This window comes from Paenibacillus anseongensis (genome assembly GCF_009757995.1).
In the GTDB taxonomy this organism is placed as follows: domain Bacteria; phylum Bacillota; class Bacilli; order Paenibacillales; family NBRC-103111; genus Paenibacillus_E; species Paenibacillus_E chondroitinus.
Window position 1 is genome coordinate 115343 of record NZ_WSEM01000012.1, and the last position, 57671, is coordinate 173013.

The window sequence follows — 57671 nt, forward strand, 5'->3', positions numbered from 1 at the left end:
ATACTAACAGTCTGCAGATCAGACCGAATTCCACAACACGGCTACAAAGGGGTAAACCATCTGTTTCACTGAAGGAGATTGCAGCCTGGTCTCCTCTCTCTGTGCAGTTCTTGCAGAAAGTTCTTGTCTTTGATTAACGCCTTCGCTCACTATTATAATTGGCTCTTCGTTCAAGGTCAAGGGGATAGTTGGTCTTGTTTTTTCGCTTCCCCTAAATAAATGTCACATGTCCGGCAGTAGGAGCACACCGTCGTTCGATCCTCAAAGATCTGCCTAATCGTTTTGATGATCGTCATGTCAGCGTCTCTTGTGTGAATATAGATATTTGCAGGAGATACCGTTATCAACGTGCTCACGATCATATCTTCGAAATTAATGTCCTTTTCCAACATTTCCATTTTAAAAGAAGCATCAAATTCATTAGCATCAATGAGTTCCATACGATCATTCAAAATAACGAATTCATGCCCGCCTTTGTGAATGAGATGAACAACCGGAATTTTGGCTTCTTGGATATACACAAAATATTGCAAAAGAGAAATAAATTCCTGGTATTGGCGATCCATCATGAATTCGTCTATCGCATATTCCGCGATTTCCCGGAGCTCGTCCGTGTAATCTTGCAAACGGAAATGCAGGAAGCCGTCCAAACTGAGTCTTGAAGTTTCTTCTAGAGCCAACACGAGTTGGTCGACCAAGACTTGTCTGCGCCGCTGAATGCCGAAACTGTTGGTAAGAACAGGGGAGTCCTCTGTCCCTGTGTCTGTATAAACGGTCGGTTTACAGTACCCTTCGATAGCTTCTAAATCTTCCTTGGCCTCATATTTAAACTCTTTAATAAGCAATTGACGCAAAATACTTGATTCCTTGTCCGCAATGATGTGATCTGCCAATACACCAGCCAGATTCGGCAGCACTTGGCGTCGCACCGCTGAAATTTCCTCGTCAGTCAACTTCGATTCCAGGCGGATATATGCATGTGTTTCTGACCATTCGTATGCAATAGTCCATCCACTTTCAACCATATGTAAAAGTTGCAGCTCACGTTCGATTTGAGCGCTTAACGAACGCACATAGGACTCATCAACCTTCATGATCACGATAGTAAACAGCTCCATACCCTCACTCCTTCCATCAATACATCCTCCTCTTAAGAGTATATGGTCGATAGGTAGGAGATATACAACGAACAAATTGCCATTTCCTTTCAGCATTCTTTATCAAATCTTTAAGTAAAGTTATTCCAATCTCGCAAATTTTCATGCTATGATAATCATCGTAGTGCTTTAGTCTCAAATTGGAGTGAATATCCATGCAAATAGACGCATATCAACTGCACAGACATGCTTGGAACCGCAAGCTGCTGAACACCTACTGGTTCCTTGTCCTGCTTCAACTACCTTTCGAACTTCTCTACTCTTTCACTACAAAAAGAGATGCATCCTTCACATCAGGGCATCTTATTGTCTCCGTCCTTACCATGATCCTCATCCTGCTTATGCTGGAAACAACCAATAAATTTTATAAAAATCAGTTGGATTACCAAATCATTAGCGGCGGTGCGATCTTATCCTTCACCATTATTTACTTCAATTATGAAATAAATCTCGTTATCCTTTATCTTTTGCTTCCCATTTTCGTTTCTATTTTTTACCTGCAATTTTCCAAGATTATATATTCCATAGCTTTATCTCTCGTCTCCTTCTCCATTCTTTTTATTGTCAAATTGCGCTTACTCGCAGATTACACCTTCATAGATCTGCTGACGATACTGCCGGTACTAACTATTATTTCGATCATTACATTCGGTATTATTAAGCGCGGGGTTGAAATCCTGAACAATTTGCAAATAACAACGGAGCTGAAACAGGAATTATTGATCAAAAATATCATCATGGACAAGCTCTCCAAAACGGATGCGCTAACCGATTTGTACAATCATATTACCTTCCATGAATACTTGGATGAGCTTATCGTGCAAAACGCTTTAGGTCACTTCTGCATTCATATCGCTGTGCTCGACATCGACAATTTCAAGAAAGTCAATGATACCTATGGCCACAGGGCCGGTGATGCCGTCTTGAAAAACGTCAGCAGCACCTTGAAACATCATGTAGGCCTCAATGATTTTGTAGCCCGATATGGCGGTGAGGAGTTCGCTATCATTTTCACAGAGAAGAACACCGATGTGGTGTTTGACCTGCTCGAACGTATTCGTTGGCAAATTTCTCAAATGAAACAGGAAGAGCTGAACGGCCAACCTGTCACCATCTCTATCGGGCTCAGCGAGTATCAGCCTGGAACTTCCAAAGAGCTGCTTTTCGCCGGCGCCGATCAATCCTTATATACAGCCAAGAAAACGGGTAAAAATCGAACGATCATTCACACTGCTCCCTTGAAGGAAGTGCGATAAGTAACGCAGAAAAGCCTCCAACCACGATACAAGTGGAAGGAGGCTTCTTTATTTATTAGTTCTGCATAACAAAATCTTTATCAATTTTCACGTTTTCGTCATCGAACACACGCAGAATTTGATATTTCGTGTTCCGCTGCGCAGGAATTTTGCCCGCTTGGCGAATGATGTCCAGCGTTGAAGTAACGTTGACTTTATGCGTCGTACCCGCCGCGGATACCACGTTTTCTTCAATCATCGTAGAACCGAAATCGTTGCAGCCATAGCTCAAAGTCTGTTTACCCACTTCAGGTCCCATTGTAACCCAAGAAGATTGGAAGTTCGGTACATTGTCGAGCATAATCCGGCTAATTGCCAATGTTTTCAAGTATTCTTCAGGCGTTACTTTCTCCGCCTTCATGTTCGTATTATCCGGTTGGAACGTCCACGGAATGAACGCAAGGAAACCAGGCGTATTCAGGTTCTGCATCAATACGTCGTCTTGTGCATCTCGGATACGCAGCATGTGAAGCGCGCGCTCCTCCATCGACTCCCCAAAACCGATTACCATGGTACCTGTTGTGTGCATACCAATTCTGTGAGCGGTTTGCATGACGTCCATCCAGTCGCGCCATGAACCTTTAAGCCTGCTGATTTTGCGTCTAGTACGGTCATCCAAAATTTCGGCGCCACCGCCAGGCAAGGAATCCAGTCCGGCTTCATGCAATTGGCGAACAACCTCTTCTAAGGATAAGCCGTCTGAAACGTCTTTCATTTTCATAATTTCCGCTGGTGAGAAAGAATGCATTGTAATGTCAAAACGCTTCTTAATCTCACGAAGAATGTTCGTGTAATAGCTGAACGGCAAGTTCGGGTTGGTACCGCCTTGCATCAAGATCTCCGTACCATTCACATCCAGCGTCTCTTGAATCTTCTGGAAAATCGTCTCGTCCGGCAAAACATATCCTTCAGCTGAACCAGGAGCACGATAAAACGCACAGAATCTGCAGTATACATCACAAATGTTTGTATAGTTGATGTTCCGGCCAATAACGAATGTAGTAATCGGGTCCGGATGCCATTTCTTCATAATTTGATTCGCGGTATCGCCAATTTTCTCTATTTGATCGGATTCGAACAGTGTAATGCATTCTTCTACATCAATTCGGCCGCCTGATTGTGCTTTATTTAAAATACGATCGATCGGTTTCACAGCTCTTCACTCCTTTAATTTCTGATGGCTCGTATCCATTTATCGTACCATACTCATGCCAAAAAAGCAGCAAATTGCTGCTTTTCATAAGTAGGAACCTTTTTCAAATATGACTATTCTGGGAATTCCGGAACGTTTAACCGCGAAGCGCTTGCTCCAGATCCTCAATGATGTCCTCGATGTCTTCCAGGCCAACCGAATACCGGACAAGACCGTCGGTAATGCCTCGCTGCAGGCGAACTTCCTTCGGCATTGCGGCATGAGACATCATAGCCGGATATGACAAAATGCTTTCTACAGCGCCTAGAGAAACGGCTACCAACGGAATACGCACTTTGCTCAGCATCTTTTTAGCCTTTTCACCGGAGCCAACATCAAAGGAAACAACGGCCCCATAACCAAGGGACTGCTTTTCATGAATCTCTCTACGCGGATGGTTCGGAAGACCCGGGTAATACACGACCTCAACGTCAGGCTGTTCAGACAGCCATTGTGCCAATCTTTGCGCGCTTTTCTCCGACACTTCCATACGGGCTTTCAAAGTTTTCATTCCGCGGATGAGCAGCCATGAATCTTGAATGCCAAGAACATTGCCTAATCCGTTCTGGATCTGCTTCATTCTGCGGCCTAAGCTGTCATTCGCAACTACGGCAAGTCCAGCCAGGACGTCACTGTGTCCGCCCAGGAATTTGGTTGCGCTGTGGAGAACGATATCAATTCCTAGTTCGATCGGACGTTGATGATACGGTGTCATGAATGTATTGTCCAACATCGTCAGCAAATCGTGCTCTTTGGCAAAAGCAGCTACTTCCGCGATGTCGGTAATTTTAAGCGTCGGATTCGAAGGCGTCTCCAGAAACACTGCTTTTGTGTTAGAACGCAGCGCTGCACGAACTTGGGCGATATCCGTCATATCAACAAAGGTTGATTCGACACCCATCCGATTCATGATCGTAGTAAGCAAGCGGTATGTACCACCGTACACGTCTTCGGTCACAATCACATGATCTCCTTGTGAAAGAAGCATGAAGGCCGAGGAAATCGCGGCCATGCCGGAAGCAAAAGCGAAGCCGCGCGTTCCTCCTTCGAGTAGGGCAATGTAGTCTTCCAGAGCTTGACGGGTTGGGTTCCCGGAACGCGTATAATCATACTCCGGAGAAACTTCCAAGTCAGCTTGATGGAAAGTTGACGCTTGATACAAAGGAACGCTGGAAGCGCCTGTTACTTCATCAATCTCAGCGCCAAAATGTATGAGTTTAGTAGCGAATTTGCCGTGCGGCTTGCGTTTATCGTTCGGTGAATGGCTCATTACAGGGATTCTCCTTCTAATTCTGCTTGTGCTTGGCTAAGCGCATTCGCCAAATCAGCGATAAGGTCATCCTGATGCTCGATGCCGACAGAGAAGCGCAGAAGGCGATCATCCACACCGATTTGCTGGCGAATTTCAAGCGGGATATCCGCATGTGTTTGTACAGCCGGATATGTCATCAGCGATTCGACGCCGCCCAAGCTCTCGGCGAAGGCGATAAGCTGAATGTGACGCAGAATCGGCTCAACCAGTCTGGCGTCTTTCACTTTGAAGGAGAAAATCCCTGTGTTTCCGCTCGATTGTTTGTTCTGAATGGCATGACCTGGATGAGATTCCAGTGCCGGGTAGTAAACATCACTGATGAGCGGGTGCTCCAGCAGGAAGTTTGCGATGGCTGTTGCATTTTGTTCATGACGCTCCATACGAAGCGCCAGCGTCTTCATACCTCTCATCAAAAGCCAGCTGTCTTGCGGCCCAAGCACGGCTCCAATCGAATTGTGAAGGAAGGCCATTTGCTCTGAAAGCTCCTTGCCCTTGGTCACAATCAAACCGGCAAGCACGTCGTTGTGTCCTCCCAAATATTTGGTCGCGCTGTGAACGACAATGTCTGCTCCCAGTTCTAGGGGGCGCTGTAAATAAGGAGTTAAAAGCGTGTTATCGACAATGGACACGATGCCTTTCTTACGGGCCCATGTACATACAAGCTCGATATCTGTAATCATCATGAGTGGATTCGTCGGCGTCTCAATGATCAGCCCTTTGGTATTTGGGCGGTAAGCAGTTTCCAAACCGTCCAAATCGTTCGTATCTACATACGTAGCCGTTACACCGAAGCGCGACATGATTTTCTCGAGCAGACGGTACGTACCGCCATATAAATCCAAGGAAACAATCAAGTGATCGCCTTGGCTAAAGTAGGCAAAAACCGTTTGCAGGGCTGCCATGCCGGATGAACATGCGAAACCCGCATCTCCGGATTCCAATTGCGCGATCGCATCCTCAAGCACTTTACGAGTTGGGCTTTTGGTACGCGCGTAGTCAAATCCGGTGCTTTGGCCGAGCTTCGGGTGACGGAAAGCAGTAGCTTGATAAACAGGGAAGCTGACAGCTCCGGTTACAGGTTCTTCGATGGAGCCAATTTGGGCGAGACGACTTTCGATTTTCAACAAAGGGAGTTCCTCCTCATGATTTGGGTTCGAATTAAAGTGACGCACTTGCCAGGCTTTCATTGATATTAGCGGTAAGCTCAAAAGGCGTTTCTTGGTACACATAATAGTTCAACCAATTGGAGAACAGCAGGTTCGCATGAGCTCTCCAAGTGTTATAAGGCTGCCGGCTAGGATCATTGTTGGGGTAATAATTTTTGGGGATATCAATAGGAAGTCCCTTGCTCACATCCCGATCGTATTCCCATTTCAATGAATTCGCGTCATATTCGGAATGTCCTGTTACGAAGATATGCTTGCCATCACGTGTTGCCGCGATATAGACACCGGATTCCTCTGATTCGGATAAAATCTCCAGGTCCGGACATCGCTCAATGTCATCACGACGAACGTCTGTGTGGCGCGATTGCGGCACGTGGAAAATTTCATCAAAACCGCGAAGCAGCTTCGTATTCGGCACCTCTACCGTGTGCGGGAATACACCGAAAATTTTGTTGTCCAGCGCAAATTTACGAACCCCGAAGTGATGATACAAGCCCGCTTGGGCTGCCCAGCAAATATGCAAGGTTGAAGTGACGTTTTCTTTGCTCCAATTCAGGATTTGCGTCAACTCCTCCCAGTAATTCACATCTTCAAACTCCATCTGTTCAACTGGGGCGCCTGTAATAATCATGCCGTCCAGCTTTTCTTCTTTAATATCGTCAAAAGTTTTATAGAACATCTCCAGGTGTTCAACGGAGGTGTTCTTAGAAGTATGAGTTTTCGGATGCAGAAGAACGAATTCCACCTGCAGCGGCGTATTCCCGATCAAGCGCAGCAATTGCGTCTCGGTCGTTTCTTTAGTAGGCATCAAATTTAACAAAGCAATGCGAAGTGGACGTATATCCTGGTGATACGCGACAGATTCGTCCATGGTGAAGATGTTCTCTTGGTTTAAAATTTCTTTGGCAGGCAGGTTGTCAGGAATCTTGATCGGCATCCTGTTCACTCCTCTTCATGGTTTATTTTGGGTGTATGAAAATGCAAAAATGGCCTTCTCTGGAATCAGAGAAAGGCCATGGAATGTCACTGTCAATGTCCTTCTCTTATCTCCCAGATTCGCTTTCTACAAGCGGTTCCGCAAGAATTAGCACCGTGCATCCCTTTGCTTGCAAAGGTTTGTCGGTTGCCGGGTGTCATAGGGCTAGTCCCTCCACCTACTCTTGATAAGAAAATGAAACGTATGCGATTAAAATCATCATACTATAAAATAAAGTAAAGTCAAGACATTAACCGATCCTGACAACCTGCAAAACAAAGAAATTGCATCAGGCTGTCCATCTATGGTAATATTGATACGAAATGTATCGTGATTTGGTGTTTAAATAACGCGAAACAGGGTTAAATAAATATCAAACTGATTACATTATCTAACGATTAAAGGGGGTCCATTATGTCCGCACCATCTTCGGATAACTTCTCTGCTTTCGCTTCATTAAATCGATATTTCGCTTTAATTGAAACATCGAAGCCAACCAGGCAACAAGCTGAGGATGCCGCTGCCTTATTATGCCGAGTCTATGGAGCAGAGAGTGAAGAAGATCTGCTGCTCCGAGGCAATCCTGAACTGATTGATATTTATCAAGAAATGAAAGGCAAGATCTTGAAAGCCGCCATGTAATTCATGGCGGTTTTTTTTGACACCGAACAAGCCCTGAATCCATAGAGTATCTAGAGCGCATTCTTACTTGTGGCGCCAAACTTTTTGGCTTGAAACAGGGTATATGAAGGGTTATACTAGACAAGTATTATTCGACACGGACGCAAAAGGGGGGCATACGTTTGGACGGGGAACCGAGGAGTAGCACCTGCAAGTTTTGTAAATTTTATAGTGTAGGAATGCAGTCGGTTATTCCATCATTCGTAGTCTCGCGCACATGATGAACGTAACCGGCTGATTCCATGCAAAGGGGTGGATCAGATGAAAACACGGTGGGTTCAGAATGGCATTTTCACATTGGTCGAAGACGTGTCTGTCGCACTAACACCTCCAGAACAAGGCTTTTATTGGATTGATGCAGGAATCGAGGATTTAGAACTTCTTCAGCCTTTATTCCATCTACATGATTTGGCCGTGGAGGACTGCTTGAGCGAAGAGGAACAGCGTCCTAAGATTGAATTTTATGATTCGCATTATTTTATCGTTATAAATAGCATTCGTTTTGATGATGAGGAAATTTTCCTTCGTGGACTTAATCTATTTCTTAGCAAACATGTCATTATTACCGTTACTAGGCAAAAAATTAATGAACTTCGCGCTTTAAAGCCGTTTCTCTGGGAAGAGGAGGTCAACAGCGCCGACCGTTTCCTATACCATCTAGTCGATCTTGTCGTCGATAATTACGTTGCGGTTGGTGACCGTATCGAGGCCAAGATTGAAAAGCTGGAAGAAGATATTTTGGTAGCGACCAAAAAATCTCATTTGAATGAAATCATCGGACTTCGTTCGGAAATTCTCTGGCTCAAAAAAGTGCTTGTTCCACAACGTGATGTGATCGGTACGCTTGGCAAGAAGGATCTCAGGTTGATTGACCACCAGCTCCAGAAATATTTTGGCGACATTTATGAGAATGCCGTCAAAATTGTGGATACGTTCGATACGCTCCGCGATCTGATGGGGAACTTACGAGAAGCATATCAATCCAGCCTGGCGAACCGCGCGAATGATATCATGCGTGTTTTTACCGCGCTGACAACTATTTTCATGCCGTTGACGTTCATTACAGGAGTGTTCGGAATGAACTTTGATAACATTCTAGGGCTCCATGTCGCTCATGGCGATGAGTTCGTCTTAGCGTTTATGGGTGTGCTAGGCATTGCCATGTATATTTTATTCCGTAAAAAAGAATGGCTATAATAGAAGGAAGGGCTTCTTGAAGCAGCATATCGCTGTTCAAGAGGCCCTTTTTTTAGGCGATGACTACACCCGTTTGATTTTCACAAACTTTCGTTTGCCTACTTGAACAATATCGCCATCCTGCGGCTGGAATAACTCATGGATATTCAATATCTTCGTTTCATTGATTTTCACCGCGCCTTGCTCAATACTGCGTCTTGCCTCTGCGTTGGAAGCCTGCAGCCTCATAGCTACAAGCAGCTTAATAATGGAGATCTGGCCAGCATCGAGCAGTTCCTCGCTGATCTGCATTTCTTCGATATCCTCCGGCAGTGCTCTCTTCTGAAAGACTGTAATGAAATGCTGCTCTGCCTCTTGAGCTGCTTCCGCGCCATGATACATACGCACATATTCCTTCGCCAGCCTCATCTTGGCATCCCTTGGATGGATGGAGTCCGCTTCCAGTCTCTCCTTCAACTCCTGAAGCTCTTCGCTTGAGATCGCAGTCGTTAGCTCATAATATTTCAGCATAAGAGAATCCGGGATCGACATCGTTTTGCCGAAAATTTCATTCGCGGCCTCATCGATACCGATGTAATTTTTCAAGCTTTTGCTCATCTTCTGCGTGCCATCCAGCCCTTCGAGCAGCGGCATCAGAATAGCCACTTGGCCATCTTTCATCTCATAGGCGCCTTGCAGCGTGCGTCCCATCAGAATATTAAATGTCTGATCCGTACCCCCAAGCTCAATGTCGGTCTCCAGTGCAACGGAATCGTAGCCTTGCATTAACGGGTAGAAAAATTCATGCACATGAATCGGCTGATTGGCCGCGTATCTTTTGGCGAAATCGTCCCGCTCCAGCATCCTCGCCACCGTTACTTTGCCCGCCAGCTTCAGCACATCATCAAATTTCAGTTCACCCAGCCAACTAGAATTGTAGTAAAAGGTTGTTTTCGTAAAATCCAAAATTTTGGATAGCTGTGTCTGGTACGTTTGGGCATTATGCTGCACATCCTCTTCTGTCAGCTGCTTGCGCGTTTCCGACTTCCCCGTTGGATCGCCAATACGCCCTGTGAAATCTCCGATGATCAGCTGAACTTCATGGCCTAACTCTTGAAATTGGCGAAGCTTTTGCAAGACAACCGTGTGCCCAATATGAATATCAGGCGCAGATGGATCTAAGCCCAATTTCACTTTCAACGGTTTTCCCGTTACAATTGCCCGGGTAATTTTCTGTTTCAGTGCATCCTCTGGTATAATCTCAGCCGCACCACGTTTAATGATTTGCAGTTGGCGCTCGACTTCCTGCCTTTGTGCATCGGTTAATTCGATCCCTGTCATCTTGCAATCCCTCCTCATCATTATGAAAAAACAAAAAGACAACCAAATCGTCCACAAAGGGACGAGACGGTTGTCTCGCGGTACCACCCTAATTAAAGGGAAGGATCTGCGACTCTCATTCGCAGCCTTCTCTTTCACTTAGTCATTGTAACGGCATAGGATGCCGGGTATAAGCTACTGATGCTCTCAAACGGAGCATGTTCCCTCAACCAACTCGGAACGGTAATTCGGAGTCATGCTTGCATCGGTTTGCACCTTCCACCGACTCTCTGCAGCAGCGGCATTACTCCTACTAAGGGCATAACCCCAGTTCGTCATCGCTTTGATTGCTATTAAGATTATTGACCATTTAATCATATCTGCCTCAGCTCTGTCAATACTAGCTTGCAGCTTGCGCGCTCATGCTTTCCTTGTCCTTGCGAAAACGCAATCGCAGCAATCGCAGCCATTCATATGCGCGGTCGAGCTCTTTGCCTTTCAGTTCTTCCGTACCGCCCATACGCTGAAGAACCGGCTTCAGATAACGGTCGCCTTCGGATTCAAAAGCGTTCCATGCTTTGATCTGTTCCTCCTCCGGGACCGAAGCCAGTTCTGCTTCCACCAGCAGATCCATATCATAGCCTTCGCGGTCCAGTTCCTCTACCCACAGCAAGAGCTCTCTGCGCGGCATCGTCAAATCGGTTTGGAGATCAGCCAAGCTGCCTCCGCGAGCCGTAATCTCGAGCAGCTTGCGTTTGCTAACCTCGCGATCCAGCTCCATGCGCAGCTTCTGCTCCTTCTGAGCGAGGAGCCATGACTCAAACTTGACGATATCGACGCTCTTGGCAACCCAATCCAGCGGAAAACCATTCGAACGCGTATACTCCGCAGTAATTTTTAAAATATCCCCTGCATACATATTGGTCTTCTGCTCACCAAAGCCAGGGATTTGCTGAAGTTCTTCCTTGCTTTGGGGTAAGAAAACAGATATCATGCGCAGTACCCGATTCGTTGCGAGAATATACGGTGCTTTGCCTTCACGCGAGGCTTGTTCGCGTCTCCATGCACGAAGCTGTTCGTACACTTCTTCGCTTGGGTTTTCTTCGCAATAATAAGTCAGCATCTGCGTCATTCTCGCTTTGCCAGACAGCACTTGGGCGGATTCCAGCTCCGAGCTCACGATAGGACGGAAACCGCTGCGAAACTTCTCGCGTAAACCATGACGGAAGGTGCTTAACATCTCATCCCAACTCATCCCTTGGTACCACTGATCTTGCTGCAGCTTGCCCACGCTGTCGGGCTCGTTCCAGAACACATTCCACACGCCTTGCTCTTCAGCAATCGATACCTGCGCAGATAATACGCGATGATCCCCCGTTTCTTTCTCCAATGTGTTCAAAAAAACAATGTTCATACTTACCTCCTCCAAACATTTACGAAAATGGGTTAAGAAAAACGAAAAAGCACCTCTTCAGCTAGGCTGAAAAGGTGCTTCCCTTTTTCTAATATCCAAATCATACCATGTTTGTAAGATGGGCGCAACCTATGTTTTGTTGACAAGCCTATTTCGGTTATAATGAAAGACATACCAGAATGAAAAGAGGGCCCTTATGTCTGATTATGACTTTTTATACGACCATCAAGAAGAGACGACAACGCGTTTTGTATGCTTCGTCGGCAATGCGCTGCACCGTTTTGACCTTGCGATCATGACAACAACCCGTTATTACGGCAAAAAACTTGTCATTGATTTACAATCAGGACGCAGTGCGGTAATTGGTCCGGATGACTTGGCCGAAGAGGGATACCTCGAGTACGCCTTCAAGCTCAATGAAGAACAAGCATTGGAACTGAATGGATTTTTATCGCAAATTATCGGTTCCATTCATTTCACGGATATTTAACGGATCAGCGGGGGACACTGGAAAAAGCATGCGCAACCCAGATGAGGAGGCATTTTCCATGAGTGTTGAAGAGTCCGCGAAAGATAAGTATACCGAAACAAAGGGGTTCATACCCGAGCAGCGAGATGTATACACTGATTTGGAGACGGTCGAATCTCAGCGAAACGACCTGATTCCCGAGGAATTTCCCGAAGGCCCTTATGGCACAAGCCTAAACACGGAATCGCTGGGAAAAAGCACGCCTTGGCGTAAAGATCAGCGCCCGCCGAACCGGTTTTCCTATGAAAACCATGAGCTGCACGAAGGGCTCAAACGGGATTATCCTGGCGCAGATGATAACCGGAATGAACCTTCGAATCAAGAATAAGAAAGAGGCAATCTTCAAGCAGATTAAAACGCTTGAGGATTGCCTCTTCTTTTATTATTTACCGAGCAGCTCCAAATGTCTGCCAATATGATGACGCAAACCTTCAGCGAATACGTCTTCCTGCTCCGTCATCGTCCGGAAGAACTCTTCAGCAAATTGCTTGCTGCCATCGGCATTTTTGGCTTGCAGCAGCAGACCGTATGTGATGTGCAGCAATTGGCGCGCATTGTTTTCTTCCATGTAGTTTGGCAGATCGGCATCCGCGACTTCAGCAAGTGGAACGATGGCATTGATGTCCGTCGTCACGTGATAATAAGCTGTCGCTTCTGTGAAATGATCCAAAGCAAATTGATGCATGCGGCGATACAGGGATGGGTTTACTTTTGCTACAACACGTACCGCTTCGAGCCAATTTGTACCTGCCGTTTTGATATGGAACAAACCTTTTGTGTATTGTCCGATTAGCGGGAACACACTGAACTTGTCGCTACCGGAGTGAATGCTCAGCTTGTATTCAAAATGCACAGCAATCGCTGCATGGCTCGCCAGCTCACGCTCAAATTGCGCGATATCGCCGATGTAGTCGATCCCTTTTTGGAATTCTCCGCAGAAGCGCGGCGCCATGCTGAAAATGGTAACCCCACGGTCACGAAGCTCGTTCGCTACCAAATAGTGGGCTTCAGGTGATGTCGGTGTAGCCGTCTCATCAATCGAAATTTCAAAATCAACCGCACGATCCAAAGTTGCGATATATTTGCGGTAAATAGCTTCCATGAAATTAATGGCTGCGTCGTAGATGAGCACATCTTTTTGGAGCGCTTCGCGCGTGTAGTTAAGTGCTGCACCTGGTACATTAGCAGGTGTCTCCAAGTAACGTTTCTCATAGTGCTCACGCAAGCCTGCTGGCAAAACTGCATACTTAACTGCAACCTCATCTGCCGACAATGTTTCAATCGTGTTGTCGATGTTCTCGGAGCAATCGAGCGTCAGCATCGTAAAGCCAAGACGCAGTGCATACTCGATGTCTTCCTCTTTCTTCAAATGGTCGCCGTCTGCGCCATAGCCATCTTTGTAGCCTTCTTGGAAAACCGCGTAAGCCGCCGCGTCCAAAACGTCTTCATACGTTCTGCCTGTAAGCGCAAGCTCACGAATACTTTGCTGCGCCAATACGGGACGGATATCTTTGCCGCGAATCGTTTGAATATGTCCAGGGCTTGCAATACCAAGACGATCGCCCAGACCCATCGTAGCTACCTGCGTGCCAAATGCTTGCGGGGCCGTATAAGGCAAGAATTGATTCAATGTCAAACGATTCTCGTGCGTTAATGGAGCAACTTTCGCGCCATCCACAACTTCTCCGTTTAATTGATTGAACAAATCACTCTCACCAACCGCAACTAGCCGCTTTCCAGCCTCGGTACGTACCATAACAACTGAAGTATTTCCAATTTGTGTAAAAGATGAACCATATACTTTAACGCCTGGCGCTGATAACGTTGATGTGTTTCCTGATTTGATTGCGTCTATAAGCTCTTTCATTCCTTGTGTTCCTCCCTTATTTTGCAAACGTTTGCTATTTTCTTATAGCTTAATCATATCGCAAGTTAGGAGCGTTTTCTCTTCATCTATTCCTATTTTCAAGGAAAACTATTCATATTTTTCACTGTGCTTATGTTATACTTTCATTACAACAACTTGAACAAAAGGAGTACTCAGATGCCCAGCACCGTCACCTTCGGCAATGAGGATGAAGGCCCATTTTATATTCAACATATACATCGTAATGGATCGTTCGAGAGAACACAGCACATGCATGATATGTATGAGCTCTATTATTTGTATGAAGGTGAGCGCATGTATTTCATTCGGGACCGCTCGTATCTCATCCTTCCGGGAGACCTGGTGCTCATTAATCGGCGCGAGCTTCACGCTACTTCGGATTCCGATAAGCTTGGGCATGCGCGTGTCGTGATGAATTTCAGCGATCACTTCCTGGAAAGCATGAAATCCGATGCTCCTTACCTGCTCGATGCGTTCACGCATGCTGCTCCTGTGCTTAGGCTCGATCTCCCGACCCGTCGATTTGTCGAAGACATTCTCGGCAAAATGATACATGAAGCGAAAGAACCTCAGCTCGGGCAAACCTTCGCTTTGCGTCATTTTCTGATCGAGCTGCTGCTGTTCACTTCGCGTTTTATTCGCCAGCATCCGGTCACATCACCTGAGCATGTCTCTCCTTTACATCGAAAAATATCGACGATCGTGCGTTACATCAACACCCATTTTGCCGAAGTTTTGCGATTGGAAGAGCTTGCGGAAAGATTTGAAATCAGCCCGGCTTATTTAAGCCGTATGTTCAAGGAAATTACCGGATTTTCACTGGTCGAATATATCAATCTTGTTCGTGTCCAGGAAGCGCAAAGGCTGCTGACCGAGAGCAAAATGAAAGTCATCATAATTGCTGAGCAGGTCGGCTTCGGCTCCTTGGTCCAGTTCGGCCGTGTTTTTCGGCAGATTACCAAAACGACGCCCCTTCGCTACCGGCAATCGGCGATACAATTCTGAGGGAAGTAGCTCATTTCTCGCCAAAATGATAAGAAGCAGCGTTAGGGCTGCTCGTTAAACAGCTTGCTCGCTTTTGCTAGCACGCGCAAAAAGGAGGATGCCGATTCCTATTCGGCACCCTCCCTTTTATATTAACCGATTAACTTGATTAATCCTTTGTACGCAATCTCCTCGAACTTCGCGATCACTTTCTCCCGCTCCATCGCCCAACCGCAGTCCTCAAGCGCACAGGCAACAGGCGCATCCAGACGAATCGTCGCCAAGTCACGCGATAAATGCAGCATCTCCAGCTCCGCTTCGATTTTTGCCCGCACCCCTTTTGGCAGTGACGCCAAATTTTCCAAAATGCCGCCAATATCCTGATACTCGTTCAGCAGCTTTGTCGCTGTTTTCTCGCCAATCCCTTTGACACCTGGGTAGTTATCTGCCGTGTCGCCGGTGAGGCCTTTCAGGTCAATAATCTGCGCAGGAGTCAGACTTTTCTCTTCCATCAGCGTTTCCAGCGTATAAACCATGTAGTTGGAGTGCCCTTTTTTCATAATAATAACTTCCGTGCTCTCATTCACAAGCTGGAGCATATCATGATCTCCGGTCAAAATTTGAACTTTCGTCAGCGGGCTGTATGTACGGGCCAGTGTTCCGATGCAATCGTCAGCTTCATAACCGACAACACCAATGTTCGGAATGTTAAAGCTAGCTGTAACCTCTTTCACTAAATCGAACTGCGGAATTAACTCCTCCGGGGCAGGTCCGCGATTCGCTTTGTATGCTTCAAATTTCTCCGTACGAAATGTTTTACTCCCCATGTCCCAGCAGCATACCACGTGGGAAGGCTTAAAGGTTTGAATCGCATCAAGTAAATATTTCAGAAAGCCGTATACCCCGTTAATCGGCACGCCGGTTTCTGTTCGCATAATATAACCGCTCGATGAAGTCGCGTAATAACCGCGAAATAATAACGCCATCCCGTCAACAAGCAGCACGGAACCAGATGAATTCTCTGACAACATAATCGCTCCTATCCAAATAAATATATGTTCAGTATAGCACGGCATCGCTCTCCCCGGCACAAAAAACCACCATCAGTAAAAGTTACCAATGGCGGTTTACGTCAACTCTATTCCATTTTATCGGCTGGTATGCCACTTAATTTCTTGTATGAACTGCGTGACGGACTCGTGTAGCCTTGTTGAGATTTCATCCTCAAGAATGGCTTGTCCTTGTTCGCCCCAAGTCACCTGTTTATCGAGCACATACACACCTTGCAAAATATTTTGTGCACCCAATGCGGACAGCACCGGTTTAAGCGCGTAGTCGATAGCGAGCAAGTGAGAAAGCGTGCCGCCTACTGCTAAAGGGAGCACAATTTTACTTTCCAGCCCCTTTTGTGGGAGCAGGTCAAGGAAGGCTTTTAACACACCGGTATAGGAGGCTTTGTAAACAGGCGTAGCTACGAAAACAGCATCTGCAGCAGTAACAAGCGCATTCGCGCTCACAATGGCTTCGCTGTCAAACTTGGCGTACAGCAAGTCTTCTGCAGGGATATCGCGCACTTTGATCCAGTCTACGGTAAGACCCGCTTGCACCAATTCATTCTTCGCTACTTCAATAACCCCGTGTAATCGGGATGTGGGGGTTGGACTTCCTGAGATAATGACTACCTTCGCCATTTCGTTCACACTCCATTATGGTTTTTTGATAAAAAAGAGACCCCGCTTCCATTGTTCAATGTAAGGTCGGAGTCTCCTGTTGTTCGGTCGACTTTTAAATCATAGTATTTTACTTGGAATTATCTTACCATCGCCTGTCAGGCACGTCAACCACTTTTCTTAAAAGAAGTTCCAGCCCGGCAGCCACCGGAGGAAGAAGGAATATCTGGATGGAATCATCATACCCGAAAGAATCGGATAGAACAACGCAAACAAGACGAATACGCCCAGTAAATAGCCGTAAACCCATCTTCTTTTATGAAGCGGACCTTGTTCCAAATAATCTTTGATATAGTAGGTCAGAATGAGCACCAGGAACGGCACCATGGCAAAATAGTGATAAATAAAAGTGAGCCTCGGCACCAGCATCCATGGCAAGTATTGGGAACAATAAGCGATTAACAGCATGCGCAGCAGCTTATCTTTCCTCTTCACAGCCACATAGAACGAGCAGATGACCGCGATAAAGCCAGGCCACCAAACCAGCGGATTTCCGAACGAGACGATGCTCGACAACATGCCCTGCGGCATAAACTTGGCTTGATAGTACCAGATCGGGCGCAGCATCATCGGCCACTCCCACCAAGGGGAAGAGAACGGATGAGTCGCTACCAAATCCTTATGATACTTGTACATATGCACCTGATAAGTGACGACATCCTTCAGCTGATGTCCAGGTCCCGGAACCATCATGAAAGGAATATACGATAGCGTATAAATACCCAACGGAATGATAACAAACGTTAGTACGCACCACAGGAGAGTATAGATCGTGTTTTTTGCAAATCGTTTCTGCACATTCAGTAATCGGCTGCGCTCTAAATCGGATAGAGCCGGCTTCGTGTCTTCCTCGGTTTCAACGTGCTGCACCGGATCTTCCAGATCCGTCTGAACCTGAGATGGCGCTTTATGCGCATCCTCCTGCAGCAAACGCCGAGCGATCCGGTATTCGCTATAACGCTCTATTAAAGATAATAGCAGCAGAAGGGCTAGGCCGGCACCGCCGTAGATCACGATCCATTTGGAGGCCGCGCCTATTCCGAAAAAGAGGCCGGACAAGCCAAGTGGGATCAGTGTAGCCCACAGCTTTTCCCGATAAAAGCTTAGCGTCGTATAGCGGTACATGAAATAGAACATCAGCATGATAAAAAATACGCCGTAAACATCAATCGTCGCAATGCGTGTCTGCGCAAAGTGCATAAAGTCAAACGTTAAGAGGAATGCCGCGATAAAAGCATATTCAGAACGGCCGAACATCCGCTTGGCGAACACATAGATCACGGGTATCATGCCGACCCCGAACAGCGTTCCAATAATACGCCACCCAAACGGGTTGAGCCCGAATATGTAAATGCCGATCGCCATGAGCACTTTACCTAACGGAGGATGCGTGCTTTCATAAGGCTCTATTTTGTGAAGATGCTCGTAGGCCGTTCTTGCGTGATAAATCTCATCAAAGTAAGTCCCATTCATGTACGTAGGCGTGTACGGTACTACGCTAGATTCATCGAATAAATCCGCTGTTTTTCCTTCATCCGCAGGGTTTATATCCTGCTCTTTCAGGTCAGTAATCGGTAAAATGGTCGAATTGCCATCCCCGAAAATCCCGATTTCATGCAGATGCAGCGGTGCGCTTTCCTGCCCGTCAATCACCACTTTCACATAACGAGCGTCTTTCATCGGTTCTACTGCGTTCCATGTGAAAACCTTGGTATGATCGGATTTGACAGAGATTTGATCGTGCCACTGCTGGCCATCTTGTGAGAACCAGAAGGAATAGGAACCTTCCCCAACGCCGGCAAAGGTATTAATTCTAGTTATGTTGTGCGAGCTTCCGAGGTCAGCAACGACGGCTTCCCCAGTGGTTGTCGGCTTCCAAAAAGTAGTTGGCGCTTTATGACCGCCTAGATGGAATAAAGCAATAATGGTGTATATGACGACCAGTAAACCTAGGTATAACGCATCCTTTTTAGAGAAAAAACGTCCCTTCGGGCTTCGTTCTATCCCATCCTTACTCTCTTTGAAAATGGCATTCCAGCGCTCGGTCCACTTGTCCGTGGTCGGGACTTGTGGAATCGGGACGAGGTCATCCTGATTATTCTGTTCTTGTTGTGATTGCACGAAAAGCCTCCATCCCAAAATACATGCATAAACAAATAATATAACATTGATGGCTGATACAGCCAGCATCAAGGGATCATAGCGCGGAATATGATAATCTTGATGAAAACTTCGCAGCAGCACATCCGCAATATTGATGAAATGAGTCAAACTAAAGCCAATAAACAGACCAAGAATACGGCGATCCTTGATATAAATAAAACTCGTAAGAGCTAGCAGCAGCCCGTAGTGCAAATAGCGTTCATGCATTTTGGTCATACACATAAAAACAGCCGTTATAAATAAGAAAGCCACATACAAAACTGCACCCTTCTGGCCTTTGCTGCGGATATACAGATAGCAAGTGTACAAGATGGAAAGGATCATGAGCACTATGCCCAATTTTTCATAGGAGATATGTAAGAAACTCTTTTTTATGTCGATAAAGTTACCGCCTAAGAGCGTCATAAGATTAAACGCATTCAGGGAAGCGTAGGGATAGGAGGCCAGCGTGCCGGAGTAAAGTCCGATTAACCATCCATAACCTCTTCCAATGGCAAAAGGAAGGGCAACTACCGCTATGGTCGTCATGCCACTGAGCACACTCAGCAGGAATACCATCAAATTGCGCTTGCGTAATACATCAATGAGCAGAAAAATGCCGAAAAGAAGCGCCTGCGGCTTGAGCAATAAAGCCAAGGCGATAAACACGGAAGCTTGAGGCAGCTTCCCGCGCTGCTGCATCAGAAATGTCGCCGCAACAAACAGCATAAAAAACGAATCAACCTGTCCCCAAATCGCAGAGTTCGCCCAAATCGCAGGGTTAAAGGCAAACAACGCAGCTATTCCTATCGCTTGCAGCCATGTTCGCGCGCCGTCCTTCCTGCTGACTGCAAGTCGGAACAACAAATAAACGGTTACGATATCCGCCAGAATGGCAGGGAATTTCAGCAGTAATAACGATTGTCCACTCTCCCAAGGGATGGACAACTTGTGGTGCAGCATACCTATAACATAAAGGACATACATATATCCTGGCGGGTAATCCAGGAAATATTCCTTGGCGTTGTTATACATGCCGGACAAACCAACCGTATAAGCACGGTCCGACCAAGCCAGAAACGTTCGGACATCCGTATCATAGCCCATCCAGATTGGTGCAAGATAGAGTCTTATGAATAGCGCTGTCAGTAGCAGTAAACCCAGAAGTAAGAATTTATAGGGCCCTTCGCCCACTTGCTTGAACCAGCTTACCATGAGGCATCTCCTTAAAAATAGACTACTACCATTATACCCGTCCACTCTCTAGCAGAAAAGGAAAAAAGCACCGACCTCTTTCGGTCAGTGCTTAGGTTCAATCTTTTCAATGCGCTCGCAAATATCGTGCAGCCAATCATAATCTCCTGTAAGCGATGCGCAAAGCGATAAATTTTCTAGTTTTAAACGATTCCAAACATAGGTCGCGTTAGCTTCCATGCACAGCATTAACTCATCCTGCTCTGCTCGCGTTAACTCCCGCGCTCTGCGTAATGTCCATAACTCCGCCATACGTTGATGAACGGCCAACATGGTTCCAAGACCCTCCTGCTCGATAAGGTGCTAACATTATGCAGTATGGACAAAGTTGGGAGCGCTGAAACAAGCGGGCGACGATAAAAATATCTGACATTGAATCCCACCATTCGATAGATCGAAACCTACTACCCGATATATCGAAACCCACTGCCCGCACATCTCGTTCCACCACACTTGTTGTGCGCTAACGGACCCCACTGCCGCTATTTCGCATATTTCGCCCCTGTTCCAAATCTAACGGACTCCAGAGACGCTATTGGACCAAAATCGGGCTAATTTCCACGCTTTTTAGGTGAATAACGGCGCTGGGGTTCGTTAGAAATTCAAACGGCCGTATTTTCGCCGAATAAGGTCCACTCAGTCCGTTAGCCCGCCTCCCATTTTCAAGTAATCCACGCCTTCTCTGATTAGTTTCCTGTTTGATATTCATTTGCAACCATTCCTCATATTTCTGATCAAAGCTTTGCACACGGCCCCACTCCTTTTTTTGGACAAAATAAACACAAAAAGCCGCCCCGATACAAAGTATCGAAGCGGCGTGTTCCTCACGACCGAATATAGGAAGTGTAACTTGAAATAAAGAGACTGTCCATCCGATCATTTCTGACCTTTCCAGACAGTCTCTTCCAACTTTTTTAATTAAGGGATGTGGATAACGGAGATTCTATCAACCGGGAAAAAGAATACAGTATTATTACTTGCAAGAACAACGTTACCATGTTCAATTCCTAGAAATCTACCTGTGTGGTTCGGAGTAGTACCTGCATGGATTGTGATGGTAGTGCCAAGGCTGATGCGAGACAATGTAGCATATACGGAGCAACTCATCGTTTTCTCCTCCTTTCAATCTTTATAGTACATAGTATTCTAGTGACCTTTTTTGGTATAGACGAATGACGCAAGATATTCGTATATTTCGTATATTTCGTATTTTTGGTAGATTATGCGTTTCTATTCTTCCATTATTGGTTTGGATGAGACGAGCCTCCGCAAACCAAAAAGCCTTCCTCTCACAACACTCGTTGAGAGAGAAAGGCACTGGGTCAAGCCTATTATGCTGTTGACTCTTCTTCTTCTGACGCATTCGCTGATTCTGTGCCTTCGAGGAAGAATTGTACGAGTTTTACATGCTTTTTCAATGATTTTTCGTGAATCAGGTTGATTTTGCCGTTATCCAATGCGCCGAAGACATAAATCAATTCCTCATTCTCATGGGACCAATCAAATCCTTCCAGAATTTGCAGGCAATCTGTCCATTCCTCGTTATATTGCCCGTTCGGGAATAAGAAACGGTTCGAGTAGAGCGCAATGCTTTCTTGGATCACCCGATTTGCTGATGTATACTGCGCGAGACCCGGTTGCTCCGGCATCATCGGCAATAACGTATTGAAGAATTGGTGCAGGATCTCCACATACGTCGAAGGATCGTGGCGGATTTTGCGTTGAAGCTCATAAGACGGCTGCATTCTGCCCGAAAACAACATGGTTGCGGTCGCATATAACCAGCTGAAGCATGTGAAATTACGGTTAAATGACGTCAAATTGCTGCGTCGCTCTACGCCGACAGCTTTGAGATACACGTTATGATCAACAACCTGCTGAATAACGAGATTAAGCGGATCAATGGAATCGAAAGAGTGACCGAGCTCTTTGCTCACCAGTTGGACTTTGGAGTTGATGTCGCCAAATAGCTGCTGCTCTTCTTCCTCCGTTAAGCCAATGTAGATTTGCACGGCAAGCTGTGTCTCCATCAAATCAAGGCGTCTGCTCTCAAGTTGATTAATCGTGCCTTCCGTTTCTTCCACTTCTTGCTTAATATCTGCATCTTCAGGCATCTTGCGCTGTTTAATTTTCAGAAGTACCAGCTTCTTCTCGTAGCGTCGAACTTCCTTCTGCATTTGCTCATTCACATAACCAAGCGCCAAAATTCGATGCTGGCCATCCAAAATAGAAAGCTTCGAACCATGCTTCAGCAAAAATTCTTTCTCACCTTTGGAAAGTTGATTCACTTCACGCAGTGAAAGCGTAACCGGGCCGAAAAAGACATGATCCAGTTCGCGTTCTTGCAGATACGTGGAAATTTTACGTCTTTGCATATTACTTAGCTTCCGCTGTACCATAGGGTCGATCATCGTATAATTGAGCAAATCCTGAACGCGCAAGGCTACGGTTGAAAGCCCGAATTTCTCGCAAAACGGATGAATCGTCATTTTGAGGCGTAATCCTTCCATTAGCTCACATCCTCCTTATCGCTGATTAGGAAAGCATTCTGCTCTGTATAGAAATTCTTGATGAAATTATAAGCTTTCATGATCCGGGTACGTCTAGGTAAACGATCCTTCTCGTCTCCCGCGTAAATCCCGTTCCAATTGACATGAGGAAGTATTTTCAAAGCATGCTCAAGCGCATAACGATTGAATTTGCCTGTTTTCGTTGCTTCTTCATGGATGAACAAAGCAAGCGCAATTTGGATATTTTCAGTCCAAACGATTTCACCTTTGGCCGGCGCATCCAAATAATTCAGCAAACCGTTAAAGTAAGTCCCCGCTAAAGAAACCAGATCTTGAAGATCTTTGTCCTCATATTGGTAACCGTTATTCCGAGCAGCGGATTTCATTCTGCCTTCGAACAAGGCAATCAAAATCTCAATCAGCAAGTGATACGAGAACAAATACTCAGGCGATTTACCGCGTTCAGAGAACATGTCAACGGTCAGCTTTTGCATAGCTGGGGCTTTGGAAGCAAGCTCCGTTGCAGCAACATGGTAAAATCTGCGTTGATCCCGAAGCACAGCCAAGTTACCGCCAAGCTTGCGAGGAAGTTTGTTGATGTCGGAGAACAATTGGCGTTCTTGACGTGCGTTAATGTCTAAATACGTCATCGTGGAAATCGGGAACGCATACAAGCGGCGAAGCTTCTCTGTGATCTCTTCCATCTTTTCGTATTCCCGACGGTCTTTGGCACGTGCCATCTGGCTTTGCAACGTTTCCATAATGCGTTGGAAAGCTGCCAGTCTGTGCTGGCCATCTACCACATACAACTTCTCAATCGGTTGCAAACGAAGCGCTTGTTGTTCATCGTCATATTGACCCGCGCCTCTTGCTGAGAAAATAATGCCCGGGAAATAGATCGGTTGGCGATTCTCCAAGTACAGATTAACATAATCAATTAATTTAGAAAGATTGCGCGGAATAATCGCACGCTGAACTTCTAAATCAACTTCATAGAGTGAAAATAATTTGCTCATAGGTAATGTTGCTGCAATTGTCGCTTGCCCAAACGTCTGTCCCAAGACTCCAGGAATTTCTACATACGATGAAGGCTTCTGCTCAGCTAAGAGCTCTGATAATGAGGAAATGGCGTCCATATGCTTACCCCTTTCAACTATTAAGGTTTAATCTTCTTGTGCAAAAAAATCATATATCTCTCATTCTCCTATTTTTACCAAAATCTCTAATTTTCATTCTACGGTTCGAAGCCAATCGCCTATGCGTCTTGCCGCCTCAAGTAATCTGGCTTCATCCTGCACCAAAGCAATTCGTACAAAGCCTTCTCCTTCTGCTCCGAAAGCGTCTCCAGGTATAACAACGACACCGGCACGGAACAGCATTTCCCGGGAAATTTGTCGAGATGTCCATCCTTTTGGAATGGGTGCCCAGATAAACATGGTTGCCTTGGGTGGCGGTATCCTCCAACCGGCATCTGCTAAAGCCGAAATAAACACATTTCGTCTTCTTTCATAAACGCCGGCAACGGAATGATCGTGTTCCATATCTTCTTCTAATGCTGCAATTCCGGCCGCTTGGATGGCTCCGAATACGCCATAATCGATATTCGATTTGAGCGTTCGCAGCGCTTTTACCGCAGCCGCATTTCCAGTTAGGAACGCGATCCGACAACCTGCCATATTAAAGCTTTTGGACAGTGAATGAAACTCGACAGCAACCTCCTTAGCGCCCTCGACCTCTAAAATGCTGATCGGTTTAAAGCCGTCAAAAGCCATTTCAGAGTAGGCTAGATCGTGTACGACAAGCAATTCATGCTTTTTGGCATAAGCTATCAAATGCTCAAAAAAAGCACGATCTGCAACAGCAGACAACGGATTGCTCGGATAGTTTAACAGGATGAATTTCGCTTTGGCAGCCACGTCTACTGGGATGTCATCTAATTGGGGCAAAAAATCATTTGCAGCGCGCAGGGGAAGCAAGTAAGGCTCAACTCCCGCTAGCACGAGACTTGCCGAATATATGGGGTAACCTGGATCGGGAACAATAGCAATGTCCCCAGGATCACAGAGTGAAAGCGCCAAATGAGCAAGACCATCTTGAGAACCCATTAATGTTAAAATTTCATTATCGGGATTAAGCTCTACACCGAATCGGAACTGGTACCATCTAGCTACCGCTTCACGAAAGGCTAAGCTTCCCTCCGATGTTGGATATCCATAGTGTGCCGGGTTGCGCACAGCCTCTGTAATGGCTTCAATAATGCGTTCAGACGGCGGTAGGTCAGGACTTCCTATACCTAAATCTATGACGTCTACCCCTTGCTTCATAACCTCTCTCTTCCAATCCGCCACTTCCGAAAAAATAGCCGATCCTAGCTGGCTAAGCCGTTTTGATCCTACAATTGTCATGATAGTTATCCTCGTTATGTTGTATTAAACAGTCAATCCATAATTCCTGCTTGATGAACCAGTCTGATCATATAAAGTAAAAATAAAATGAGCCCGAAATAAGCTGCTCCGAATTTCCAACGGGTTTTGGCCGGAACCTCATAGTACCGCTCCTGAATGCCTAAAGGTGTAAAATCGACCTGTACCTGCAGACCTAGATAAAATCCACTTTCTTTCTGCAAACGGTCTACTTTGACAAGCTGCACTCTTCGAATCAAGGCTTGCTGAGGCAAATAGGCCTGTCCTTCAAAACCGATTCCTTGCCAGTACATGACAATCGTTTGCCTGCCGTCACCTACGCCCTGTAAATCCGAATACGTCGTAAAATCCAAATCACGGGTGTGATTCTCGCCAGGTATCATATACCCTTGCTGAAGTAAATGGTCAGCAGCAAATTCAAAACGGGTAGCAACGGAAACTAACTGCTCTTTATGTCTGTATTTCACGTATTTCTTATACAAATCCCAGGCAAACATCGCCCAGATCGCAAAGAAAATAAGCTGATTCACATAATGGTCTAGATAAAATATAAACACTAAACCGCCAATTAAACCAACAATCCATAACCAACGGGTGACAGCCGTTGCAATTCGGCCACCATCCAACGGATGAATCGGCAATAAATTAATTAAATTCAGGTAAAACGCAGCATAAGCGATCGAAACAATAACAGGGGAATCCACATACATGCCTAGTGCAAATGCAGCAACGCCGCCTACCGTCCCGAGAATAGGCCCTCCGATACCGACAAACGCTTCTGTTGCTGCATCGGACGGATTTTTTTTCATCATGATTAACGCGCCAAGGAACGGAATAAAAACAGGCGCCGAGACAGGAAGCCCTTTCAACTTTGCCGCTAAAACATGACCGAGTTCATGAATCAGAATCATTACTACAACCCCGATAGCAGTAGGAAGAGGAGCTAGTTGGGCGTAAGCCCAAACCGTAATAAACATCGAAATGACGGCCCCGCCGATCTTGCCGAATTTTAAGGCTGCCAAAAGCAGCTTTCCTTGCGATAGCAAAACCGCGAGGAAACCGCCTATGGCTAGCGGTGATTTTTTGCGTGGTGGTTTCTGCTTCTCATCCAACCTCACCTCACCCCCTTGCCCATGCTTCCTCAAATTCAGCTTCTTTAAAGCCAACCGTGACTTTCGCACCATCTGTTACAATAGGACGTTTGATCAGTCTGCCGTTTGAAGCTAACAGTTCCAACATTTGCTCTTCCGTCATGCCCGGGAGCTTATCTTTCAAATTCATTTCTTTGTACACTTCACCAGAGGTGTTAAAAAACTTCTTGATACCAAGCCCGCTGTCGCTTATCAACTTGGCCAATTCGGCTGCAGAAGGTGGCGTCTCGAATAACGGAACGTTCTCCGTGATTTCGACGTCATGCGCTTTTAGCCATTTCAGGGCTGCTCGGCAGGTGCCACATTTATCATAGCAAAATACTTTTACTCTCATGATGTAAGGACTCCTTTATGTAAGTGGAAAGCTAATTCATAATTACTTAAAATTTTGGGCTAATTTAATTCGAAAGTCAAGTTATTCCAAACAAAAACCATCCTAAAATTTGGATGGTTTTTGTAAAACTAGTTATTTTTTTGTAGCCACGCTTGCAAATCGGCTAAATCTGCAGGAAGCGGAGCGTTAAATTCTGCCCATTCCCTTGTCCCAGGATGAACAAAGCCGAGCCTGAAAGCATGCAGTGCCTGCCGGCTCAGTCTCTTGCCAGCCTCTTCAGCCGCCGGGCTCGTCTCAAATTCGGGCAATGTATACATTTTGTCCCCGATTAACGGGTGACCTAGGTGCCGCATATGCACGCGAATTTGGTGCGTTCTCCCGGTCTCGAGCCAGATTCGAACTAAAGCAGCCTGCACATATTGTTCCACGACTTCATAATGGGTGACGGCCGAATAACCCTCCGGAGTGACGATACGGACATGCGGTTGTTCGGGATCGCGGTCGATAGGCTCGTTAATCGTGCCTTTCGTTTCCTCAAAACGTCCCCAAACAAAGGCCAAGTATTCCTTTTTCACCTGATGCTGTATCATCTGCTCGGATATTTGCTGGTGCACATATGGCGTCTTGGCGATTGCCAATACACCGGATGTTTCTTGATCCAGCCGATGCACAGGGCGGAAACGGCATGTGCTGCCAGCCTGCTGCCAGTGATACACGACACCGTTAGCAATCGTATTGACGTAGTGTCCATGTGTGGGATGCACGATAATCCCTGCGTCTTTGGCCAGGATTAGCAGATGCTCATCTTCATGAAGAATATGCAGAGGAAGGTCTTGCGGCAAAATATCCTCGGACGCTTCCTCCTCCATACGGATCTCTACACGGTCTCCTGCTTTCACCTTAATATTAATGTACTGCCTGACGCCATTCACAGTAATGCCTTGTTCCGTCAATTTAATGCGGGACAGCAGCTTGCGCGAGACCATCAATCTTTTTTGCAGCACCGTCTTCAGAATGAAACCTTCTTCCTCAGGCGGCACCATATATACTAGCGGTTCATAATAGCTCATGATTTACGTCTAAACACCTCGGCGCTGCGTACATACTCCACATCAGCAATTCCTTCGCGGTGATTCGCTGTGCGGGCAATCGTAAAGAACAAATCGGACAGCCGGTTCAAGTATCTGCGTACTTCCGGATTAATTTCCTGTGTGCGTGCGAGGGTGACAACCCTGCGTTCAGCTCTGCGGCAAACCGTGCGGCATACATGCAGCGTAGAGGACACACTTCCGCCTCCAGGCAAAATAAACCGCGTAATATCCGGCGTTTCCGCATCGTATTTATCGATCCATGCTTCAAGAGCATCCACCATTGCTGCAGTAACTTTGTACGGACGCAGCTCCTGTTTCAATAACGCAAGATCCGACCCGCAATCGAACAGCTCATGCTGCACCTGAAGCAAATCCGGCAGAAGATCCGGATATTTGGCCGGGTCCATAAAGCTCATTGCCTGACCTACATAACAATTCAATTCGTCCGTCGTGCCGTATGCTTCAACACGAGCATCGTCTTTATCCACACGACCGCCAATTACGCCTGTCTGTCCGGCATCCCCGGTGCGAGTATAAATTTTCATTCTATGACGTCCTCCCTTTGACAAGGCTGTGATATCTTCATCATCTCATAAACGCGCTGCATATCCAAGTGACTTCTAACATGGTCAGCCAGCCTATCAAACGCGGCCTCTCTGCGTTCTTTGAAGCGCAAGCCCCCGTCAACAGGCGTGAGCCCTTTCATTTTCCGAATCCGGTTTAACCATGCTCTCCGAAAATCATCATTATGCAAAATGCCGTGCACATAAGTCCCCCAAACACGTCCTTGTTTCACAGCTGCTCCGTCTCCGTGCAGCACATGATCCGAGGCAATAGCCTCATCATTGGTATACGCTCTAATTTGAAAAGGCATGACGACATCTTCCAAAAACCGTGTTCGCCCCATATGGATTTCATATCCATCAATTTCGAACATCCGGAAGGCATCAGCATCAGCGTCATCTGCAAAAAGCGAGGAACTACCCTGCACTTGAACCGTACGTTTGTCCGGAGTAAACACGGTCTCTGTCGGCAAAAGCCCGATTCCCTCAAGCTCAGGATGATTGGATTCATAGCCCTGCGGATCAAGCAGCCTAATGCCAAGCATCTGATAACCCGCACAAATGCCGGTGACCCATCCATTCTCGGATAACGCAAACGTTTTGATACGCGCAGCCAAGCCGGACTCGTTCAAGTGCCGCAGATCATCCATCGTATTTTTGCTTCCCGGGAGCAAGACAACGTCGGGATCTCCCCAATCAGAGAGATGCGTAATGTATCTGAAATAAACATCTTTTTCTTCCTGCAGCGGATCAAAATCCGTAAAATTAGATAAACGAGGCAAGCGAATCACAGCAACATCCAGCTGATCCTTTGCTTTCTCAGGCAATCTTTGAGCCCTCTTCTGCATACGTTTGGAATCCAGGGAAGCGGAATCTTCATCCTCAATGCCAAGCTGCGGCAAATAGGGGATCACGCCTAACACTGGTTTCCCTGTCTTTTCCTCCAACCAATCCAACCCCGGTTTCAGCAGGCTGACATCCCCACGGAACTTATTAATGATAAAACCTTTTACACGATCTCGTTCTTCCGGCGTCAAAATTTCCAGCGTCCCTACAATCGATGCAAAGACACCACCGCGATCGATATCGGCGACGAGAAGCACGGGCGCATCCGCCCATCCAGCCAAACGCATGTTAACGATGTCGCGATCTTTCAGGTTAACTTCGGCAGGGCTTCCCGCACCCTCCAGCACCACAATCTCATATTCGCTGCGCAGCCGGCCTAAGGCGTCTTTGACAATCGCTTCCGCCTTCGGCAGATACGACTCGCGATAGGTCCTTGCATCTAAATCAGAGTATGGCTTGCCGTGCACGATCACCTGGGCGACCATATCCTGCTTCGGCTTAAGCAAAATGGGATTCATATCCGTTGTAGCTAAAATGCGGCAGGCATCAGCCTGTACGCCTTGAGCCCTTCCGATCTCTTTCCCGTCAAAGGTCACGTAGGAATTAAGCGACATATTTTGTGATTTAAAAGGGGCTGTCTGCCAGCCATCCTGAACGAGAATACGGCATAATGCTGCCGTAAGAATGCTTTTGCCAACATCTGAAGCTGTGCCTTGAATCATTAACGTTGCGGCTTTAGCCATGCGTTCTACCTCGATTCTGTGCCAAAGCTGCCACTGTCTGCCGGAGCCCTTCAATTAACCGCTCATTGTCTTCGCGAAGCCGAATCGCGACTCGGCAATATTGTTCATCCAAGCCTTCAAATAGCGAGGCATCTCTAATCAAAATCCCCATTTGTCCCATAAGTTTTTGCGCCTGCTTTACCGTTAAGCCTAGTGCCGGAGGAAAAGAAAATAATACAAAGTTCACATCCGTAGGCACTACATTTAAGCCCAATTGCTGCAGCTGTCCAGTGAGCCATGCTTTCTCATCCTGCAGCCAATGGCGGCTCGCCAGCTCAAACTCCTCATCCTCAAGGACAGCCGTACCGATGCGCTGAGCCAAATAATTAACGCTCCACTGCACTTGCTGCTGCCTGATTTCCCGAATCAAGTCCGGGTGCGCCACCATAAACCCTAGCCGAATGCCTGGAATCGAATAAAATTTCGTCATCGAACGAATAACAATGAGCTTCCGGCTCGTTGAAGCCAGCTTAAGCAACGAGTGTTCCTGCTCATTGGGCACAAAATCCATGAACGCCTCATCGAGCACACAGCTGCGACCACTCTCTAGAAGGCTATCTACGACGTGTCGAGGAAGCAGCCGGCCTGTCGGATTGTTCGGGTGGCCCAGGAAAAAAAGATCTACAGCCGGTATTGCGGCTTCCACATCCTGCTGCTGCAATTCAAACTGATAGGATGAACGCAGTGGGATATTGTAAATCCTGCCGCCTGTTTTGTGAATCGCTTCCTCATATTCACTGAATGACGGCCTTGCAAGCCCCGTCACGGATGGCTTCAATACCCTTGCTGTCAAATCAATCAGCTCTGCGGCCCCATTGCCGACCAAGATGCTTTCCATCTCGATTTCATATTTCTGAGCGAGCTTACGGCGCAATTCACGGACCGCAGGATCTGGATACTTCACGACATCCCTCCAGGCGTCCATCCATATCCCTTTCATAGCAGGAGGCGGTCCCAACGGATTCATATTTGAGCTAAAATCAAGAAATTCATCTCTCGACCGGCCGAACGCTTCTTCAGCAGTCCAGAGATCGCCTCCGTGTCCGTAGCGTTCTAACATGAATTCCACTCCTTTCTTTATGGTGTTGCACAAATAACGACGCCAAGCAGGAGAATCGCTTCAAGCAGCTCGTTCAAAGCACCATAGGTATCTCCGGTCAGCCCCCCTAATTTACGGCTGATGTAAGTCGCAAACAGCCAGCCTGCCAACCAAGTGGCACAGGCAAAATAGAGAGGGACAGGCCAAACGGCTGCATCCGAAACGGTATCGCCAAAATAAACAAAAAGAGTAGTCGTAAACAGGGCTACTACTAATGAAATGGCAACATGCCACTTTGTTACTCCCTGAAAAAAACTGCCTAAACCCGACTCTTTCCTCGCGTAAGGCCACCCCTGAATGGCTGCTGTCATAAACCATCTGCTCCAAACTGGGACAATCGCCAGCAGCAAATATCCCCTAATCCCAGTAGCTCCATCCCACCGATTGGACTCCAGCAGCGTGTAGAGAAGCGCGAACTTGAGCAGCAAATGAAGCACGGCCACAATGACGCCCATCGCTCCAACACGGCTGTCCTTCATGATTTCGAGCATTTGCTCGCGCGGTCTATGGCTGAGGATACCGTCTGCGGTGTCCATTAGGCCATCCAGATGCAGTCCGCCTGTCAAAACAACCCAAAGTCCCAGAAGCAGTACTGCTGCCGGAAGTGGAGGAAGGAACAGGCTTAGACCTTCACTCGCGAGAAGCAGCAGGAGACCTATCACGCCGCCGGCTAGCGGATAGAAGACCACACTGCGCCGAAAGACAAGGTCTGTATAGGTTATTTGCACGGGAATCGGCAAACGTGTTAGAAATTGAAAGGCTGCGATGCAAGCACGCAGCCAATCTAGAACAATACGAGCAGTATGCACAGCAATCCTCCCATCACTACAAAGCTGACGCCGTAAAGCATCCTGACGGCGTAGACAATATCCTGCTGCGTCCGCGGACGCAGCGGCCAGCCCAGGCGGGCGCGCTCGCTCGCTACGCCGCCATAGACGTTCAGCCCGCCAAGCTCAATTCCGAGTGCCCCGGCGACCGCCGACTCCGGAATTCCGCTATTCGGGCTGGGGTGCAGGTGCGCGAAGCGGCGTATCGCCGCCGCTGCGCGCTTCGCCGAGAGGCCCGGCTGCAGCAGGGCGACGAGGATCAGCAGGAGGCCGGTCAGCCTGGCCGGGATCCAGTTCATAGCGTCGTCCCAGCGGGCCGACGCCCAGCCGAAATGACGGTAACGATCATTTCGGTAGCCGACCATCGAATCCAACGTATTCGATGCCCGGTATAGCATAGCGAGCGGCGCTCCGCCGATCAGCGCATAGAAGAGCGGCGAAATCACCGCGTCAACGATGTTCTCCGCCACAGTCTCCACGACCGCGCGCGTTAGCTCTTCTTCGTCCAAGGCTTCCGTATCGCGGCCGACGATGTAGCCCGTATACTTGCGAGCGTCGGCAAGTTCGCCTTTGCGCAGCGGATTGTACACGAGATACGCGGCATCCTTGAGTCCCTTGATCGCAATCGTCGTTGAAATCAACCACGTACAGACGGCGTAACCGAGCCATTCGTGAACCGAACGCGCGGCTAGAACGAGGACGAATACACTCCCCGTGCTGATAATCAAAGTAGTAGTTGTAAGCAGTACTCCTTTAAATTTTTCACTCGTGGGTGAGTCGCTTTTACTGCGCAGTAACCCTTCCATCCAGCGAATCCAACGCCCGATAAGAATAACGGGATGCGTCGGCCATCTCGGATCGCCAATAAGCCAATCCAGTACAATAGCAGCAGCCGTCATACTGACGATCTCCTGCCAGGAATAAATCCACATCAGTTATCACCGCACCGATCCTCTTAAGGCTGCTTGCTTCCATCCAGCCGGTAAGCCATGCTTTTCAGTTCAATAGGGATCCCGACCGTTACCAGGAATACCTGCTCGCACACCTCAGCTAACCGCTGGTTCATTCTTCCGGCCAAATCGCGGAAGCTGCGGCCAAGCGGGTATTCCGGCACAATGCCGTCTCCGACTTCATTCGTTACCATGATGAGCTGTCCACGTCCACGGTAACCAGACACTGTATCCACCAGTTGCTCAACCTGCTTCATTACCAAAGTGGAAGCGTCCTGCTCGCCTTCATACTGGAGCAGCCAGTTGCTTAACCAGAGTGTTAAGCAATCGACCAGTACGACCGCCTCCTCGCCGCTCTCGTCCAGCTGCTGCAAGAGCTCGCACAGCCGAAACGGCTCCTCCCGGGTATCCCATGGATACCCCGAACTGAGCCTCGTCTGCTGGTGCAGACGAACCCGCTCCCTCATTTCCTCATCGTAGATGTGGGAGGTCGCGATATAGATCCCACGCTCGCTACCATGCATCGCGAGCTTCTCTGCAAAAGAGCTCTTGCCGCTGCGCGCGCCGCCCGTTACCAAAACCGCCATGGCGCCTCCGCCTCCTTCTCAGGCTGTCTACTCCCGCGACACGCCTGCGCTTTCGAATGTCGCCATCTCTCGCATGATCTTGCCTGCGGCTTCGATCAAGTTAAAGGCAAGCACCGCGCCTGTTCCTTCGCCCAGGCGCATATCCATCTGCAGCATCGCAGAGAGGCCCACAGCCTCGAGCATCTTCGCATGTCCCTGCTCTTGAGATAAGTGCGAGGCGAGCATGTAGGACGCGCTTAGCGGGGCTAATCGGATCGCCACGAGTGCTGCTGCCGACGAGATGTAGCCGTCGACGACAACCGGACACCGATTCTTCGCTGCGCCCAGAATCACCCCAACCAGTCCGGCGATCTCCAATCCGCCGACCTTGCTCAACACTTCAAGCGCGAAGTCGCCGCTTGTGCTTATGGCGTTGTCCTTCGCCGGACGAAGTCCGTTCACGTCCAGCGCCTTGTTGACAACCGACCGCTTATGCAGCCATTTCGCGTCGTCAATGCCCGTTCCGCGGCCTACGGATATTTCAGCATCCACACCGCCCAATGCGCATAAAATCGCTGCGCTGGCCGTTGTGTTGCCGATCCCCATTTCACCGGTCGCGAAAAGTCGATAGCCCTGCTGAGCCAGGCCATCCACTAACTCAATGCCCGCCTCAATCGCTTGTACGGTTTCCTCTAACGTAAGTGCCGCTTCGCGCGCCATGTTGCGTGAACCTTTTCTTACCTTGCGTGAAACCAGGTTCGGATGCTCCAGGTCCGCGTTAACCCCCATATCCACACAAACAACGTCTGCCCCAGCATGTCTGGCCAGCACATTAACCGCTGCACCGCCATGAAGGAAGTTCAGCACCATCTGCGGTGTCACTTCCGCCGGGAAAGCACTAATGCCTTCCTCACAGACACCATGGTCGCCAGCCATCACAATGACCGCTTTTTTATCAAACAACGGCTTCACTTCACCTGTAATCCCGGCGACTTGTCGTGCAATATCTTCCAACTTGCCTAAGCTCCCCTGTGGTTTGGTCAGTTGATTCAAATGATTATTTGCCTGATCCACCATATCTGCATGAATAGGCTCAATAGCTCCGATCATCGTTTGCAATTTACTCATTTCCATTCCTCCGTTACCAAGTTCATTATTTTCCCGGCTGCAATAAAATCTGTGGTGCTTGGTTCGTTGGGTGCTGCAGAACAATAGGTTCTGTTCCATAGACCTCTGTAATTAATTTGCTTGTAATAATCTCATCTGGCGTTCCTATCGCTGCCAATTCTCCGTTATGTATCACCATTAACCGTGTACAGTATTGCGAGGCCAAATTCAAGTCATGAAGAACCGCCACTACGGTTAACTGCGACTCGCGCTGCCATTCACGAATATAATCCATCATCTGTACTTGATACCCAATATCCAAAAAGGTTGTGGGCTCATCCAGCATAAGCAATCGCGGCTGCTGAGCCATGACTTTCGCAAGCGCGACCCGCTGCCTCTCGCCGCCGCTGAGACGCTCAATCGTTCGTTCAACAAGCGGTTCCAACTGCAGCTTACGAATAATCGCTTCGATGAGTTGCTCCGCTTCCACGGTATCTTCGCCAAGCCAATTCTGAAACGGATAACGGCCCATCTCCACGACTTCGCGAATTGTGAATCCAACCGGCGGCAGTGCATCCTGCTGCAAAACGGCCAGCCATCTGGCCAGTTCCTTTCGTGAATAGGCGGACGCCGGTCGGCCATCCAGCTCTACCGAGCCATTTTTAACCGGATCAATCCCGGAAAGAAGGCGTAGCAACGTCGATTTCCCGCTGCCATTTGGCCCAATAATGCCAAAAAACTCACCGTGTTGGACCTCAAAGCTTATATTTTCAAGTACCGGCCGTTCATGAAAGCTTTGCGAAAGCTGCTGCACTTTAATCATCTTTTTCAACCTCTTAACGTTTTCTTATCCTTATGTAGCAAATAGGCAAAAAATGGCGCCCCCAAAAACGCAGTGATAACTCCAAGCGGAATCTCCGTCGGACTTAGCAAGGTACGAGCGAGCGTGTCCGCCCACAAGACATAGATGCCGCCGCCAATCGCGGACAAAGGAATAATAAGACGATAGTCCGGACCGACGATCAGACGAACCAAGTGCGGAATGATGAGTCCTACGAAGCCGATAACACCTGCTACAGAGACAGCTGCCGCCGTAATAAATGTAGCAACGATTAGCACAATCAGCTTCGTGCGTTCTACATTTACTCCCAAATGGGAAGCCTGCCGCTCTCCCAACGCAAGCAAATTCAATGATCTTGCATAACTAAGCAGTATGACTAAACCTATGACTAAATATGGCGAAATAATCGTTATGTACGGCCAGCCCCTCATGGCCAAGCTGCCCATTAACCAAAAAACAATTTCATTAATGACCTGCTTGGAAATCGAAACCATAAAGGAAACAATCGCGCCAAGAAAAGCCTGCATGACAACGCCGGACAAAATAAGCGTCTCCATCTTCAGCTTGCCATCGATCTGAGCCAGCTTAAGCACGAGGAAAAGGGAAATAAGTCCCGTTACAAAAGCAACAATCGGAACCGACCATTGCCCAAACAAAGCCATCTGCAGACCAAAATAGATTAAAAACGCTGCCCCGACCGAAGCGCCCGAAGAAACCCCCAGCGCGTATGGATCGGCAAGCGGATTGCGCAGTACGCCCTGGAAAGCAGCTCCGGCAACGGAGAGAGAGGCCCCTACCAGAATCCCCAGCAATACGCGAGGCAAACGCACCTTATTTATAATTTGCTCCGCAGACTGCTGCCAAGTGACGTCGATGTAATCGCCTGCCCAAGGAATATGCTTCCCTAGGATGCCCGCAATTTGTAGTACTGGGAGATTAGCTGTTCCCAGCGATAAACTTGCCAGAATAGAAAGAAGAAGGAGTATAACCCCTACTCCTCCCCATAGCATTAGTTTTTTTTTCATTTATTTCACCAGTTCAGGATAAATGCCTTTCGCCATTTCCAACAGTCCATCGGTCAATCTCGGTCCCGGACGGCTCAGCAGGTTCTGGTCAAGACCGATTACCTGTTTGTTCTTCACAGCTTCAATAGCATCCCAGCCGCTTCGTGTGCGAATAATTTCATCAAGCGACATCTTGCTTTTGGTATCTACGACACCATTCGCAAAGAGAATAACAGCCGGGTTTTGTGCGATAATTTTCTCTTCGCTGATTTGATACCAGCCTTTACCGTCGCCGGCTACATTAATGCCGCCCGAAAGTTTGATCAGCTCATCCATGAATTCGCCGCTGCCGACGGTCCAGCCCGGACTGAATTCTATGTATACTTTTTTCTTATTTTCCTGCTTTACATCTTTCACGGCATCGACAACCTTCTTACGATCCGCTTTCATCTTGGAGACGATTTTCTCAGCTTGTTCCTGACGATCTGTAATCAAACCATAAGTTTCAATGTTCGCAATCGCATCATCCAATGTCTTTGGCTCCACTTTAAACACATTGATGTTCGATTCACGCAGTTTTTCAACCGTGTCCGCTTTCATCGAGACACCTGTAAAGACAATATTCGCATTAGTCGCAATCAAAGCTTCCTGGTTAGGCTTCGTGATACTTCCCAATTTGGGCTTGGACTTCGCAGCTTCCGGATAATCATCGAAATCGGAAACGCCGACAATCTTATCATCCAATCCAAGTGCAAAAAGTGCTTCCGTTTCTGCAGGAGAAACCGATGCGATCCGCTCCGGCGCCTTGTCAAAAGTGAATTCTTTCCCCGTTGCATCTTTAATTTTCAGCGGATACGCCGTCTTTTTGGATGTCGCAGCTACTGTTGCAGCAGGAGTAGGCGCCGTCGTTGTCTCTCCGCCAAGCTTAGATGGACTCGTAATTTCCGCTTCTTGCTTACCACAAGCCGCTAAGCTAACCGCTGTCGCTAAAGCAACCGATAAGAGGAGCGTCCTCTTGATCCCGTTCTTTTTCACTTGCATGGTGTAACCCCTCTCTCTGAAACCTGTGATTTCGATAATTCCCAAATAAAAAACCCCTCTGTTCCTAAGGAACAAAGGGGACGATAAATCGCGGTGCTCAGCAACGAATCCGTTGCTTCCTGATTTAAAGCGATCCTTTTCCTCGAAGGATGTCGTAACGGCACCATGGCAGGTATCCTGGCTCCCCGGCAATACTTCTCTTCCGGATTACAGTGGCGGGACCGCGCCGGACTTCAACCGGCTTCCCTTTTAAGCGGCAATGAAATTCATAAGTGAATTCGTTGCCGGCACCAATGGCTGCATATTTGACTATCAATCTAATTGTCGATTATAGACTTCTTGCTACTTTTGTGCAATAACCTTGAGTACTTGCTTAGCTTCCTCCATTTTCGGGGCATTGACAGGAATGAAAGCAATAAGTCCTTTTCCTTCAAAGCCTTGCTCCTTCATCCACTTGTTGCCTGAGAGCGGAATTCCATACAGATGCTTTTCGGCGGGCTTGCCCTCTTCCGCAATTTCGATAACACCGTCCGGATAATCCGAAGGGTTAATCGTCTCATCCAAAGATACGAAGCCTGCTTGATTGCTTAATGTTTTAAATTGGTCATCCGCCAGGATAAAGATGCCGTTTCCGCCTGCCGCCAATTCAACGATCATTTTTTCCATGGAGAAAATGGGAGAGGTATTCAGCTTAACGGTAGGAGTTTCGCCGATCTTCGATTTTAAAGATGCCTCTAGCTTCTCACCTGCATCACTTGGAAATCCATTTTGACCCATGACAAAGATAGAAACATCCGGCTTTGGTCCTCCACAACCCGCAACTATCACCATAAGCGCTGACACTAGCATGACCATTAGAAATTTCAATTTCATGATGTAAGAGTACCTCCGTATACGAATCTAAATATATCGATAGTCGCGAGAAAAGTCGGCTTTCACCGACTTTTCTTCCAATTATTCATATATTCATTTATTTTGAGATCAAGTATCGTACTGAGTTCTACGACAGATTCGGATGTCATTTCCTCTCCGTCCAGAACCATCTGTTCTAACCTGCGTCGCAGAGAATGAATCTCTTCTTCTAATAAGTTTAGGGAGTTACGTTTCTTAGCACGCTTAGTCAACCAACGTTGTTCGAAATCTTGTTCATTAATTTGCAGATGTTTTCGATAGGTTGATAGTTGGTATTCCATGAAAGCCATGCTCATCCCTCCTTACTACAAGAATACCAGTTTTCATGAATAATTAACATAGATTTTTCAGATTGAATCACAAATTTCTTAGAAATTTTCCAATTCTCTCTAAAGCTTCATTCAGTTGAGATACACTATAGGCATAAGAGCAGCGTAAGAAACCTTCCCCACCTAAACCGAACACATCTCCTGGTACAGCAGCAACCTTAGCTTCGAATAAAAGCCGCTGGGCAAATTCGTCTGAAGTAAGTCCTGTGGCAACAACGCTTGGGAACGCATAGAAAGCACCCTGCGGTTCGTGACACTCCAGTCCAATATCGCGGAACCCTTTGACGACCAGGCGCCTGCGTTGATTGTACGACTCTATCATACGGTCTTTCTCTTCCAAACCATTCGTCAAAGCCTCATGTGCAGCTACTTGACCCATCACAGGTGCGCACATCACCGTATACTGGTGAATTTTGGTCATAGCGGAGATCAACTCTCGGTGACCGCATGCATATCCCATTCTCCAGCCAGTCATCGCAAAAGCCTTGGAGAAGCCGCTGACTAGAATCGTCCGATCCTTCATGCCTGGAACAGCTGCAAAACTTACATGCTTCTGCCCATAGGTCAATTCCGCATAAATTTCATCCGAAATCACAATAAGATCGTTCTCTTCCACGACTTTGGCAATTGGCAGCCAGTCCTCATAAGTCATAATGCCGCCAGTAGGATTGCTTGGATAACATAGAATTAAAATCTTGGAGCGTGGCGTAATGGCATCACGAAGCGCCTTCTCAGTCAGCTTGAATTGATCCTTCGCGAATGTTTCGATTCCGACAGGAACGCCGCCGCTAATACTCGTAATAGGCGAATAAGAGATGTAGCAAGGTTCTGGAATCAGAATCTCATCCCCCGGCGTAATCAAAGCGCGCAGTGCCAAATCAATGGCCTCACTGCCTCCGACGGTCACAAGGACTTCATTCGACGGCTCATATTTCACTTTAAAGGATGTGTACAAATAATCCGCAATCGCTTCGCGAAGCTCAGGAATTCCTGAGTTTGGCGTATATTTCGTTCTGCCGCGTTCCAAAGAGTAAACGGCTGCTTCACGAACGTGCCAAGGGGTTGAGAAATCCGGCTCCCCCACACCAAGGGAAATAATATCATCCTTGCTGTTGCTTACTAGATCAAAAAACTTCCGAATACCTGAAGGCTTCATTTCACGTACGGCAGGAGCAAGGTAGCCCTGCATCGATTTCACTTTGTTCGGCTCTACGATTGTCTCATTTTTGATCATGGCTTTACCTCTTCCTTACGGAGAGACAAGCATCCGATGATCATCAGCCTGATCCTCGAAAATGATGCCGTCTTGTTTGTATTTTTTCAAGATAAAATTCGTTTTGGTTGAAAGCACGCGATCAATTGGCGATAGCTTGTTAGAAACAAAAGAAGCAACTTGTTTAAGCGAATGGCCTTCAACCTCTACGAGTAAATCATAAGCGCCAGACATGAGATAAACAGATTTGACCTCTGGATATAAATAGATCCGTTCCGCAATAGCGTCGAACCCGCGTCCGCGTTCAGGCGTAATTTGCACTTCAATCAGGGCGGTAACCTTTTCGTCATCTACCTTGCTCCAGTTAACAACTGTCGCGTACTTGACGATGACCTTATCCGCTTCCATCTCGCTTATCGCTCGCGCCACCTCGTCCTCCGCCGTTCCTAACATTGTGGCGATGAGTTCCGCACTCCGGCGGGCGTCTTCTTTCAGTAATTCGAGAATTTTAAGCTTCAAAGCATCCATGGTTAACCAACCTTTCTGTGATCGTATTCATTCATCCTTTAATCTTACAATGAATTGCTGTCCTAATTCAATTACTCCGCTCATCAAATTTTCAGATAATTTGTGTATAAATGAATTTTCCTGCATGAGAATAACAAAAAGCCGCCTGATCCAGGCAGCTTATTATTTATACAACCCGTTTAAATGCCAGCTTTCAGCAATTTAGCAACGGTATGTTCAATTTCACGGTGTTCATACGTAGGCCGCACATGGATACTCGGTTCCCCAGCCATACAGCCGATCCCGACAAGCGTATTTTCGTCATACACAGAAATCACATTCTGAGACTCCAACTGATTCCAGTTCACATGGTTCTGAGTACCGGTTGTTATGCATTCATTTGTATAAGACTGTATAAAATCATGAAGTTGATCACTTTCGGGATGTCCATTAATATAAGCTAATTTCAAGGTAAATCCACCTCTCTGCGATCGCTTTATTACTTCTATAATTATACCTAATCATGAATTTTTATTCAATATTTTTTCGCGATTTACAAAAAAAATACGACTTCCGGACATTTTAGTCCAGCAGCCGTACTCATCGCCTATCTTTTAATCAAAATAGATCCATACTTAAATATCGTTCACCGGTATCCGGCGCAATACAAAGCACCCTTTTCCCCGCTCCAAGCTTACGGGCGACCTGCAGTCCCGTCCAAACCGAAGCACCGGCGGATGGTCCTACGAGAATGCCTTCTTTACTAGCCAAGTCTTTCATCGTACCGATTGCGTCCTCATCTGTCACTTGTACAATCTGATCATAAATACTCGTATTCAAAATAGACGGTACAAAGCCAGGGCTCGTGCCAACCAGCTTATGAGGTCCTGGGCTTCCTCCGGATAAAACAGGAGATCCCTTGGGCTCCACGACATAAATCTGGATGTCCGGCAGCTTCTCGCGAAGCACCTCGCCCGTTCCGGTAATAGTTCCTCCCGTGCCTGAAGTTGCAACGAAAGCATCCAGACGCCCTTCCATCTGCTCCAAAATCTCCGGGGCGGTCGTAACCCGGTGAATGCTCGGATTCGCCGGATTCTCAAACTGCTGAGGGATGTAGCTGTTCGGGATTTGATCCCTCAGCTCCTGTGCTTTGGCGATAGCTCCTGGCATCCGCAGCGCAGCAGGAGTCAGGACGACCTCTGCGCCATAGGCCTTGAGCAGGTTAATCCGTTCCTTCGACATATTATCCGGCATGATGAGAATGGCTTTGTATCCTTTGGCTGCTGCATTCATCGCGAGGCCAATACCTGTATTGCCGCTCGTCGGTTCGATGATCGTGGCGCCCGGGCTAAGCAGCCCATTTTTCTCGGCCTGCTCGATTAAATTAAAAGCCGCCCGATCCTTTACACTGCCGCTTGGATTAAAATATTCAAGTTTGACATACAACTCTGCATCGCCAGGCTCCACCAACCGTTGAATTCGGACAGCCGGTGTATCACCAATCAGCTCTGTGATGCTGTTCACCATTTTTTTATGTGTCAAGGGTTGCCCCCTCCTCTTCCCATTAACCAACACTATCCACATTTTTATCGGGAAGCCCCAGAGATGTCAAGTTTTAATTACAGATAACTGCTTTTTCATAAAATACCAGCTAAAAAGCGGAGAACTGCCGATGATTAATAAAAGCACATTAATGACAAGTGGCGCCTTGCTCCACGAAATTACACAAATAAACAGCAGCACCCCGGAGACCCTTCCAACATTTAAAGCAAGCTCACGAAGCACGATATACTCCTCTCTTTGCCTGGCGCTTTCTTCCGTTGAACCAATCAAATCAAATACAGCAGATACCATCGGTACGGAGTACATAGGAAAGAAAAGCGCCGACCCCAGTCCGAAGAGAAGTAAAGTGCTGTAACCCATTTTCCAGAAAAAAGGAAGAATGATCGCTACCACCATAGCTGCACCGATAAACATGCTGACCTTCCGGAACCTCGGCTTTATAAACCGGCCTGCCGCCCAGAAGCTAACTAAAGAAACTGCCGACGTAATCAGCACAAAATTCCCCAGACTCGCTTCACTTGATGTGGAAATATAAACAAGCAGAGCGATCATGAAACCGAAGACGCCTTCTCTAACCCCCTGAAAAACCAACGCTAAACTGACACGCTTCCAAGGCGTTTCCGCTTTTCTAAGGCTTCGAATAGGAAACATCCATTCATAAGCACCTTGTACTTTTCTCTTTTTCAGAAAAAAGCTAATCACTACGCCAAGCAGAAAGATGCCAAGTGAAATGGAAAAGATTAATCGATACCCTTTGATATCGCCCAAATTCACAATCAATAAACCTGATATCCATGGCGCAATGATGCCCGCTCCAGCTCCGAGCAAGCCCACCGATCCGTTAAACCGATCTCGATTGTCAGGGTCCGTTACTTCGAAATAAACAACGTTAAAGGCAACCCAGAACAGCCCTGCAGAAATTCCTTGCACGATGCCCAGCCATACAAAATATTGAAAGCTGTTCGCTCCCAGCCACAGAACCAGCATATAAAATACGGCAGAAATAGCTACGCCGATGCGTAAGCAGTTCATTTTATTATGTTCCTTCACCCATTTTCCTGCTAACCAGAAGGTGATGGCCATCGTCAAATGAGTCGCTAACGTGAACCAACCAATTAGCGTGTAGTCATTTTTGGCTTTCCACAAATAGACGCCTACAAAAGTTCCCGACAGCGCGTTTGCGCTCCCAAATAGCGTATGAACGATAATCAGAAGAATCGCCTGTGAATCTAATCGCCCTTTTTTGGCCGAGTTGTTATGCTCAGTAGGTTGTTGATCGCGCTCTTCGAAATAGTTGCCCTTCTGTCGTTCTTTCCCTTTACCTGGATGCATTCGCTGCATACTCTGATCATTGTGCATAAATAATTCCTCACCTTTCCCCGCGGAAACGAAATAGTTCTAGTTAAACTTCCCCATTCGGGTGAAAATATGAGGTATTCCATATAAAAAAACCGAATCCACGAGGACTCGGTTTCCTTTTTACTCCGATTTAATGCGTTCAACCATCAATAGTCGATCTGTATCGGACAACACTTTTTCAACTTTAAAACAGGACGGGCACACATACACATTCATCGTGAACGGAGCCGTCAGGAACGCGCTGCCGAGCGTTTTTGGAATGGTTGGCGTGAAGGAAGTTTCGTTTACAACTTCATTCCCTGCCAGCAGAAGCAGTTCATGACAGTTTGAGCACTCCGGCGCTTCTTCCTGCTCGTCTGTGATATGCTGTACCTTTTCCCCATATTTATCAAGCGGCTCATCTGAGTCATCCCATGCCAATGACAAATCCTCATCCGCATCAGGAAACTCCTGATCTTGAAAACGAAGCGGTTGACCCGTTAATTTCACTTTCAAATCAATACTGCGATAATCCTTCAACTCGTTAAAACAATGCGGACATTCATCCTCCGGTCCAATCTCAGGATCCCAAACAATCTCTGTCTGACACCAAGGACAAACAACTTCTTCATTCGCACTCATGACGTAATCCTCCATCTATTGCACTCAAGCAAATTTCATTAAATAATAAATCCCTGCCGCCATAAACACAAATGCGATAGCAAACAAGGTGCCCCACAGGTATTTCATGTTCAAGCCTCCAAGACTATGTATGATTCTAGGTTACGCATGCGCCTACTACGTAAGATAGGGAGACAGATAGCGTCAAAGACAAGAACCCTACAGCGCGGTTATCTTTTTTGATTTCTTCATCAATTTTAAAATAAGGCGTTAAGAACTCAAAAATGAAGTAGGCTGCCAGCAACAGTAAGAATCCGTAGCCTGCCCAAATGAGAGAGTGAATCATCGTGTCATTATTCAAAATGGAAAACCGGAACAAGTTACAAATCCCAAAAATTTTCCCGCCTGTCGCCATTGCCACAGAGAGATTGCCCTTTTTGATCTCTGCCCAGTCATCATACTTCGTGACCATTTCGAAAATTGTTAAAAATACCACAAGCGCGATGACAGCTACTGCAAAAAATGCAAGCGTCGATAAATACGGATTACTCAGCAACACATCCACCTCTTCATTCATATCGTCTCCTGCCTTCCTTCCACGTAGAGAGTTTAAACGTTGATTTAAAAATCCCTATATACGGTAGAAGAGACTGAGTTTGGCTCAGTCTCTCGCAGGTACTATTAGTATATCATTAAGATTGTTTTTTTTCAGCAAGCTTTGCTTTCATAGCGGCCAATTCATCATCGATGCCACTTTTGCTGGCGCCAAGTCCTTCGAGCTCATCATCCAGGCTGCGGTTTTTGGAACGAATCTCGCCGCTTGCTTGCGCTTCAGCTTCCATTTGAAGGACTTTCTCGCTCATGCGGTCAAAGCCTTTGGCTGCGTTGTCTGTACCGAATCCGGACATCGCTTGATTGATTTGTTTTTGCGCTTTGGCTGTTTCAGCACGGGCAATCAACAAATCTTTTTTGTTTTTCATTTTGTTGAACTCGTCTTTCATCTCCGTCAACTGGCTGCGAAGCTGATCCGCATTGGTTTTGGCAAGATCATATTGACGTTTCAACTCGTCGAAACGAACTTGCTGCTCTTTCTTGTCTTCGAGCGCGCGGCGGGCCAAGTCTTCGTTGCCGGCTTCAAGAGCTTTCATCGCTTGCTCTGTACGTTTGGTAACCATTTCTTCTGCTTCTTCGAATTGAAGCTTGAATTTCTTCTCGATCGCGATTTGCTTAGCAACAGCAGATTCTGCTTCCAAAATGTCTTCTTCCATGTCACGTAAAAACTGATTTAACATCTTAACTGGGTCTTCTGCTTTGTCCAGCAAATCATTAACCGAAGCCATCGTCATATCACGCAATCTTTTAAAAATACCCATTTTGAATTCCTCCTAAGGTTAATCCTTATTTATTTTATAATTGGTAATGCGTTTTGATTTCTAATCACCGGTGCTTACACACATTAAATACGCAGTCCCAAACAATGAGTTTCAAAAAGTTGAAAATATTTTTAAAAGTTATTTCAATTCCACAACGGTCACTCCGGCTCCGCCTTCATTGTAGTTCCCCATACGGTAACTTTTCACGTGTTTGTGACGGCGCAGATACTCCTGCATGCCTGTGCGGAGCACGCCTGTTCCTTTGCCGTGAATCAGGTACACTTGCCCCAGATTGCCAAGGAACGATTCATCCAGGAAGCGATCTGCCTCAATCAACGCTTCCTCCATGTTCAGCCCGCGCATATCCAACTCCATACGAATGCTGTCATCCCTTGTTCGTTTGACGGTGGTCGCCACCTGATGAGCCGGCTTCTTCTGAGCCGTACTGCCGATTTTCTCGAGGTTGGCTATCTCAACCTTCAATTTCATAATCCCCAGCTGCACAGTCGCTTCCGTCGGGCTAACGATTTCGACCACGTGACCCTTCTGACCCAGGCTCACGACACGCACTTCATCCCCGGCCTCGATTCTCTCAGGCCGCTTCTTCGCTGCGCGAACCTGCTTCTCGCGCAGTTCTGGCGCCGCCTGATCGAGGCGGCGCTTCGCTTCAACCAGCCGGTGGTCCTTGACCCCGCCGGCTTCTTCTTGCGCCATGCGCCGCAGGTCAGCGATCACTTCGTCCGCCTCGCGGCGCGCCTTGGCGACAGCCTCACGCGCGTCGCGTTCGGCTTTCTCGAGCAGCTTGTCGCGCTGCTCGTCGAATTTGAGCTGCTGCGCCTCCAACGTCCGGCGCATCTCTTCCGCCTCGCGCCGCAGCCTCTCGGCGCTCTCGCGCTCCGCTTCTGCGATTAAGCGATTCTCTTCGAGAGACGCGATCATCGACTCTACGCGTTTCTCCTCTTCGCCGACCTGGGTGCGCGCATGCTCAATAATTCGGCGCGACAAGCCCAAGCGTTCTGCAATGGCAAACGCGTTGCTTCGCCCTGGAACCCCTACAAGCAACCGATAAGTCGGGCTTAACGTTTGGATATCAAATTCCATGCTCGCGTTTATCGTGCCGCGCGTTTGGTACGCGTAAGCCTTAAGCTCCGAGTAGTGAGTCGTTGCAATGATTCGGCAGCCTATTTGGTGGATATAATCAAGGATTGAAATCGCTAGCGCAGAGCCTTCTGCTGGATCTGTGCCTGCTCCAAGCTCATCCAGTAGGACCAAGCTTTTAGGCGTCATATCCCGCAAAATGGTGATGATATTTGTCATATGGCTAGAAAATGTACTTAAATTCTGTTCGATGCTCTGTTCATCCCCAATATCGGCATAAATCGCATCGAATACACATAACTGAGTGCCTTCTTCCGCAGGTACAAACAAACCTGACATCGCCATCAAACTTAATAACCCAACCGTTTTGAGAGAGACTGTTTTTCCCCCTGTATTCGGTCCGGTCACAATAATTTGCGTAAAATCATTCCCTAACTCCAAATCAAGCGGAACAACGAGATCTGCCGCGATTAGCGGATGACGCCCGCGCTTGATTTTGATAAAGCCGCGGTCATTCAACCTTGGCATCGTAGCTTTTAGTTCTCTGGCCAGACCTGCTTTGGCAAATGTAAAATCGAGCTCAGCCAATTGATCCACATCATAAACAAGCACATCAACTTGTTCAGCGACAAGCGCAGTTAAGGCGCGCAAAATCTTCTCGATTTCCGTTTCTTCCTTGAACTTAAGCTCGCGAATCTTATTGTTCAGTTGCACAATAGCGTCAGGTTCAATGTATAGAGTCGCTCCCGAAGCCGATTGATCATGTACCATCCCGCCGAAGTTAGAACGATATTCGGATTTGACCGGAATCACGTAACGATCGTTTCGGATCGTGATCAACACATCCTGCAGCATCTTTTGTACCGACGAATTGCGGAGCATTTGCTCCAAGCGTTCACGCACTCTGCTCTCGCCTGTACGCAGTTCACTGCGCACACGGCCTAATTCAACGCTTGCGCTATCGACAACAACGGCATTCTCATCAATGCAGCTATTAATTTTATCTTCCAACGATTTATTCTCAGTCAGTAATTCAACCTGCCCCTTGAGCATCGGAATTGAATACTCCTCATGAACAGCCAGTATAAATCGCTTCAACCTGCGGGTACCAAACATCGTCGTCGATATGTCCAGCAATTCGGCTGGATTCAGCATCCCGCCAATTCTGGCGCGGTGCAAGGAAGAACGAATATCCCGTATCCCGCCAAACGGGGCGTTGCCTTTCAGGCGTTCTACATTTACCGCTTCATCGGTTGCTTGCAGCCGCAGCTTAACGAGTTCAAAATCCCCGATCGGTTCAAGATGCTGGACAGCGTCCTTCCCGAGAGAAGTAGCTGCGTGATGAGCTAGTTTATGTAAAATTTTCGCATATTCCAATGTTTTAATAATTTTCTGATTCAACTGTCCCAACCTCATTTCTATCCTATATTATAAACCATTTTGCGTATGATTAGCTACGGAGACAATTGTTATATGGAAGATGCTGCCTGCCATAATCTGTTCAAAAGTTGGATACACTAATTTGTGCACCTATTCCTTCTGCCAAGGAATCGAAGTAAATGTCAAACACACCAAGCAAAATTCAACAAAAACATCTTTTCTGACCATGAGAGCACGTTGTCTCATCGTAGAAAAAAGGAGGTTCTTGAATGCATCTTCTAGGACATCTGGTTAGGTTTATTGTATCTGCTTTGGTATTAATGTTTGTAAGTTGGTTAGTGCCAGGATTTCAGGTCGGGGGATTCTGGAGCGCGTTTTTCCTTGCCTTGGTCATTGCCATTGCGGCATGGATCATTGAAGGAATTTTTGGTAAGCAAATCACTCCTTTTGGCAGAGGAATCGTAGGCTTTCTGGTGAGCGCGCTGGTCATCTGGGCCGCCCAGTTCGTCGTGAGTAATGTTTCAACGAGCATCATAGGTGCGATTTTAGCCGCTTTAGTCATTGGGATCATCGACTTGTTCATTCCTGTGAAAACCCCCTTCGAGCAAGGGATCACAGGAAGAGAAGATCGTCGATAACTGTATCAGTTTGTAGTCCTGATAGCCATGATAAAGCCCAAAAAAGATCGGTCTGCTGCGTACCACTCGCCGGGCCGATCTTTTCCTTTTATTCGAACCCATCCGAACGCTTTCACTAGTTTGTCACTGTTTTTTCCATATCGGTGATGTACAATTGAAAGGAAAACAAATACATTTTATCGTCGGAGGGTATTTATGAAAAAACTACTCGTTCTTTTAATGGGAGTTGCTATAGTTATCGCAATCACTGCTTGTGGAAGCAAAGCGTCCAAGCCGGCAGATACGACTTCTCCTGCTGCAACTACACAAGCGGCCGGTGGTCAGAACGTAACTTTGAAAGCAACGAACTTCAAATTTGATCAGACGGAATATCGCGTAAAAAAAGGCGAGCCTGTCACGATTACGCTTGATAACTCGCAAGGTATTCACGGTGCTTCGATCAAAGAATTCAACGTTAAATTGGATAACAGCAACAAAACTTTTACTTTTACACCAGATAAAACGGGTTCATTTCCGATTACATGCTCCATCATGTGCGGAAGCGGCCATGCCAATATGAAAACAACATTGATTGTTGAATAATTACTTGTTCAAAAGGTCTTGTCGCGGCAAACGCGGTAAGGCTTTTTTATTGTTTCGGAAATAATAAAAAGCCGCCTTTTTCTATAAAAAATAGAAATCGGCAGCTTTCATATGGGGATTCCTTGCTTCCAAAGTTCTTGCAATTTACCGGCAATATCGGGCAATTCATTAATCAGGTAAGGGGCTACGGCTGAGCTCGAAAGCATCTTCTGAAGTCCATCCGATGGAATGATCGTGATGACGTTCACGGCGATAATGACGATTAAAAGGGCTTCAGCTAAGCCGAGCAACGCCCCGCTCCAACGATTAATGACATTCAATCCCGGCGTTTTAGCTAAAATGTTTAATGCTCGTCCGATGAAGACCAATGCGAACTTCACACCAAAAAACAAGATGGCAAAGGCGATTGCATTCGAGATATAGGTGTCTAGATTGAGGCCTTTCACGATAAATTCGTATTTCTGATAATTTTGATACGTAGGCAGTGAGATCGCATTTCGAAGCACCGGTGCAAAATCCTTGTAGAAATAAAAGGCCACTAAATAAGCGAGCACAAACCCGGAGATGGATACAATTTGCGCAATAAACCCTCTAAAGTAACCAATCAGCAATCCCAAAGCAACGATAGCCAATAAAAAATAATCCAATTTGTTCAGCATCTTCCGGATTACCTGGCCGGGCTGTCTGTTTCAGCTAATTCAATCCATTCGTTATACTCAGTTTGCAGCTTAGCGTATTCCTCGCGCAGTTCACTGTATTCTTTTTTAATCTGTTGTAATTCCTTTTCCAAGGCATCGTCATTTAAACTCTGATTCAGCATTACTTCTTTGTCATTGTTGTATTGTTCTTGAAGGCGTTCTTTTTCTTCTTCCAAATAAGTGTTCAACAACGCTCTTTCTTGCTGTTGCTGTTGAATGATCGTTTTAATTTGAGCCTGGTAATGCTGAATAATTGTAGATTTCTGGCCTTCATACTGTTGTACGATGTTGGTTTGTTGGTTTTGGAAATCTGCTACAAAGTCAGCTTTTTCTTGCATGTATTGTTGAACAAGCCCTTCCTTTTCTTGCTCAAATTTTTGCTCTACTTTCGTAGTCTGACTCTTCTCTTCTTCCAGCTCTTGCTGCAATTGTAATTTCTCGTGCTGAATCTGCTGTAATTGCTCCTTCAGCTGCTCTTGTTCTTGCTTGCCTTGTTCGATTTGCTGTTTGGCTAGCAAGTATTGTTGGTTCTCTTGTTCCAGCTGTTGTTTGATTTGCTCTTGAATAAGAGTGACTTTTTCATTCTGCTGACTGGATTGTTGTAATTGTTGCTTCAATTGCTCTTGAATTTGCTTATTTTGTTCCAGTTGTTGTTGCATTTCCAATTGCTGCTGTTTGGCTTGCTGCAGTTGCTGTTTCAGCAGCTCTTGTTGTTCTTTACCTTGTTCGATCTGTTGTTTCCCTTGTTCGATTTGCTTTTTGGCTTGTAAGTGCTGCTGTTGCTCTTGTTCAAGCTGTTGTTTGAGTTGCTCTTGAATAGCAGTGGCTTCCTCATGCTGCTGGCCAGCTTGCTGTAATTGTTGTTCCATTTGTTCTTGTGCTTGTTTATTTTGTTTGAGCTGCTGTTGTAGATCTAAGAGCTGCTGCTTTTCCTGTTCAAGCAACTGCTGCGCTTCCGTAACCTGTTTTTTCTCTTGTTCCAATTGCTCTGTGAGTCGTTGCGTGTTTTGCTCGTTAAGCTGCTTCGCTTTAACTTGCTCCTCTTTAACTTGCTGCAATTGCTGGATTAGCTGATCATGCTCTTGCTCTTGTTCTTGTTTGCCTTGTTCTAGCTGCTTGACGACTTGCAAATGCTGCTGTTTTTCCTGTTCAAGCAGCTGCTGATCTTGCGTTCGTTGTTTTTTCTCCTGCTCCAGCTGCTGTTTGATTTGTTCGTGAATCTGTTTAGCTTGATCCTGTTCCTTTCTAACCTGCTGCAATTGCTGTCTCAGCTGCTCCTGTTGTTGTTTGCCTTGTTCAATTTGTTTTTTCGCTTGTAGATGCTGCTGTTTTTCCTGGTCAAGCAGCTGCCGCGTTTGGGCAACTTGCTTTTTTTCTTGTTCAAGCTGTTGTTTGGTTTGTTCATGAGCCTGTTTAGCCTGATCTTGCTGCTGTTTGGCGTGGTCTTGCTGTTGCTTGGCTTGATCTTGCTGTTGCTTCGCTTGCTCCTGCTGCTGCTTCACTTGCGCTTGCTGCTGTAGCAATTGCTGCTTGACTAACTCCTGCTCTTGTTTGCCCTTCTGCACTTCCTGCTGGAGCTGTTCCTTTTGCGCTTGAGCTTGGTCTAACTTCCCTTTTTGTTCATTCAGAAACGTTTGTTGTTTATCATAATCGTGCTTCAACTGATTGTATGTAACGTTCACTTTCTCATAGGCAGCTTTGGTAGCCTCTTGTTCTTTCTGCGCCGCGCTCAGCTCTTCCATAATTTCATTCATTCGGAAACATTCATCCGCCATGTTCACAGCAGCGAGCACGGCAATTCTTTGTGAATCCAACCGCGGATAGCCCTTGGCGATACGAAACATTTGGTCATTTACATACTCCGCCACACGCTTCATGTAATTCGTGCTTGTATCTGCTTTCAACTTGTATTGATTTCCATATATGTCAACGGTTATTTTCGTTTTATCTTCTGCAGTCATATTATTTCCCCCTTAGATGAAAAGGCTGGCCTTATCGACGTTAATTTCGATAAGACCAGCCTGTTTTCCTGCAACTTATGAGAAACTTGCTCTATTTTCTTAACTCTGCCTCATATTGCTGTTCAAGGGTTTGAACCACTTTGGCATGGAGCTCCGTTACCTCTTCATCCAACAGGGTTCTTTCCGCATGACGGTACACGAGAGCGATCGCTACGCTCTTACGATTTGCACCAAGGCGCTCTCCTGTGTAGATATCAAAAACCTGGATAGACTCAAGCAAATCGCCGGCAACTTCGGCAATGGACTGCTCCATGAGACCGACCGGTACGCTAGCATTTACAACGACTGCAATATCACGTCCAACGGACGGATAACGTGGTAATAGTTTATACACAATCGCATCGCCAGCAGCTTCAAGAATAGGAGCCAGCTCAACTTCAAGCACATACGTGTCATCCAGATCACGCTGCTGTTGAACAGTTGGGTGTAGTTGCCCCATTCGGCCAATTACTTTCGAACCTTCGGAAGTAGCAAGCAAAAGCTCTGCCGTACGCCCTGGATGGAATCCATCCGGGGAAGCCGATGTGTAAGTAAGCCCTTTGACACCCAGGTAGCTGATCAGGCGATCAAAAATTCCTTTGATATCATAGAAATCAACGGCCTCGGATTTCTGCGCCCAATGCGCCCCGCGGCGTTTGCCCGTCATGGCAATAGAAAGCAATAGCTTCTCTTGCGGCAGCGCAGTGAGTGCTGACTCATCAGTAATAAATGCTTTGCCTACTTCGAAAATAGCTACGTCATCCATCGTCCGGTTACGGTTGTAACTCACGACTTCCAGCAAATGCGGCAGCAAGCTGGTACGCAGTTGGCTGCGATCCTCGCTCATTGGCATTGCGAGGGAGATCGGCTTAGCAGCTGGGTATAGACCCGGCAGCGAAACGGTTTGATCCGGGTGCGTGAAGGAATACGTAATGACTTCATGCAGCCCGCTTTGAGTCAGGAGATTGCGCGCGATGCGACGAATCGACTGTTCTTTGGACAAGGAGCCTGGCGTCGTCACGCCGGTCATCAAGGTCGTCGGGATGTTATCGTAGCCGAAGAGGCGTGCCACTTCTTCGATCAAATCAACATCCCGTGTGATGTCTCCGCGGCGGCTCGGCACGTGCACGAGCAGCTTGCCTTCTCCCGCCGGCTCGAACGTGAAGTGCAGGCGCTCGATGATTTGGCCCATCTCGTCAAGCGAAAGCGCCGTGCCGAGATAGTTGTTCACGCGGTCAGCAGCAAGCTCGATGCTGACGGGCTTGTGTGAGCCAGCGACAGCTTCGACGATGCCGTCTGCGACTTTGCCGCCTGCATACTCAGCAATCAATGCAGCCGCGCGGTTCAATGCCGGAAGCACCGCTTCCGGGTTCACTTCTTTCTCGAAGCGAAGGCTCGCTTCAGAGCGAAGGCCTAGCTGGCGCGATGTGCGGCGCACAGATGAGCCTGCAAATTTTGCGGATTCCAGTAAAATGCGAGTCGTATCATTCGTCACTTCGGAATTCGCGCCGCCCATAACACCAGCGATCGCTACAGGCTTCGTACCGTCCGTAACAAGCAGCATGTGCGGCTCCAGGGTACGCTCTACATCGTCGAGCGTAACGAGCTTCTCGCCAGCCTCAGCAAGGCGTACATCGATGTGGCCGTTATTCAGCTGTTCAGCATCAAAAGCATGCAGCGGCTGACCATACTCCAACATCACGAAGTTCGTGATGTCAACGATGTTATTGATAGGGCGGATACCGGCCGCCATCAAACGGTTTTGCATCCACAGCGGAGAAGTGCCTACGCGCACGCCTTCGATCAGGCGCGCCGCATAGTGAGAGCACTGCTCGGTGGCTGTGATCTTCACGCTGATGCGGTCAGCGGCTTTCACACCGGCTGATCCAGCTTGCTGCAGCGCCGCTTCCGCATCCGGCAGCTTAACGCTGCGGCCAAGGATCGCTGCGATCTCATAAGCGGCTCCGAGCATGCTCAAGCAGTCGGAACGGTTCGGCGTCAGATCAAGCTCCAGCACCTTGTCATTGATCGCCAGAACATCAAGAACAGAGCTTCCGACTTCCGTTTCTGCCGGAAGCACTAGAATACCTTCCTGAATTTCTTTCGGCAGCAGTTTATCGTTCAAGCCAAGCTCTTTGGCAGAGCAAATCATCCCTTGGGATTCAACACCGCGCAATTTGGCGCGTTTGATTTGCAGGCCTCCCGGTAGAACAGCTCCAATCATAGCGACAGGCACTTTTTGGCCTGCATCAATATTTTTGGCTCCGCAGACGATTTGCAAATCTTCGCCTTGACCGACATCAATGACACACACGCTTAATTTATCCGCATCCGGATGCTTCTCACGGGATTTCACATACCCGACAACTACGTTCGTTACGCCTTTATTTCGATCCTCCACGATATCCACTTCGATACCGCTTCGGGTTAACTTTTCTGCTAATTCCTCAGCTGTGAAACCTGATACATCTACATATTCCGATAACCATTGGTATGAAACATTCATGCTTAACCCCTCCTTTTCCTAGTGCTTACAGATGTAAGAATTGTTTTAAGAAACGCAGATCATTCGTATAGAAATGACGGATATCTTCGATTCCGTATTTCAACATAGCAATACGCTCAACGCCCATACCGAAGGCGAACCCTGTATACTCCTTAGGATCGTAACCGCCCATCTCAAGAACGCGCGGATGCACCATACCCGCTCCGAGAATTTCTAACCAACCTGTTTGTTTACAAGTCCGGCAGCCAACGCCTCCGCACATTGCACAGCTCACATCAACCTCGACACTCGGCTCTGTGAATGGGAAGAAGCTGGGACGCAAACGAATTCTTGTTTCTTTGCCATACATTTCTTGCACGAATTGCAGCAAAGTACCTTTCAAATCGCTCATCCGAACGTTGCGGTCGATAACCAGACCTTCGATTTGCGTAAACATGTGGGAATGTGTCGCATCGTCGTCGTCGCGGCGGTATACTTTACCCGGGCAAATGATTTTGATCGGAACTTCGCCTTTACGTTTCTCCATCGTTCTCACTTGAACAGGGGAAGTTTGGGTACGCATCAAGATTTCTTCAGTAATGTAGAAGGAGTCCTGCATATCGCGGGCCGGGTGGTCTTTGGGCAGGTTCAGCGCTTCGAAATTGTAATAGTCCTGCTCAACCTCCGGTCCTTCTGCAACCGTATAGCCCATTCCGATGAAAATATCTTCAATTTCTTGAATTACTTTGCTTAATGGGTGTACGGCGCCTTGCTCAGACGGACGACCCGGCAGCGTAACGTCGATCATTTCAGCACGTAGTCTGTTTTCCGTTTCCTGCTGCTGATATGCCGCTTGCTTCTCTTCGATCACCGATTCAATCGCAGCACGAACATCGTTCGCCACTTGCCCAATGATCGGTCTCTCTTCTGCGCTTAACGCTCCCATTCCGCGAAGAACCTCGGTTAATGGACCTTTTTTACCTAAATATTTAATACGTAAATCGTTCAGCTCCTGCTGGCTTTGTACGCCGCTTAGCTCTTGCAGTGCTTCCTGCTTCAAAGCTTCTAACCGCTCTTTCATTGCAATCCCTCCTGAATTAGGCCCTTGAATCAACCAAAATGAAAACACAAAAAAGACTTTCCGCTCCCTCGCAAGGGACGAAAAGCCGTGGTACCACCCTAATTAGATCCATTTCCCGGCCAATAGGCCAAAAAATGATCTCACTTCATTCCAGATAACGGACGATGTGTCCGGTTCCCTCTACTTAGAAGAAAGCCAATAAAGCTTAACTCGGTTCAAAGGACTGCTCGGGAGCGAACTTCTGCAGCCTGATTCTCGGGGTCAGCTCTCAATCAACGGCTTACCCTCCCTGTCAAGAAGCACTGCGTACTCTTCTCCGTCAAAGCATTTTACGTATATGTACCAGTAATTATATGCAAGATAGTGCTCATATGCAAGTACGCGCTCTTTATATATGCATTTTCCCAGTTGACTCGGAAAGCAAATAAGCGTATATTTTATTTAAACAGTTTAAACATTAATTTATATAAATATTTCATTGTTTAAAATTTTGATCATGCAATGAACCGGAAGGAGCGTTTCTATGGAAGATGACTTGATGGCTTATACCAATCGTTTCCGGACAACGTTTGAAGCAGCCCATCGAAAAATTAATAGCGCCGTATTCGCTGAATTGAAATCAGAGTTAACGGGGCCGCAGTTATTTATGCTGTTCATGATCGCCAAGGAGGGAACTCCCAAGCAAACCGTTCTTGCTGAGAAAATGGGGGTCAAACCTAGTGCGATTACCGTCATGATCGATCGCCTTGTCCAAAGCGGGCATGTCATTCGCAAGCATCATGAATCGGATCGGCGCATTGTTCTCGTAGAAAACACAGAGCTTGGCCAAGAGGTTCTTACCACAGCTCAAAACGTTCAAAAAGAAGTGATCGCCCGAGGCTTATCCAAGCTCCCGCCTGAAGAGCTCAGGGTCCTCGTAAGTGCTTTTGAAAAGCTAACCACCTATTATTGAAATTTAATTTAATTAAAAAAGGAGTGGACTGTAGTGGAAACTATACAAAAAACAATTCCTAACGACAACCTTTCCGAAACAGCGGCTCCTGTGCTAAAAAATCGTGGCCTCCTGCTGACAGGACTTATTATTGCCATGCTGTTCGGTGCTCTCGACGGTACGATTGTCGGAACCGCCATGCCTCGTATCGTTGGTGAATTAGGCGGTCTTGGTTTAATGGCTTGGCTGACAACAGCTTATATGCTGACTTCAACCGTTGTTGTTCCTATCGCGGGTAAATTGGCTGACTTGATGGGCCGCCGCGTGATTTATGTGACAGGACTTATCATTTTCATCGGAGCTTCCGCGTTATGCGGGATGTCCCAGAACATCACGGAGCTCATCCTGTTCCGCGGCTTGCAAGGTATAGGCGGCGGTATCATGATGCCGATGGCGATGATTATTATTGGGGACCTGTTTACCGGTAAACAACGTGCCAAATGGCAAGGTGTTTTCGGTGCGATTTTCGGTCTTTCTTCCGTTGTCGGTCCGCAAATCGGCGGTTGGATCGTTGATGCTTTAGATTGGCGCTGGGTATTCTACATCAATCTTCCCGTTGGTATCCTGGCTGTTATCTTGATCGCAATTGCACTGCCTAAGCATAAAGCAATCGGCAAAGTGAAATTCGACATTCCGGGTATTGCCACCATGATTATCGGTGTTGTTTCCATGCTGCTAGCATTAACATTCGGCGGTAAAGATTATGCTTGGTTATCTTGGCAAATCATTGGCCTTTTCGCCATAGCGATTGTATCGTTAGTTTCCTTCGTCATTATCGAAAGCAAAGCGCAAGAGCCAATTCTTCCTGTTCGTTTATTTAAAAACAGAACTTTTACAACCATTAACGGTGTAGGTTTCCTTATGGCTATTGGTATGTTCGGTGCTATTATGTTCGTACCTCTCTTCATGCAAGGTATTGTCGGGATCAGCGCCTCCGCGTCCGGTACGGTGATGATGCCTCTGATGCTTACGATGATTGCGGCCAGCGTAGTTTCCGGTCAATTTATTCATAAAATCGGTGTACGCAAACAACTGTTATCCGGGATGATTATCATGGCTGTTGGCTTCTATTTCCTAAGCACGATGGGGATAGACACGACAAAACTGATAGCATCTGCCTATATGCTGATCTTAGGTCTTGGCATGGGGCTTGTGATGCCGATTCTGACCCTAGCTTTGCAAGAAAGCTTCCCGAAATCTGAGCTTGGTGTGGTTACGTCTTCCAGCCAATTCTTCCGTCAAATCGGCGGTACGTTCGGTATGACAATTTTGGGTGCTATCATGAACCACAAATCATCGGTTTTGCTTGATCAGGACTTAACGCCTGTTGTTAAACAGCTGCCTGCAGAAGCGAGCCAGTTATCCAATCAAATGACAGATATGATTCACTCCAATCCGCAGGGCTTGTATTCTTCTCTCTTAAGTCCTGAAACGTTGGCGAAAATGCCAAAAGAATTTGTAGAGCACATGCTTCCTATTTTGAAAAATGCGCTTGTCTCCTCCCTTCATCA

The 57671-nt window shown here is 47.1% G+C and carries 54 protein-coding genes, 2 riboswitches and 2 other annotated features (1 of these 58 cut by a window edge); of the genes, 10 read left to right on the forward strand and 44 right to left on the reverse strand.

The window, feature by feature from the left end; all coding sequences use genetic code 11:
- Positions 1 to 176: 176 nt before the first annotated feature.
- Positions 177 to 1118 (reverse strand): putative sporulation protein YtxC, encoded by a 942-nt coding sequence (gene ytxC / locus GON05_RS12925; protein WP_157319528.1) that lies wholly within the window; start codon positions 1116 to 1118, stop codon positions 177 to 179.
- A gap of 194 nt (positions 1119 to 1312) precedes the next feature.
- Between ytxC and GON05_RS12930 the strand changes: the two genes are divergently transcribed.
- The gene (locus tag GON05_RS12930; RefSeq protein WP_157319529.1) at positions 1313 to 2413 is read left to right on the forward strand and encodes a GGDEF domain-containing protein; all 1101 of its coding nucleotides are present in this window, start codon (positions 1313 to 1315) and stop codon (positions 2411 to 2413) included.
- Positions 2414 to 2468: 55 nt separating this feature from the next.
- Here GON05_RS12930 and mqnC read toward each other — a convergent pair whose 3' ends face one another.
- The 4 genes from mqnC to metA all read right to left on the reverse strand — a co-directional run bounded on the left by mqnC (position 2469) and on the right by metA (position 7059).
- The gene (gene mqnC / locus GON05_RS12935; RefSeq protein WP_181646386.1) at positions 2469 to 3605 is read right to left on the reverse strand and encodes a cyclic dehypoxanthinyl futalosine synthase; all 1137 of its coding nucleotides are present in this window, start codon (positions 3603 to 3605) and stop codon (positions 2469 to 2471) included.
- 136 nt (positions 3606 to 3741) lie between these two features.
- Complete coding sequence (locus tag GON05_RS12940; protein WP_157319530.1) at positions 3742 to 4914, reverse strand: trans-sulfuration enzyme family protein; 1173 nt, start codon at positions 4912 to 4914, stop codon at positions 3742 to 3744.
- Positions 4914 to 6080 (reverse strand): aminotransferase class I/II-fold pyridoxal phosphate-dependent enzyme, encoded by a 1167-nt coding sequence (locus GON05_RS12945; protein ID WP_276509499.1) that lies wholly within the window; start codon positions 6078 to 6080, stop codon positions 4914 to 4916. The genes GON05_RS12940 and GON05_RS12945 overlap by 1 nt, the downstream gene beginning before the upstream one ends.
- A 34-nt stretch (positions 6081 to 6114) precedes the next feature.
- Entirely contained in the window at positions 6115 to 7059 is a 945-nt protein-coding gene (gene metA / locus GON05_RS12950; RefSeq protein ID WP_157319532.1) for a homoserine O-acetyltransferase MetA, read from the reverse strand.
- Between the two features lie 103 nt (positions 7060 to 7162).
- Positions 7163 to 7292, reverse strand: a riboswitch (SAM riboswitch).
- 220 nt (positions 7293 to 7512) lie between these two features.
- On the opposite strand from metA, the gene GON05_RS12955 reads away from it, so the two are divergent.
- Together GON05_RS12955 and corA are read left to right on the forward strand one after the other, a co-directional pair.
- Complete coding sequence (locus tag GON05_RS12955; protein ID WP_127457775.1) at positions 7513 to 7740, forward strand: hypothetical protein; 228 nt, start codon at positions 7513 to 7515, stop codon at positions 7738 to 7740.
- Positions 7741 to 8040: 300 nt separating this feature from the next.
- On the forward strand, positions 8041 to 8976 hold the full coding sequence (gene corA / locus GON05_RS12960; RefSeq protein ID WP_127457774.1) for a magnesium/cobalt transporter CorA: 936 nt from the start codon (positions 8041 to 8043) through the stop codon (positions 8974 to 8976).
- Positions 8977 to 9039: 63 nt separating this feature from the next.
- On the opposite strand, the gene tyrS is transcribed toward corA, so the two are convergent.
- Both tyrS and GON05_RS12970 read right to left on the reverse strand, forming a co-directional pair.
- On the reverse strand, positions 9040 to 10296 hold the full coding sequence (tyrS, locus tag GON05_RS12965) for a tyrosine--tRNA ligase (RefSeq protein WP_157319533.1): 1257 nt from the start codon (positions 10294 to 10296) through the stop codon (positions 9040 to 9042).
- 54 nt (positions 10297 to 10350) lie between these two features.
- Positions 10351 to 10623, reverse strand: a binding site (T-box leader).
- A gap of 52 nt (positions 10624 to 10675) precedes the next feature.
- Positions 10676 to 11689, reverse strand: coding sequence for an HRDC domain-containing protein (locus tag GON05_RS12970; protein WP_157319534.1), 1014 nt, complete (start codon positions 11687 to 11689; stop codon positions 10676 to 10678).
- A gap of 196 nt (positions 11690 to 11885) precedes the next feature.
- Between GON05_RS12970 and GON05_RS12975 the strand changes: the two genes are divergently transcribed.
- Together GON05_RS12975 and GON05_RS12980 are read left to right on the forward strand one after the other, a co-directional pair.
- Complete coding sequence (locus GON05_RS12975; RefSeq protein ID WP_127457771.1) at positions 11886 to 12179, forward strand: DUF3055 domain-containing protein; 294 nt, start codon at positions 11886 to 11888, stop codon at positions 12177 to 12179.
- 58 nt (positions 12180 to 12237) lie between these two features.
- The gene (locus tag GON05_RS12980) at positions 12238 to 12546 is read left to right on the forward strand and encodes a hypothetical protein (RefSeq protein WP_181646387.1); all 309 of its coding nucleotides are present in this window, start codon (positions 12238 to 12240) and stop codon (positions 12544 to 12546) included.
- Between the two features lie 54 nt (positions 12547 to 12600).
- Here the strand turns inward: GON05_RS12980 and GON05_RS12985 are convergent, their stop codons facing one another.
- Complete coding sequence (locus tag GON05_RS12985) at positions 12601 to 14085, reverse strand: tagaturonate epimerase family protein (RefSeq protein ID WP_157319535.1); 1485 nt, start codon at positions 14083 to 14085, stop codon at positions 12601 to 12603.
- 177 nt (positions 14086 to 14262) lie between these two features.
- On the opposite strand from GON05_RS12985, the gene GON05_RS12990 reads away from it, so the two are divergent.
- A complete protein-coding gene (locus GON05_RS12990) occupies positions 14263 to 15111 on the forward strand; it encodes a helix-turn-helix domain-containing protein (RefSeq protein WP_157319536.1) in 849 nt (282 codons plus the stop codon).
- Positions 15112 to 15242: 131 nt separating this feature from the next.
- Here the strand turns inward: GON05_RS12990 and GON05_RS12995 are convergent, their stop codons facing one another.
- From GON05_RS12995 to GON05_RS13150, 32 genes are all read right to left on the reverse strand, one after another.
- A complete protein-coding gene (locus GON05_RS12995) occupies positions 15243 to 16121 on the reverse strand; it encodes a 5'-3' exonuclease (protein ID WP_157319537.1) in 879 nt (292 codons plus the stop codon).
- Positions 16122 to 16238: 117 nt separating this feature from the next.
- Positions 16239 to 16781 carry an NADPH-dependent FMN reductase gene (ssuE, locus tag GON05_RS13000; RefSeq protein WP_157319538.1) on the reverse strand — a complete coding sequence of 181 codons (543 nt, stop codon included), beginning with the start codon at positions 16779 to 16781 and terminating at the stop codon, positions 16239 to 16241.
- Between the two features lie 159 nt (positions 16782 to 16940).
- The gene (locus tag GON05_RS13005) at positions 16941 to 20177 is read right to left on the reverse strand and encodes a glycosyltransferase family 39 protein (protein WP_157319539.1); all 3237 of its coding nucleotides are present in this window, start codon (positions 20175 to 20177) and stop codon (positions 16941 to 16943) included.
- Between the two features lie 84 nt (positions 20178 to 20261).
- Complete coding sequence (locus tag GON05_RS13010; RefSeq protein ID WP_127457765.1) at positions 20262 to 20489, reverse strand: DUF7667 family protein; 228 nt, start codon at positions 20487 to 20489, stop codon at positions 20262 to 20264.
- 259 nt (positions 20490 to 20748) lie between these two features.
- Entirely contained in the window at positions 20749 to 21096 is a 348-nt protein-coding gene (locus GON05_RS39045; RefSeq protein WP_221435230.1) for a hypothetical protein, read from the reverse strand.
- 451 nt (positions 21097 to 21547) lie between these two features.
- The gene (locus GON05_RS13020) at positions 21548 to 22726 is read right to left on the reverse strand and encodes a DNA sulfur modification protein DndB (protein WP_157319541.1); all 1179 of its coding nucleotides are present in this window, start codon (positions 22724 to 22726) and stop codon (positions 21548 to 21550) included.
- The gene (locus tag GON05_RS13025; RefSeq protein ID WP_157319542.1) at positions 22726 to 23862 is read right to left on the reverse strand and encodes a DNA sulfur modification protein DndB; all 1137 of its coding nucleotides are present in this window, start codon (positions 23860 to 23862) and stop codon (positions 22726 to 22728) included. The genes GON05_RS13020 and GON05_RS13025 overlap by 1 nt, the downstream gene beginning before the upstream one ends.
- Before the next feature lie 93 nt (positions 23863 to 23955).
- Positions 23956 to 25131 (reverse strand): aminotransferase class I/II-fold pyridoxal phosphate-dependent enzyme, encoded by a 1176-nt coding sequence (locus GON05_RS13030; RefSeq protein WP_157319543.1) that lies wholly within the window; start codon positions 25129 to 25131, stop codon positions 23956 to 23958.
- A gap of 32 nt (positions 25132 to 25163) precedes the next feature.
- On the reverse strand, positions 25164 to 26261 hold the full coding sequence (locus GON05_RS13035; protein WP_157319544.1) for a site-2 protease family protein: 1098 nt from the start codon (positions 26259 to 26261) through the stop codon (positions 25164 to 25166).
- 7 nt (positions 26262 to 26268) lie between these two features.
- Positions 26269 to 26634 (reverse strand): arsenate reductase family protein, encoded by a 366-nt coding sequence (locus GON05_RS13040; RefSeq protein ID WP_157319545.1) that lies wholly within the window; start codon positions 26632 to 26634, stop codon positions 26269 to 26271.
- Between the two features lie 128 nt (positions 26635 to 26762).
- A complete protein-coding gene (locus tag GON05_RS13045) occupies positions 26763 to 27704 on the reverse strand; it encodes an RluA family pseudouridine synthase (RefSeq protein WP_157319546.1) in 942 nt (313 codons plus the stop codon).
- Positions 27701 to 28270, reverse strand: a complete 570-nt coding sequence (locus tag GON05_RS13050; protein WP_127457300.1) for a cob(I)yrinic acid a,c-diamide adenosyltransferase — start codon at positions 28268 to 28270, stop codon at positions 27701 to 27703. The genes GON05_RS13045 and GON05_RS13050 overlap by 4 nt, the downstream gene beginning before the upstream one ends.
- A complete protein-coding gene (locus GON05_RS13055) occupies positions 28267 to 29877 on the reverse strand; it encodes a cobyric acid synthase (protein ID WP_157319547.1) in 1611 nt (536 codons plus the stop codon). The genes GON05_RS13050 and GON05_RS13055 overlap by 4 nt, the downstream gene beginning before the upstream one ends.
- Positions 29870 to 30976, reverse strand: a complete 1107-nt coding sequence (cobD, locus tag GON05_RS13060) for a threonine-phosphate decarboxylase CobD (protein ID WP_157319548.1) — start codon at positions 30974 to 30976, stop codon at positions 29870 to 29872. The genes GON05_RS13055 and cobD overlap by 8 nt, the downstream gene beginning before the upstream one ends.
- A gap of 17 nt (positions 30977 to 30993) precedes the next feature.
- Entirely contained in the window at positions 30994 to 31824 is an 831-nt protein-coding gene (cobS, locus tag GON05_RS13065; RefSeq protein WP_181646388.1) for an adenosylcobinamide-GDP ribazoletransferase, read from the reverse strand.
- Positions 31800 to 32774: an adenosylcobinamide-phosphate synthase CbiB gene (gene cbiB, locus GON05_RS13070; protein ID WP_157319549.1), complete on the reverse strand. Its 975-nt coding sequence runs from the start codon at positions 32772 to 32774 to the stop codon at positions 31800 to 31802. Before cbiB ends, cobS begins: the two co-directional genes overlap by 25 nt.
- Before the next feature lie 23 nt (positions 32775 to 32797).
- Positions 32798 to 33379 carry a bifunctional adenosylcobinamide kinase/adenosylcobinamide-phosphate guanylyltransferase gene (gene cobU / locus GON05_RS13075; RefSeq protein WP_157319550.1) on the reverse strand — a complete coding sequence of 194 codons (582 nt, stop codon included), beginning with the start codon at positions 33377 to 33379 and terminating at the stop codon, positions 32798 to 32800.
- 27 nt (positions 33380 to 33406) lie between these two features.
- The gene (cobT, locus tag GON05_RS13080; protein WP_157319551.1) at positions 33407 to 34486 is read right to left on the reverse strand and encodes a nicotinate-nucleotide--dimethylbenzimidazole phosphoribosyltransferase; all 1080 of its coding nucleotides are present in this window, start codon (positions 34484 to 34486) and stop codon (positions 33407 to 33409) included.
- A 25-nt stretch (positions 34487 to 34511) separates the two neighbouring features.
- Positions 34512 to 35288 (reverse strand): heme ABC transporter ATP-binding protein, encoded by a 777-nt coding sequence (locus tag GON05_RS13085; RefSeq protein WP_181646389.1) that lies wholly within the window; start codon positions 35286 to 35288, stop codon positions 34512 to 34514.
- 5 nt (positions 35289 to 35293) lie between these two features.
- Positions 35294 to 36331 carry a FecCD family ABC transporter permease gene (locus tag GON05_RS13090; protein ID WP_157319553.1) on the reverse strand — a complete coding sequence of 346 codons (1038 nt, stop codon included), beginning with the start codon at positions 36329 to 36331 and terminating at the stop codon, positions 35294 to 35296.
- Positions 36332 to 37351 carry an ABC transporter substrate-binding protein gene (locus GON05_RS13095; RefSeq protein WP_157319554.1) on the reverse strand — a complete coding sequence of 340 codons (1020 nt, stop codon included), beginning with the start codon at positions 37349 to 37351 and terminating at the stop codon, positions 36332 to 36334. It lies immediately after the preceding gene.
- 150 nt (positions 37352 to 37501) lie between these two features.
- Positions 37502 to 37662: riboswitch (cobalamin riboswitch) on the reverse strand.
- A 31-nt stretch (positions 37663 to 37693) separates the two neighbouring features.
- Positions 37694 to 38224, reverse strand: a complete 531-nt coding sequence (locus tag GON05_RS13100; protein WP_127457310.1) for a hypothetical protein — start codon at positions 38222 to 38224, stop codon at positions 37694 to 37696.
- 62 nt (positions 38225 to 38286) lie between these two features.
- A complete protein-coding gene (locus tag GON05_RS13105) occupies positions 38287 to 38553 on the reverse strand; it encodes an aspartyl-phosphate phosphatase Spo0E family protein (RefSeq protein ID WP_127457311.1) in 267 nt (88 codons plus the stop codon).
- 67 nt (positions 38554 to 38620) lie between these two features.
- Positions 38621 to 39826 (reverse strand): aminotransferase class I/II-fold pyridoxal phosphate-dependent enzyme, encoded by a 1206-nt coding sequence (locus GON05_RS13110; protein WP_157319555.1) that lies wholly within the window; start codon positions 39824 to 39826, stop codon positions 38621 to 38623.
- A gap of 15 nt (positions 39827 to 39841) precedes the next feature.
- Entirely contained in the window at positions 39842 to 40333 is a 492-nt protein-coding gene (locus tag GON05_RS13115) for an Lrp/AsnC family transcriptional regulator (RefSeq protein WP_127457313.1), read from the reverse strand.
- A 179-nt stretch (positions 40334 to 40512) separates the two neighbouring features.
- Positions 40513 to 40782, reverse strand: a complete 270-nt coding sequence (locus GON05_RS13120) for a hypothetical protein (protein WP_157319556.1) — start codon at positions 40780 to 40782, stop codon at positions 40513 to 40515.
- Positions 40783 to 40930: 148 nt separating this feature from the next.
- The gene (gene cysK, locus GON05_RS13125; RefSeq protein ID WP_220138866.1) at positions 40931 to 41839 is read right to left on the reverse strand and encodes a cysteine synthase A; all 909 of its coding nucleotides are present in this window, start codon (positions 41837 to 41839) and stop codon (positions 40931 to 40933) included.
- Positions 41840 to 41920: 81 nt separating this feature from the next.
- Positions 41921 to 43234, reverse strand: a complete 1314-nt coding sequence (locus GON05_RS13130) for an MFS transporter (RefSeq protein WP_157319558.1) — start codon at positions 43232 to 43234, stop codon at positions 41921 to 41923.
- 120 nt (positions 43235 to 43354) lie between these two features.
- Entirely contained in the window at positions 43355 to 43855 is a 501-nt protein-coding gene (locus GON05_RS13135) for a hypothetical protein (protein WP_157319559.1), read from the reverse strand.
- Positions 43856 to 43991: 136 nt separating this feature from the next.
- Complete coding sequence (locus GON05_RS13140; RefSeq protein ID WP_127457316.1) at positions 43992 to 44411, reverse strand: DUF350 domain-containing protein; 420 nt, start codon at positions 44409 to 44411, stop codon at positions 43992 to 43994.
- A 115-nt stretch (positions 44412 to 44526) separates the two neighbouring features.
- Positions 44527 to 45207, reverse strand: coding sequence for a PspA/IM30 family protein (locus GON05_RS13145; RefSeq protein ID WP_157319560.1), 681 nt, complete (start codon positions 45205 to 45207; stop codon positions 44527 to 44529).
- Between the two features lie 138 nt (positions 45208 to 45345).
- A complete protein-coding gene (locus GON05_RS13150; protein ID WP_246239087.1) occupies positions 45346 to 47706 on the reverse strand; it encodes an endonuclease MutS2 in 2361 nt (786 codons plus the stop codon).
- 248 nt (positions 47707 to 47954) lie between these two features.
- Between GON05_RS13150 and GON05_RS13155 the strand changes: the two genes are divergently transcribed.
- Together GON05_RS13155 and GON05_RS13160 are read left to right on the forward strand one after the other, a co-directional pair.
- Positions 47955 to 48323: a phage holin family protein gene (locus tag GON05_RS13155; protein ID WP_127457319.1), complete on the forward strand. Its 369-nt coding sequence runs from the start codon at positions 47955 to 47957 to the stop codon at positions 48321 to 48323.
- A gap of 195 nt (positions 48324 to 48518) precedes the next feature.
- A complete protein-coding gene (locus GON05_RS13160) occupies positions 48519 to 48905 on the forward strand; it encodes a cupredoxin domain-containing protein (RefSeq protein WP_157319562.1) in 387 nt (128 codons plus the stop codon).
- A gap of 107 nt (positions 48906 to 49012) precedes the next feature.
- Here GON05_RS13160 and GON05_RS13165 read toward each other — a convergent pair whose 3' ends face one another.
- The 4 genes from GON05_RS13165 to pheS form a co-directional block, all read right to left on the reverse strand.
- Positions 49013 to 49564, reverse strand: a complete 552-nt coding sequence (locus GON05_RS13165; RefSeq protein ID WP_246239089.1) for a CvpA family protein — start codon at positions 49562 to 49564, stop codon at positions 49013 to 49015.
- 8 nt (positions 49565 to 49572) lie between these two features.
- Positions 49573 to 51564: a cell division protein ZapA gene (locus tag GON05_RS13170; RefSeq protein ID WP_157319563.1), complete on the reverse strand. Its 1992-nt coding sequence runs from the start codon at positions 51562 to 51564 to the stop codon at positions 49573 to 49575.
- A gap of 91 nt (positions 51565 to 51655) precedes the next feature.
- Positions 51656 to 54109 (reverse strand): phenylalanine--tRNA ligase subunit beta, encoded by a 2454-nt coding sequence (pheT, locus tag GON05_RS13175; RefSeq protein WP_157319564.1) that lies wholly within the window; start codon positions 54107 to 54109, stop codon positions 51656 to 51658.
- 25 nt (positions 54110 to 54134) lie between these two features.
- A complete protein-coding gene (pheS, locus tag GON05_RS13180) occupies positions 54135 to 55169 on the reverse strand; it encodes a phenylalanine--tRNA ligase subunit alpha (protein WP_127457323.1) in 1035 nt (344 codons plus the stop codon).
- A gap of 70 nt (positions 55170 to 55239) precedes the next feature.
- Positions 55240 to 55501 (reverse strand) — a binding site (T-box leader).
- 191 nt (positions 55502 to 55692) lie between these two features.
- Between pheS and GON05_RS13185 the strand changes: the two genes are divergently transcribed.
- A complete protein-coding gene (locus tag GON05_RS13185) occupies positions 55693 to 56121 on the forward strand; it encodes a MarR family winged helix-turn-helix transcriptional regulator (RefSeq protein WP_157319565.1) in 429 nt (142 codons plus the stop codon).
- A gap of 90 nt (positions 56122 to 56211) precedes the next feature.
- A protein-coding gene (locus GON05_RS13190) for an MDR family MFS transporter (protein WP_397370047.1) crosses the window boundary here: on the forward strand, positions 56212 to 57671 show its 5' portion. Its footprint extends 136 nt past the window's final position; the window shows 1460 of its 1596 coding nt (coding positions 1–1460); its start codon is at positions 56212 to 56214; its stop codon lies off the right edge, out of view.

Coding starts and splice junctions, on each gene's coding strand:
- ytxC (WP_157319528.1), bottom strand. CDS start 1,118: ATGGAGCTGTTTACTATCGTGATCATGAAGGTTGATGAGTCCTATGTG.
- GON05_RS12930 (WP_157319529.1), top strand. CDS start 1,313: ATGCAAATAGACGCATATCAACTGCACAGACATGCTTGGAACCGCAAG.
- GON05_RS12940 (WP_157319530.1), bottom strand. CDS start 4,914: ATGAGCCATTCACCGAACGATAAACGCAAGCCGCACGGCAAATTCGCT.
- metA (WP_157319532.1), bottom strand. CDS start 7,059: ATGCCGATCAAGATTCCTGACAACCTGCCTGCCAAAGAAATTTTAAAC.
- GON05_RS12955 (WP_127457775.1), top strand. CDS start 7,513: ATGTCCGCACCATCTTCGGATAACTTCTCTGCTTTCGCTTCATTAAAT.
- corA (WP_127457774.1), top strand. CDS start 8,041: ATGAAAACACGGTGGGTTCAGAATGGCATTTTCACATTGGTCGAAGAC.
- tyrS (WP_157319533.1), bottom strand. CDS start 10,296: ATGACAGGGATCGAATTAACCGATGCACAAAGGCAGGAAGTCGAGCGC.
- GON05_RS12970 (WP_157319534.1), bottom strand. CDS start 11,689: ATGAACATTGTTTTTTTGAACACATTGGAGAAAGAAACGGGGGATCAT.
- GON05_RS12975 (WP_127457771.1), top strand. CDS start 11,886: ATGTCTGATTATGACTTTTTATACGACCATCAAGAAGAGACGACAACG.
- GON05_RS12980 (WP_181646387.1), top strand. CDS start 12,238: ATGAGTGTTGAAGAGTCCGCGAAAGATAAGTATACCGAAACAAAGGGG.
- GON05_RS12985 (WP_157319535.1), bottom strand. CDS start 14,085: ATGAAAGAGCTTATAGACGCAATCAAATCAGGAAACACATCAACGTTA.
- GON05_RS12990 (WP_157319536.1), top strand. CDS start 14,263: ATGCCCAGCACCGTCACCTTCGGCAATGAGGATGAAGGCCCATTTTAT.
- GON05_RS12995 (WP_157319537.1), bottom strand. CDS start 16,121: ATGTTGTCAGAGAATTCATCTGGTTCCGTGCTGCTTGTTGACGGGATG.
- ssuE (WP_157319538.1), bottom strand. CDS start 16,781: ATGGCGAAGGTAGTCATTATCTCAGGAAGTCCAACCCCCACATCCCGA.
- GON05_RS13005 (WP_157319539.1), bottom strand. CDS start 20,177: ATGGTAAGCTGGTTCAAGCAAGTGGGCGAAGGGCCCTATAAATTCTTA.
- GON05_RS13010 (WP_127457765.1), bottom strand. CDS start 20,489: ATGTTGGCCGTTCATCAACGTATGGCGGAGTTATGGACATTACGCAGA.
- GON05_RS39045 (WP_221435230.1), bottom strand. CDS start 21,096: ATGATCGGATGGACAGTCTCTTTATTTCAAGTTACACTTCCTATATTC.
- GON05_RS13020 (WP_157319541.1), bottom strand. CDS start 22,726: ATGGAAGGATTACGCCTCAAAATGACGATTCATCCGTTTTGCGAGAAA.
- GON05_RS13025 (WP_157319542.1), bottom strand. CDS start 23,862: ATGGACGCCATTTCCTCATTATCAGAGCTCTTAGCTGAGCAGAAGCCT.
- GON05_RS13030 (WP_157319543.1), bottom strand. CDS start 25,131: ATGACAATTGTAGGATCAAAACGGCTTAGCCAGCTAGGATCGGCTATT.
- GON05_RS13040 (WP_157319545.1), bottom strand. CDS start 26,634: ATGAGAGTAAAAGTATTTTGCTATGATAAATGTGGCACCTGCCGAGCA.
- GON05_RS13045 (WP_157319546.1), bottom strand. CDS start 27,704: ATGAGCTATTATGAACCGCTAGTATATATGGTGCCGCCTGAGGAAGAA.
- GON05_RS13050 (WP_127457300.1), bottom strand. CDS start 28,270: ATGAAAATTTATACTCGCACCGGGGATGCCGGACAGACAGGCGTAATT.
- GON05_RS13055 (WP_157319547.1), bottom strand. CDS start 29,877: ATGGCTAAAGCCGCAACGTTAATGATTCAAGGCACAGCTTCAGATGTT.
- cobD (WP_157319548.1), bottom strand. CDS start 30,976: ATGTTAGAACGCTACGGACACGGAGGCGATCTCTGGACTGCTGAAGAA.
- cbiB (WP_157319549.1), bottom strand. CDS start 32,774: ATGTGGATTTATTCCTGGCAGGAGATCGTCAGTATGACGGCTGCTGCT.
- cobU (WP_157319550.1), bottom strand. CDS start 33,379: ATGGCGGTTTTGGTAACGGGCGGCGCGCGCAGCGGCAAGAGCTCTTTT.
- cobT (WP_157319551.1), bottom strand. CDS start 34,486: ATGAGTAAATTGCAAACGATGATCGGAGCTATTGAGCCTATTCATGCA.
- GON05_RS13085 (WP_181646389.1), bottom strand. CDS start 35,288: ATGATTAAAGTGCAGCAGCTTTCGCAAAGCTTTCATGAACGGCCGGTA.
- GON05_RS13090 (WP_157319553.1), bottom strand. CDS start 36,331: ATGAAAAAAAAACTAATGCTATGGGGAGGAGTAGGGGTTATACTCCTT.
- GON05_RS13095 (WP_157319554.1), bottom strand. CDS start 37,351: ATGCAAGTGAAAAAGAACGGGATCAAGAGGACGCTCCTCTTATCGGTT.
- GON05_RS13100 (WP_127457310.1), bottom strand. CDS start 38,224: ATGAAATTGAAATTTCTAATGGTCATGCTAGTGTCAGCGCTTATGGTG.
- GON05_RS13105 (WP_127457311.1), bottom strand. CDS start 38,553: ATGGCTTTCATGGAATACCAACTATCAACCTATCGAAAACATCTGCAA.
- GON05_RS13110 (WP_157319555.1), bottom strand. CDS start 39,826: ATGATCAAAAATGAGACAATCGTAGAGCCGAACAAAGTGAAATCGATG.
- GON05_RS13115 (WP_127457313.1), bottom strand. CDS start 40,333: ATGGATGCTTTGAAGCTTAAAATTCTCGAATTACTGAAAGAAGACGCC.
- cysK (WP_220138866.1), bottom strand. CDS start 41,839: ATGGTGAACAGCATCACAGAGCTGATTGGTGATACACCGGCTGTCCGA.
- GON05_RS13130 (WP_157319558.1), bottom strand. CDS start 43,234: ATGCACAATGATCAGAGTATGCAGCGAATGCATCCAGGTAAAGGGAAA.
- GON05_RS13135 (WP_157319559.1), bottom strand. CDS start 43,855: ATGAGTGCGAATGAAGAAGTTGTTTGTCCTTGGTGTCAGACAGAGATT.
- GON05_RS13140 (WP_127457316.1), bottom strand. CDS start 44,411: ATGAATGAAGAGGTGGATGTGTTGCTGAGTAATCCGTATTTATCGACG.
- GON05_RS13145 (WP_157319560.1), bottom strand. CDS start 45,207: ATGGGTATTTTTAAAAGATTGCGTGATATGACGATGGCTTCGGTTAAT.
- GON05_RS13155 (WP_127457319.1), top strand. CDS start 47,955: ATGCATCTTCTAGGACATCTGGTTAGGTTTATTGTATCTGCTTTGGTA.
- GON05_RS13160 (WP_157319562.1), top strand. CDS start 48,519: ATGAAAAAACTACTCGTTCTTTTAATGGGAGTTGCTATAGTTATCGCA.
- GON05_RS13165 (WP_246239089.1), bottom strand. CDS start 49,564: ATGCTGAACAAATTGGATTATTTTTTATTGGCTATCGTTGCTTTGGGA.
- GON05_RS13170 (WP_157319563.1), bottom strand. CDS start 51,564: ATGACTGCAGAAGATAAAACGAAAATAACCGTTGACATATATGGAAAT.
- pheT (WP_157319564.1), bottom strand. CDS start 54,109: ATGAATGTTTCATACCAATGGTTATCGGAATATGTAGATGTATCAGGT.
- pheS (WP_127457323.1), bottom strand. CDS start 55,169: ATGAAAGAGCGGTTAGAAGCTTTGAAGCAGGAAGCACTGCAAGAGCTA.
- GON05_RS13185 (WP_157319565.1), top strand. CDS start 55,693: ATGGAAGATGACTTGATGGCTTATACCAATCGTTTCCGGACAACGTTT.